General features: G+C 61.1%; 54 protein-coding genes and 1 pseudogene (2 of these 55 only partly in view). 27 read left to right on the top strand and 28 right to left on the bottom strand.

Going from position 1 to position 56,987, the window contains the following annotated elements:
- From miaB to lnt, 5 genes are all read left to right on the top strand, one after another.
- Window positions 1-1,158, top strand: the 3' portion of a protein-coding gene (gene miaB, locus J3P79_RS23200) for a tRNA (N6-isopentenyl adenosine(37)-C2)-methylthiotransferase MiaB (RefSeq protein WP_434605906.1). 171 nt of this gene lie to the left of the window's left edge; 1,158 of the gene's 1,329 nt are visible here — the last part of the coding sequence; its start codon lies off the left edge, out of view; it ends in the stop codon at window positions 1,156-1,158.
- A 215-nt stretch (window positions 1,159-1,373) separates the two neighbouring features.
- Window positions 1,374-2,384 carry a PhoH family protein gene (locus J3P79_RS23205; RefSeq protein ID WP_434605908.1) on the top strand — a complete coding sequence of 337 codons (1,011 nt, stop codon included), beginning with the start codon at window positions 1,374-1,376 and terminating at the stop codon, window positions 2,382-2,384.
- Window positions 2,377-2,835 carry an rRNA maturation RNase YbeY gene (gene ybeY / locus J3P79_RS23210; protein WP_434605910.1) on the top strand — a complete coding sequence of 153 codons (459 nt, stop codon included), beginning with the start codon at window positions 2,377-2,379 and terminating at the stop codon, window positions 2,833-2,835. The genes J3P79_RS23205 and ybeY overlap by 8 nt, the downstream gene beginning before the upstream one ends.
- A gap of 39 nt (window positions 2,836-2,874) precedes the next feature.
- Entirely contained in the window at window positions 2,875-3,714 is an 840-nt protein-coding gene (locus J3P79_RS23215) for an HlyC/CorC family transporter (RefSeq protein WP_039594071.1), read from the top strand.
- 27 nt (window positions 3,715-3,741) lie between these two features.
- Window positions 3,742-5,265, top strand: coding sequence for an apolipoprotein N-acyltransferase (gene lnt / locus J3P79_RS23220; protein ID WP_434605913.1), 1,524 nt, complete (start codon window positions 3,742-3,744; stop codon window positions 5,263-5,265).
- A gap of 51 nt (window positions 5,266-5,316) precedes the next feature.
- Here the strand turns inward: lnt and J3P79_RS23225 are convergent, their stop codons facing one another.
- Entirely contained in the window at window positions 5,317-6,078 is a 762-nt protein-coding gene (locus J3P79_RS23225; RefSeq protein WP_434605914.1) for a YdcF family protein, read from the bottom strand.
- Window positions 6,079-6,180: 102 nt separating this feature from the next.
- Window positions 6,181-6,501, bottom strand: coding sequence for a hypothetical protein (locus J3P79_RS23230; RefSeq protein WP_039594068.1), 321 nt, complete (start codon window positions 6,499-6,501; stop codon window positions 6,181-6,183).
- Window positions 6,502-6,805: 304 nt separating this feature from the next.
- Here J3P79_RS23230 and leuS point away from each other — a divergent pair, with 304 nt between their 5' ends.
- The 4 genes from leuS to arfA all read left to right on the top strand — a co-directional run bounded on the left by leuS (window position 6,806) and on the right by arfA (window position 11,490).
- On the top strand, window positions 6,806-9,412 hold the full coding sequence (leuS, locus tag J3P79_RS23235; protein WP_434605917.1) for a leucine--tRNA ligase: 2,607 nt from the start codon (window positions 6,806-6,808) through the stop codon (window positions 9,410-9,412).
- 90 nt (window positions 9,413-9,502) lie between these two features.
- A complete protein-coding gene (gene lptE / locus J3P79_RS23240; RefSeq protein WP_434605919.1) occupies window positions 9,503-10,108 on the top strand; it encodes an LPS assembly lipoprotein LptE in 606 nt (201 codons plus the stop codon).
- Between the two features lie 53 nt (window positions 10,109-10,161).
- Window positions 10,162-11,199, top strand: a complete 1,038-nt coding sequence (gene holA / locus J3P79_RS23245; RefSeq protein ID WP_434605921.1) for a DNA polymerase III subunit delta — start codon at window positions 10,162-10,164, stop codon at window positions 11,197-11,199.
- A gap of 126 nt (window positions 11,200-11,325) precedes the next feature.
- A complete protein-coding gene (gene arfA / locus J3P79_RS23250) occupies window positions 11,326-11,490 on the top strand; it encodes an alternative ribosome rescue factor ArfA (RefSeq protein WP_434605923.1) in 165 nt (54 codons plus the stop codon).
- A gap of 55 nt (window positions 11,491-11,545) precedes the next feature.
- Here arfA and J3P79_RS23255 read toward each other — a convergent pair whose 3' ends face one another.
- Entirely contained in the window at window positions 11,546-12,475 is a 930-nt protein-coding gene (locus J3P79_RS23255; protein WP_434605925.1) for a halovibrin HvnA, read from the bottom strand.
- A 230-nt stretch (window positions 12,476-12,705) separates the two neighbouring features.
- On the opposite strand from J3P79_RS23255, the gene J3P79_RS23260 reads away from it, so the two are divergent.
- Window positions 12,706-14,028 carry a lytic murein transglycosylase gene (locus tag J3P79_RS23260; RefSeq protein ID WP_434605927.1) on the top strand — a complete coding sequence of 441 codons (1,323 nt, stop codon included), beginning with the start codon at window positions 12,706-12,708 and terminating at the stop codon, window positions 14,026-14,028.
- A gap of 107 nt (window positions 14,029-14,135) precedes the next feature.
- Here J3P79_RS23260 and J3P79_RS23265 read toward each other — a convergent pair whose 3' ends face one another.
- The 13 genes from J3P79_RS23265 to J3P79_RS23325 form a co-directional block, all read right to left on the bottom strand.
- Window positions 14,136-15,080 carry a S66 peptidase family protein gene (locus J3P79_RS23265; RefSeq protein WP_434605929.1) on the bottom strand — a complete coding sequence of 315 codons (945 nt, stop codon included), beginning with the start codon at window positions 15,078-15,080 and terminating at the stop codon, window positions 14,136-14,138.
- 885 nt (window positions 15,081-15,965) lie between these two features.
- Complete coding sequence (lipA, locus tag J3P79_RS23270) at window positions 15,966-16,988, bottom strand: lipoyl synthase (RefSeq protein WP_093229885.1); 1,023 nt, start codon at window positions 16,986-16,988, stop codon at window positions 15,966-15,968.
- 1 nt (window position 16,989) lies between these two features.
- On the bottom strand, window positions 16,990-17,637 hold the full coding sequence (gene lipB / locus J3P79_RS23275; protein ID WP_434605931.1) for a lipoyl(octanoyl) transferase LipB: 648 nt from the start codon (window positions 17,635-17,637) through the stop codon (window positions 16,990-16,992).
- Entirely contained in the window at window positions 17,637-17,912 is a 276-nt protein-coding gene (locus J3P79_RS23280) for a DUF493 domain-containing protein (protein ID WP_434605933.1), read from the bottom strand. Before J3P79_RS23280 ends, lipB begins: the two co-directional genes overlap by 1 nt.
- Window positions 17,913-17,994: 82 nt before the next feature.
- On the bottom strand, window positions 17,995-19,152 hold the full coding sequence (locus J3P79_RS23285) for a D-alanyl-D-alanine carboxypeptidase family protein (RefSeq protein WP_434605935.1): 1,158 nt from the start codon (window positions 19,150-19,152) through the stop codon (window positions 17,995-17,997).
- Window positions 19,153-19,319: 167 nt separating this feature from the next.
- A complete protein-coding gene (locus J3P79_RS23290) occupies window positions 19,320-20,345 on the bottom strand; it encodes a septal ring lytic transglycosylase RlpA family protein (RefSeq protein ID WP_045157030.1) in 1,026 nt (341 codons plus the stop codon).
- Window positions 20,345-21,355 (bottom strand): lytic murein transglycosylase B, encoded by a 1,011-nt coding sequence (gene mltB, locus J3P79_RS23295; RefSeq protein ID WP_434605937.1) that lies wholly within the window; start codon window positions 21,353-21,355, stop codon window positions 20,345-20,347. Before mltB ends, J3P79_RS23290 begins: the two co-directional genes overlap by 1 nt.
- 17 nt (window positions 21,356-21,372) lie before the next feature.
- Complete coding sequence (gene rodA, locus J3P79_RS23300) at window positions 21,373-22,476, bottom strand: rod shape-determining protein RodA (RefSeq protein WP_045157031.1); 1,104 nt, start codon at window positions 22,474-22,476, stop codon at window positions 21,373-21,375.
- Between the two features lie 31 nt (window positions 22,477-22,507).
- Window positions 22,508-24,403, bottom strand: a complete 1,896-nt coding sequence (gene mrdA, locus J3P79_RS23305) for a penicillin-binding protein 2 (protein ID WP_434605939.1) — start codon at window positions 24,401-24,403, stop codon at window positions 22,508-22,510.
- A 10-nt stretch (window positions 24,404-24,413) separates the two neighbouring features.
- Window positions 24,414-24,881, bottom strand: a complete 468-nt coding sequence (gene rlmH, locus J3P79_RS23310) for a 23S rRNA (pseudouridine(1915)-N(3))-methyltransferase RlmH (RefSeq protein WP_003185785.1) — start codon at window positions 24,879-24,881, stop codon at window positions 24,414-24,416.
- Between the two features lie 9 nt (window positions 24,882-24,890).
- Window positions 24,891-25,385, bottom strand: a complete 495-nt coding sequence (gene rsfS / locus J3P79_RS23315; protein WP_434605941.1) for a ribosome silencing factor — start codon at window positions 25,383-25,385, stop codon at window positions 24,891-24,893.
- A gap of 71 nt (window positions 25,386-25,456) precedes the next feature.
- Window positions 25,457-26,101 carry a nicotinate-nucleotide adenylyltransferase gene (nadD, locus tag J3P79_RS23320; RefSeq protein WP_181819116.1) on the bottom strand — a complete coding sequence of 215 codons (645 nt, stop codon included), beginning with the start codon at window positions 26,099-26,101 and terminating at the stop codon, window positions 25,457-25,459.
- Between the two features lie 40 nt (window positions 26,102-26,141).
- Complete coding sequence (locus tag J3P79_RS23325) at window positions 26,142-27,413, bottom strand: glutamate-5-semialdehyde dehydrogenase (RefSeq protein ID WP_434605943.1); 1,272 nt, start codon at window positions 27,411-27,413, stop codon at window positions 26,142-26,144.
- A 198-nt stretch (window positions 27,414-27,611) separates the two neighbouring features.
- Here J3P79_RS23325 and J3P79_RS23330 point away from each other — a divergent pair, with 198 nt between their 5' ends.
- Together J3P79_RS23330 and J3P79_RS23335 are read left to right on the top strand one after the other, a co-directional pair.
- Complete coding sequence (locus J3P79_RS23330) at window positions 27,612-28,292, top strand: DNA-3-methyladenine glycosylase (protein ID WP_434605945.1); 681 nt, start codon at window positions 27,612-27,614, stop codon at window positions 28,290-28,292.
- A gap of 137 nt (window positions 28,293-28,429) precedes the next feature.
- Window positions 28,430-29,746 (top strand): bifunctional DedA family/phosphatase PAP2 family protein, encoded by a 1,317-nt coding sequence (locus J3P79_RS23335; RefSeq protein WP_434605947.1) that lies wholly within the window; start codon window positions 28,430-28,432, stop codon window positions 29,744-29,746.
- Between the two features lie 3 nt (window positions 29,747-29,749).
- Here J3P79_RS23335 and J3P79_RS23340 read toward each other — a convergent pair whose 3' ends face one another.
- Genes J3P79_RS23340 through J3P79_RS23350 form a run of 3 tightly spaced genes read right to left on the bottom strand, consistent with a single transcriptional unit; the run spans window position 29,750 to window position 31,429 of the window.
- Window positions 29,750-30,340, bottom strand: a complete 591-nt coding sequence (locus tag J3P79_RS23340; RefSeq protein WP_039594310.1) for an LON peptidase substrate-binding domain-containing protein — start codon at window positions 30,338-30,340, stop codon at window positions 29,750-29,752.
- A gap of 10 nt (window positions 30,341-30,350) precedes the next feature.
- Window positions 30,351-31,067 (bottom strand): LrgB family protein, encoded by a 717-nt coding sequence (locus tag J3P79_RS23345; RefSeq protein ID WP_039594309.1) that lies wholly within the window; start codon window positions 31,065-31,067, stop codon window positions 30,351-30,353.
- Entirely contained in the window at window positions 31,064-31,429 is a 366-nt protein-coding gene (locus J3P79_RS23350) for a CidA/LrgA family protein (protein ID WP_434605949.1), read from the bottom strand. The genes J3P79_RS23345 and J3P79_RS23350 overlap by 4 nt, the downstream gene beginning before the upstream one ends.
- 188 nt (window positions 31,430-31,617) lie before the next feature.
- On the opposite strand from J3P79_RS23350, the gene J3P79_RS23355 reads away from it, so the two are divergent.
- The 3 genes from J3P79_RS23355 to J3P79_RS23365 all read left to right on the top strand — a co-directional run bounded on the left by J3P79_RS23355 (window position 31,618) and on the right by J3P79_RS23365 (window position 34,555).
- Entirely contained in the window at window positions 31,618-32,073 is a 456-nt protein-coding gene (locus J3P79_RS23355) for a MaoC family dehydratase (protein ID WP_434605951.1), read from the top strand.
- A 93-nt stretch (window positions 32,074-32,166) separates the two neighbouring features.
- Window positions 32,167-33,885 (top strand): C13 family peptidase, encoded by a 1,719-nt coding sequence (locus tag J3P79_RS23360; protein ID WP_434605953.1) that lies wholly within the window; start codon window positions 32,167-32,169, stop codon window positions 33,883-33,885.
- A gap of 28 nt (window positions 33,886-33,913) precedes the next feature.
- Window positions 33,914-34,555 carry an oxidoreductase gene (locus tag J3P79_RS23365; protein WP_045157037.1) on the top strand — a complete coding sequence of 214 codons (642 nt, stop codon included), beginning with the start codon at window positions 33,914-33,916 and terminating at the stop codon, window positions 34,553-34,555.
- Between the two features lie 151 nt (window positions 34,556-34,706).
- Here the strand turns inward: J3P79_RS23365 and J3P79_RS23370 are convergent, their stop codons facing one another.
- The 4 genes from J3P79_RS23370 to J3P79_RS23385 all read right to left on the bottom strand — a co-directional run bounded on the left by J3P79_RS23370 (window position 34,707) and on the right by J3P79_RS23385 (window position 39,112).
- Complete coding sequence (locus J3P79_RS23370; protein ID WP_434605955.1) at window positions 34,707-34,991, bottom strand: YceK/YidQ family lipoprotein; 285 nt, start codon at window positions 34,989-34,991, stop codon at window positions 34,707-34,709.
- Complete coding sequence (gene ubiX / locus J3P79_RS23375; RefSeq protein ID WP_434605957.1) at window positions 34,984-35,631, bottom strand: flavin prenyltransferase UbiX; 648 nt, start codon at window positions 35,629-35,631, stop codon at window positions 34,984-34,986. Before ubiX ends, J3P79_RS23370 begins: the two co-directional genes overlap by 8 nt.
- Window positions 35,628-36,977, bottom strand: coding sequence for a UDP-N-acetylmuramate:L-alanyl-gamma-D-glutamyl-meso-diaminopimelate ligase (mpl, locus tag J3P79_RS23380; protein ID WP_434605959.1), 1,350 nt, complete (start codon window positions 36,975-36,977; stop codon window positions 35,628-35,630). Before mpl ends, ubiX begins: the two co-directional genes overlap by 4 nt.
- Window positions 36,978-37,207: 230 nt before the next feature.
- Window positions 37,208-39,112: a sigma-54-dependent Fis family transcriptional regulator gene (locus J3P79_RS23385; protein ID WP_434605961.1), complete on the bottom strand. Its 1,905-nt coding sequence runs from the start codon at window positions 39,110-39,112 to the stop codon at window positions 37,208-37,210.
- A gap of 287 nt (window positions 39,113-39,399) precedes the next feature.
- Here J3P79_RS23385 and exaC point away from each other — a divergent pair, with 287 nt between their 5' ends.
- The 9 genes from exaC (at window position 39,400) to J3P79_RS23430 (ending at window position 48,804) form a co-directional block, all read left to right on the top strand.
- Entirely contained in the window at window positions 39,400-40,920 is a 1,521-nt protein-coding gene (gene exaC, locus J3P79_RS23390) for an acetaldehyde dehydrogenase ExaC (protein WP_434605963.1), read from the top strand.
- Between the two features lie 267 nt (window positions 40,921-41,187).
- On the top strand, window positions 41,188-42,636 hold the full coding sequence (gene eat, locus J3P79_RS23395; RefSeq protein WP_434605965.1) for an ethanolamine permease: 1,449 nt from the start codon (window positions 41,188-41,190) through the stop codon (window positions 42,634-42,636).
- A 57-nt stretch (window positions 42,637-42,693) separates the two neighbouring features.
- Window positions 42,694-44,088, top strand: coding sequence for an ethanolamine ammonia-lyase subunit EutB (locus tag J3P79_RS23400; protein ID WP_434605967.1), 1,395 nt, complete (start codon window positions 42,694-42,696; stop codon window positions 44,086-44,088).
- Between the two features lie 25 nt (window positions 44,089-44,113).
- Window positions 44,114-44,938 carry an ethanolamine ammonia-lyase subunit EutC gene (eutC, locus tag J3P79_RS23405; RefSeq protein ID WP_434605969.1) on the top strand — a complete coding sequence of 275 codons (825 nt, stop codon included), beginning with the start codon at window positions 44,114-44,116 and terminating at the stop codon, window positions 44,936-44,938.
- 106 nt (window positions 44,939-45,044) lie between these two features.
- A complete protein-coding gene (locus J3P79_RS23410) occupies window positions 45,045-45,506 on the top strand; it encodes a GNAT family N-acetyltransferase (protein ID WP_039594296.1) in 462 nt (153 codons plus the stop codon).
- A gap of 258 nt (window positions 45,507-45,764) precedes the next feature.
- Entirely contained in the window at window positions 45,765-46,421 is a 657-nt protein-coding gene (locus tag J3P79_RS23415; RefSeq protein ID WP_434605971.1) for a DedA family protein, read from the top strand.
- A gap of 6 nt (window positions 46,422-46,427) precedes the next feature.
- The gene (locus tag J3P79_RS23420) at window positions 46,428-47,240 is read left to right on the top strand and encodes a zinc-dependent peptidase (protein ID WP_434605973.1); all 813 of its coding nucleotides are present in this window, start codon (window positions 46,428-46,430) and stop codon (window positions 47,238-47,240) included.
- A 111-nt stretch (window positions 47,241-47,351) separates the two neighbouring features.
- Window positions 47,352-47,879 (top strand): inorganic diphosphatase, encoded by a 528-nt coding sequence (gene ppa / locus J3P79_RS23425; RefSeq protein WP_003205933.1) that lies wholly within the window; start codon window positions 47,352-47,354, stop codon window positions 47,877-47,879.
- 193 nt (window positions 47,880-48,072) lie between these two features.
- Window positions 48,073-48,804, top strand: a complete 732-nt coding sequence (locus J3P79_RS23430) for a LexA family transcriptional regulator (RefSeq protein WP_434605975.1) — start codon at window positions 48,073-48,075, stop codon at window positions 48,802-48,804.
- 475 nt (window positions 48,805-49,279) lie between these two features.
- On the opposite strand, the gene J3P79_RS23435 is transcribed toward J3P79_RS23430, so the two are convergent.
- Window positions 49,280-49,441, bottom strand: a complete 162-nt coding sequence (locus J3P79_RS23435) for a hypothetical protein (RefSeq protein ID WP_434605977.1) — start codon at window positions 49,439-49,441, stop codon at window positions 49,280-49,282.
- Window positions 49,442-49,592: 151 nt separating this feature from the next.
- Here J3P79_RS23435 and J3P79_RS23440 point away from each other — a divergent pair, with 151 nt between their 5' ends.
- A complete protein-coding gene (locus tag J3P79_RS23440; RefSeq protein ID WP_434605978.1) occupies window positions 49,593-50,513 on the top strand; it encodes a restriction endonuclease in 921 nt (306 codons plus the stop codon).
- 18 nt (window positions 50,514-50,531) lie between these two features.
- Window positions 50,532-51,620: a type II toxin-antitoxin system antitoxin DNA ADP-ribosyl glycohydrolase DarG gene (gene darG / locus J3P79_RS23445; RefSeq protein ID WP_434605980.1), complete on the top strand. Its 1,089-nt coding sequence runs from the start codon at window positions 50,532-50,534 to the stop codon at window positions 51,618-51,620.
- Window positions 51,621-51,812: 192 nt separating this feature from the next.
- Here darG and J3P79_RS23450 read toward each other — a convergent pair.
- Window positions 51,813-52,172 (bottom strand): annotated as a pseudogene (locus J3P79_RS23450) (DUF6124 family protein).
- Between the two features lie 393 nt (window positions 52,173-52,565).
- A complete protein-coding gene (gene fic / locus J3P79_RS23455; protein ID WP_434605982.1) occupies window positions 52,566-53,687 on the bottom strand; it encodes a protein adenylyltransferase Fic in 1,122 nt (373 codons plus the stop codon).
- Between the two features lie 471 nt (window positions 53,688-54,158).
- Here fic and J3P79_RS23460 point away from each other — a divergent pair, with 471 nt between their 5' ends.
- Window positions 54,159-54,725 (top strand): hypothetical protein, encoded by a 567-nt coding sequence (locus J3P79_RS23460; RefSeq protein WP_434605984.1) that lies wholly within the window; start codon window positions 54,159-54,161, stop codon window positions 54,723-54,725.
- 69 nt (window positions 54,726-54,794) lie between these two features.
- Here the strand turns inward: J3P79_RS23460 and J3P79_RS23465 are convergent, their stop codons facing one another.
- Both J3P79_RS23465 and J3P79_RS23470 read right to left on the bottom strand, forming a co-directional pair.
- Window positions 54,795-55,154: a DUF6124 family protein gene (locus J3P79_RS23465; protein ID WP_434605986.1), complete on the bottom strand. Its 360-nt coding sequence runs from the start codon at window positions 55,152-55,154 to the stop codon at window positions 54,795-54,797.
- A 509-nt stretch (window positions 55,155-55,663) separates the two neighbouring features.
- On the bottom strand, window positions 55,664-56,987 hold the 3' portion of the coding sequence (locus J3P79_RS23470; protein WP_434605988.1) for an aldehyde dehydrogenase family protein. The gene runs 89 nt beyond the window's last position; 1,324 of the gene's 1,413 nt are visible here — the last part of the coding sequence; the start codon falls outside the window, past its right edge — the gene reads right to left on this strand; the stop codon is at window positions 55,664-55,666.

Genomic DNA, 56,987 nt, shown 5'->3' on the forward strand with positions numbered 1-56,987 from the left:
CGGGTGTATTCCCAACTGGGCCGCTGGCGTGAACTGAAGCTGGCCAACCCGGAGATGGTCATCGCGGTCGGCGGCTGCGTCGCCAGCCAGGAAGGCGCCGCCATCCGTGATCGTGCGCCCTACGTGGACGTTGTTTTCGGCCCGCAGACCCTGCACCGCCTGCCCGAGATGATCGACGCTGCGCGCGTGACCAAATTGCCGCAAGTCGACGTTTCGTTCCCTGAAATCGAAAAGTTCGACCACCTGCCTGAGCCTCGCATCGACGGCCCCAGCGCTTATGTGTCGGTGATGGAAGGCTGCAGCAAGTACTGCACCTTCTGCGTGGTGCCCTATACCCGCGGCGAGGAAGTCAGCCGACCGTTCGATGATGTGATCGCCGAGATCATCCACCTGGCGGAAAACGGTGTGCGCGAAGTGACCCTGCTGGGGCAGAACGTCAACGGCTATCGCGGCCTGACCCATGACGGGCGCCTGGCGGACCTCGCCGAGCTGATCCGCGTCGTGGCGGCGGTGGACGGCATCGACCGGATCCGCTACACCACCTCCCATCCGCTGGAATTTTCCGACAGCCTGATCCAGGCCCACGCCGAAGTCCCCGAGCTGGTCAAGCACCTGCACCTTCCAGTGCAATCGGGTTCAGACCGGATCCTCGCGGCCATGAAGCGCAACCACACGGCATTGGAGTACAAATCCAAGCTGCGCAAGCTGCGCGCGGCGGTCCCAGGCATCTGCATCAGCTCGGACTTCATCGTCGGTTTTCCTGGCGAGACCGAGAAAGATTTCCAGCAGACCATGAAGCTCATTGAAGACGTGGGCTTCGACTTTTCCTATTCCTTCGTCTACAGCCAACGCCCCGGCACGCCAGCGGCCGACCTCGCGGACGAGACCCCGGAAGAAGTCAAAAAGGAACGACTCAACGCCTTGCAGCATCGTTTGAACCAGCAAGGTTTCGAGATCAGCCGACAAATGGTCGGCTCCGTCCAGCGGATCCTGGTGACCGACTACTCGAAAAAAGACCCGGGCGAGCTGCAGGGCCGCACGGAAAACAACCGCATCGTCAACTTCCGCTGCGACACCCCGGCCCTGATCGGCCAGTTCGCCGACGTCCACATCGACGCCGCGCAGCCGCACTCCCTGCGGGGTTCGCTGATTCAGTGACCGCGTACTTCCTGTGGGAGCGAGCTTGCTCGCGATAGCGGTATCACAGTCAATACCCAGGTTGAATGTGAGGCCCCCATCGCGAGCAAGCTCGCTCCCACAGTGGCCGTGCCAAACCCTGTCATCAGATTCGCCTGCTTAAGACCTTTCGCACCCAGCCTACTGGCGTTATCCTTGATTTCACCTTAATTGCCCCTGGGCGGCTAAAAACGACCTTGAACGCACCCATCGAACCTCATCGTTTCATTCTCGAGCCCTTTGAGGCTCGCCGCTTCGCCAATCTGTGCGGGCAATTCGACGAGCACCTGCGCTTGATCGAACAGCGCCTGGCCATCGAGATCCGCAACCGCGGGAACCAGTTCGAACTGATCGGCGACCCCAAGCACACCTCCTCCGCGGAAAACCTGCTGCGCCGCCTCTATCGGGAAACCAAGGCGAGCGAACTTTCGCCGGACATGGTCCACCTGTTCCTGCAGGAGTCGGCTGTCGAAGAGCTCGACAACCACGCCCCGTCGGAACCTGCCGTGGCCCTGCGCACGAAAAAAGGCATGATTCGCCCACGCGGCTTGAATCAACAGCGCTACGTGAAGGAAATCCTCGGCAACGACATCAACTTCGGCATCGGCCCGGCCGGTACCGGCAAGACCTACCTGGCCGTAGCCTGCGCCGTCGATGCGCTGGAACGCGAACAGGTACGCCGCATCCTGCTGGTGCGACCGGCGGTCGAAGCCGGTGAAAAGCTCGGCTTCCTGCCCGGTGACCTGGCCCAGAAGATCGACCCGTACCTGCGTCCACTGTATGACGCGCTGTACGAAATGCTTGGCTTCGAATACGTCGCCAAGCTCATCGAGCGCCAGGTCATCGAAGTCGCGCCGCTGGCCTACATGCGCGGTCGGACCCTGAACAACAGCTTCATCATCCTCGACGAAAGCCAGAACACCACCGTCGAGCAGATGAAGATGTTCCTGACCCGGATCGGCTTCGGCTCCACCGCCGTCATCACCGGGGACATCACCCAGGTCGACCTGCCCCGTGGCACCAAGTCCGGGCTCAACCATGTAATCCAGGTCCTCAAGGACGTGCCAGGCATCAGCTTCACGCACTTCATGCCCAAGGACGTCGTGCGCCATCCGTTGGTGCAGCGCATTGTCGAAGCCTACGAGCGTTTCGAGCAACGCGCCGATGAAAATTCGACCGAAAGCAAAGGCAATCGCCACAATGCTTGAACTCGACCTGCAAGTCGCCTGCGAACACCCCGCCCCCAGCGAAGCCCAGTTCCGCCAATGGTGCGAACTGGCCCTGCGCCAGCGCAGCGCCGACTCGGAGCTGACGATCCGCCTGGTGGATGAAGCCGAAGGCCGGGAGCTGAACCACACCTGGCGACAGAAGGACTACGCCACCAACGTGCTGTCCTTTCCCGCCGACGTACCCGACGAACTGCTCGACATCCCGCTGCTGGGCGACCTGGTGATCTGCGTCCCGGTGGTCGAGCGTGAAGCGGCGGAACAAGACAAGACCCCTGAGGCCCACTGGGCCCATCTGGTGATTCACGGCTGCTTGCATCTGCTGGGTTACGACCATATGGAAGATGACGAAGCCGAAGAAATGGAAGCACTGGAACGAACGTTGCTTGCCGAGCTGGGTCATCCCGACCCGTATGCCGGCGACGAACACTGATACATCAACTGTAACGACAAAGGATTCAGAGTAATCGCTATGAGCGAAGATCGATCGACCAACGGGCAGAAGTCATGGCTGGGCAAGCTCACCCAGGCTTTTGCCCATGAGCCGAAAAACCGCCAGGAGCTGCTGGAGCTGCTGCGCGATGCACACCAGAACAAATTGCTGGACAGCGAAGCGCTGGCCATCGTCGAAGGCGCCATCCAGGTGGCTGACCTGCAAGTACGCGACATCATGGTCCCGCGCTCGCAGATGGTCAGCATCAAGGCGACCCAGACTCCCCGCGAATTCCTGCCCGCCGTGGTCGACTCCGCTCACTCGCGCTATCCGGTCGTTGGCGAGAGCCATGACGATGTCATGGGCGTGCTGCTGGCCAAGGACCTGCTGCCGCTGATCCTCCAGGAGAACGGCGACAGCTTCAACATCAAGGATTTGCTGCGTCCGGCCACATTCGTGCCCGAGTCGAAGCGCCTGAACGTGCTGTTGCGTGAATTCCGCGCCAACCACAACCACATGGCCATCGTCATCGACGAATACGGCGGCGTGGCCGGGCTGGTCACCATTGAGGACGTGCTCGAACAGATCGTCGGCGACATCGAGGACGAGCACGATGTCGAGGAAGACAGCTACATCAAGCCACTGCCCAGCGGCGATTTCCTGATCAAGGCCCTGACGCCGATCGAAAACTTCAACGAGTTCTTCGACAGCGAATTCTCCGATGATGAGTTCGACACCGTCGGCGGCCTGGTGATGAGTGCCTTCGGCCACCTGCCCAAGCGCAATGAAACGACGGAGATCGGCTCCTGGCGCTTCCGCATCCTGAATGCCGACAGCCGCCGGATTCATCTGCTGCGCCTGTCACCCATTGGCCGATAACCCTTTCAAGACCCGCTAAGGACAAAAATGCGCTGGATAACCCGCCCCGGCTGGCCCGGTAACCTGCTGGCCGTGGTGGCCGGTGCGATCACCACCCTCGCCCTGGCGCCATTCAACATCTGGCCGCTGGCATTGCTGGCGGTCGGACTGTTCTACGCGGGATTGCGCGAACTCTCGCCGCGCCAGGCCTTGGGTCGTGGCTGGTGCTTCGGTTTCGGCCTGTTTGGCGCCGGCACAAGTTGGATCTACGTCAGCATCCATAACTTCGGCGGCGCCTCGGTGCTGCTCGCCGGCTTCTTGATGCTGCTGTTCATCGCCGCCATCGCCTGGTTCTTCGCCCTGCCCGCCTGGCTCTGGGCGCGCTGGTTGCGTCGCAACGAGGCGCCACTGGCCGATGCCCTGGCGTTCGCCGCCCTGTGGTTGGGCCAGGAAGCCTTTCGCGGCTGGTTCCTCACCGGGTTCCCGTGGCTGTATTCCGGTTATAGCCAGCTCGACGGCCCCCTGGCCGGACTCGCGCCGCTGGGTGGGATGTGGCTGATTTCCTTTACCCTGGCCCTGACCGCCGCCCTGCTGTACAACGCCCCCCAGTTGCTGCGCTCCGGGCGCAAGGCCTTCATGGTTGCGGGCGTGTTGCTGCTGATCGGGCCCTGGGCTGCCGGCATGGCCCTTAAAGGACACGCCTGGACCAGCCCTTCTGGCGATCCGCTGAGTGTCGCGGCGATCCAGGGCAACATCGAACAAAGCATGAAGTGGGACCCCGAGCAGCTCAACGCGCAACTGGCGCTGTATCGCGACATGAGTTTCACCTCCAAGCGCGTCGATCTGCTGGTCTGGCCGGAAACGGCCGTGCCGGTCCTGAAGGAGTCCGCCCAGGGTTACCTGGACATGATGGGCAGCTTCGCCGCCGAGCGGCGTTCGGCGTTGATCACTGGCGTACCGATTCGCCAGGAGGTCCGCCACGAGAAGCGCTACTTCAATGGCATCACCGTGACCGGCGAAGGTGACGGCACTTACCTGAAGCAGAAGTTGGTGCCCTTCGGCGAGTACGTGCCGCTACAGGATCTGCTGCGCGGACTCATCGCGTTCTTCGATTTGCCCATGTCGGATTTCGCCCGGGGCCCGGCTGACCAGCCATTGCTCCAGGCCAAGGGATACCAGATCGCGCCGTTCATTTGTTATGAGGTGGTCTACCCGGAATTCGCCGCCAGTCTCTCGGCGCGAAGTGACCTGCTTCTGACCATCAGCAACGACACCTGGTTCGGTACCTCGATCGGCCCACTTCAGCATTTGCAAATGGCCCAGATGCGCGCCTTGGAGGCCGGTCGCTGGATGATTCGCGCCACCAACAACGGCGTGACCGGCCTGATCAACCCTTTTGGCCAGATCACGGCACAAATCCCGCAATTCCAACGCGGCATCCTCTACGGCGAAGTGGTGCCGATGCACGAGCTGACGCCGTACCTGCAATGGCGCTCGTGGCCGCTGATCGTCCTGTGCGTGTTGCTGCTGGGCTGGGCGTTGGTGGCGGGACGGATGGCCAAGACCGTCTGACGTTTTCGATAACGCTTGTGGCGAGGGAATAAATCCCCTCGCCACAAGGGCTTAGCGATAGAACAACCAATACCCCACCATCCCCACCGCCTCGTTCATCAACTGCCCCGACTGCCAGATCGCCTTGAACTCCGGCATCCAACCACCCAGCGGCCGGGCGTTATCCTGGCCCATGAATCCCACTGGCGCGGCAACCACCTCGAAACCCGCCTTCTGGAAGCTCCACACCGCCCTCGGCATATGCGATGCATGGGTGACCACCACCACGCGCTTGATACCTTCGGGCAACAAGACCTGCGCGCTCATCTGGGCGTTTTCCCACGTGGTGCGGCTACGCTCTTCCTGCCAACGCACGGTCACGCCGAAGTCATCGAGCATCGAGTCCGCCATCAGCTTCGCCTCGCTGGGCGGGGTTCCGTAGTGCAAGCCGCCACTGGTCAGCACCGGCAGCCCGGACACCTTGGCCAGTCGCGCCGCGTAACGTTGGCGCTCCAGGCCGATGCCGGTGGGCTGGTCAACGCCCCAGGCCAGGTCGCCGCGCTCACGACCGGAACCCAGCACCACTATGGCATCGGCACGCTTGGCCAGGGTCGTCCATTCACCGCGCAGCAGGGGCGGTTCGCGCTCCAAAGCCTTGGCGCTCCATTGCACCATCACCGGCAGGCTCATCAACCAGAAACCACCCAGCCCCACGGCGAAACACCAGCGGGCCAGGCGCGGCCGCGAATTGCGCCACCACCAGGCGAGCGCCAGCAGCAACAAAAGAACGCCGGGCGGCAATAAAAGTTGTTTGATGAAATAGCGAAAAGGCATCGGGCATCTCCGTAGATGCCCGAAGCCTAGGTGGGTTGCCGAAAAGCGACAACAGATTCCAAAAATCTCGAATCAAAAAAAGCGACACGCGTGAATCCGGCTCTACTTGAACTGCAGTGACCGGACCTTTACAGCATCCTTATCAGGCGTCCGGTCCTTGAGCCACACAACCTTGGCCGAACGGGGCGCATCGAGACGCTTGTTAGCCTGGGGCCCGATTGCGGGGGCCTGGTGCCCGACCTGCTCCAGGTAGGCCTTGACCAGTTCGAACTCTGCGGGGCTCAAGCCGCGCAGTTCCAGCTCTGCCGGACGTTCATCACGCAAGCGACCGGCGGTTCTTGCAGCGTCCAGGGCCACCCCGAGACGATCGATCAGTTTTTCGTATAACTCAGGTGTAGCGACTTTTCGTTGTGATTCAACCATCCCTCACCTCATTGAAGATAAGACTCACTCCCCATTGAGAAGCTTAGCTTCGCTGGGCAAACCGGCAGGACGCCGCGACCAACGGCCCTGGACGCTTGTCGTCGCCGCAGGTTTGGCGGAAGCTTCGCGAGGGTCCGGCAGCAATCAGGGTTTCCCTCGGCAGAGCGCGGTCATGTATGCTACGGCGCTTCCTGTAACTCCACTTCCAGCTTGGCTGGGCATCGAAAACGCCGCATTCGGCGTCATCAGCGTCCAGCATGGCAACGAAGAGGATTGGGCCACCCCTTTCAGTACAAAAGTAGCCATGCACGAACACTACCAGCCCCGTGAAATCGAAGCCGCCGCCCAGTCGTTCTGGGACGAGCAAAAGTCCTTTGAAGTCAGTGAACAGCCAGGCAAGGAGACTTACTACTGCCTGTCGATGTTCCCTTACCCCAGCGGCAAGCTACACATGGGGCACGTGCGCAACTACACCATCGGCGACGTGATCTCCCGCTACCAGCGCATGCAAGGCAAGAACGTCCTGCAACCCATGGGTTGGGACGCCTTCGGCATGCCGGCGGAAAACGCCGCGATGAAGAACAACGTCGCGCCCGCCAAGTGGACCTACGAAAACATCGCCTACATGAAGACCCAGCTGCGCAGCCTGGGCCTGGCGGTGGACTGGTCCCGCGAAGTGACCACCTGCAAGCCCGACTACTACCGCTGGGAACAGTGGCTGTTCACGCGCCTGTTCGAAAAAGGCGTGATCTACCGCAAGAACGGCACCGTGAACTGGGACCCGGTGGACCAGACCGTACTGGCCAACGAGCAAGTGATCGACGGTCGCGGCTGGCGCTCCGGCGCGCTGATCGAAAAGCGCGAAATCCCGATGTACTACTTCAAGATCACCGCCTACGCGGATGAGCTCCTGGAGAGCCTCGACGAGCTGACCGGCTGGCCCGAGCAGGTCAAGACCATGCAGCGCAACTGGATCGGCAAGTCCCGGGGCATGGAAGTGCAGTTCCCGTACGACGTCGCCTCCATTGGCGAAGCTGGCGCCCTGAAGGTCTTCACCACCCGTCCGGACACGCTGATGGGCGCCACCTATGTGGCCGTGGCTGCCGAGCACCCGCTGGCGACCCTGGCAGCGCAGAACAACCCCGAGCTGCAGGCGTTCATCGCCGAGTGCAAGGGCGGTAGCGTCGCCGAAGCCGACGTCGCCACCCAAGAGAAGAAAGGCCTGCCGACTTCGCTGTTCGTCGAGCACCCGCTTACCGGCGAAAAACTGCCGGTGTGGGTCGCCAACTACGTGCTGATGCACTACGGCGACGGCGCGGTCATGGCCGTCCCGGCCCACGACGAGCGTGATTTCGAATTCGCCCACAAGTACAACCTGCCGGTCAAAGCGGTGGTGCGTACCAGCGCTGGCGACCAGACCCCGGCACCTTGGCAGGACGCCTATGGCGAACACGGCGAGCTGATCAATTCCGGCGAGTTCGACGGCCTGGATTTCGTCGGTGCGTTCGATGCCATCGAAGTGGCCCTGATCAAGAAGAACCTCGGCGCCTCGCGCACCCAGTTCCGCCTGCGCGACTGGGGCATCAGCCGCCAGCGCTACTGGGGCTGCCCGATCCCGATCGTGCATTGCGACACCTGCGGTGACGTACCAGTCCCGGAAGACCAACTGCCGGTGGTCCTGCCGGAAGACGTCGTACCCGACGGCGCCGGTTCGCCCCTGGCGCGCATGCCCGAGTTCTACGAGTGCAACTGCCCGAAATGCGGCGCACCGGCCAAGCGTGAAACCGACACCATGGACACCTTCGTCGAGTCCTCCTGGTATTACGCACGTTATGCCTCGCCACACTTTGAAGGCGGCCTGGTGGAAAAGTCCGCGGCTGACCACTGGTTGCCGGTGGATCAGTACATCGGCGGCATCGAACACGCCATTCTCCACCTGCTTTATGCGCGCTTCTTCCACAAGCTGATGCGTGACGAAGGCCTGGTGAGTTCCAACGAGCCATTCAAGAACCTGCTGACCCAAGGCATGGTGATCGCCGAGACTTACTATCGTCGCGAAGCCAACGGTGCCTACACCTGGTTCAACCCGAGCGACGTCGAACTCGAACGCGACAGCAAGGCCAAGGTCATCAGCGCCAAGCTGATCGCCGACGGCCTGCCGGTGGAAATCGGCGGCACCGAGAAGATGGCCAAGTCGAAGAACAACGGGGTCGACCCACAGTCGATGATCGACCAGTTCGGCGCGGACACCTGCCGCCTGTTCATGATGTTCGCCTCGCCACCTGACATGAGCGCGGAGTGGTCCGACTCGGGCGTCGAGGGCTCGCACCGCTTCCTCAAGCGCGTCTGGCGCCTGGCGCAAGCCCACGTCACCCAGGGCCTGCCGGGCAAACTGGACGTCACCAGCCTGAACGACGAGCAAAAAGCTGTGCGTCGCGCGATCCACCTGGCCATCAAGCAGGCCAGCCATGACGTCGGCCAGAACCACAAATTCAACACTGCCATCGCCCAGGTGATGACGCTGATGAACGTGCTGGAAAAAGCCGCCCAAGGCACCGAGCAGGATCGCGCACTGATCCACGAAGGCCTGGAAGCCGTAACCCTGCTGCTGGCGCCGATTACGCCGCACATCAGCCACGAGCTGTGGAATCGACTGGGTCACGCCGACCCGGTGATCGACGCCCGTTGGCCGCTGGTGGACGAAAGTGCATTGGTGCAAGACAGCCTGACCCTGGTCATCCAGGTCAACGGCAAGCTGCGCGGCCAGATCGAAATGCCGGCCGCCGCCACGCGCGAAGAAGTCGAAGCCGCGGCGCGGGCCAACGAAAACGTGCTGCGCTTCGTCGATGGCCTGACGATCCGCAAAGTGATCGTCGTGCCCGGCAAGCTGGTCAACATCGTCGCAAGCTAATTGGATCGGGCACCAGGCTCGAGCCTGGCGCCGAATACAACCTGCGGGGTCGCCTGGTCGACCCCCATAGGGTTCAAGGGGAGCAACAAGATGATCAAACGTAATCTGCTGGTAGTGGGCCTGGCCGTCCTGTTGAGCGCCTGCGGCTTCCAACTGCGCGGCACCGGCACCACCGAGCTGGCGATCACGGAACTGGACCTCAGCGCACGCGACGCCTACGGCGATACCGTGAAAATGCTGCGTCAGACGCTGGAGAACAGCGGCGTGAAGGTCTACACCGGTGCACCGTACAAGCTGGTACTGGCGAGCGAACAGCAGAGCCAGCGCAGCCTCAGCTATGCCGGCGCCGGTCGTTCGGCCGAGTATGAGCTGACCAACGTCCTGAACTACGAGATTCGCGGTCACAACGACCTGTCGCTGCTGGACGACAAGCTTCAGGTGCAGAAGGTCTACCTGCATGACGGCAACAACATTACCGGCTCCGACCAGGAGTCTGTCGAAGTGCGTGGCGAAATGCGCCGTGAACTCGTTCAGCGCATGATGCTGCGCCTGCAACAGCTGAGCCCGGCCCAACTGGACCAACTGCAACAGACCGCCGACGCCCGTGCCAAGGCAGAAGCCGAGGCGCTGGAAGCGGCACGCAAGGCTGAGGCGGAAACCCCGCAACAGTCGCCGATGCAAATCCCTGCCCAATAAGCCTTGCGGGGCGCTTCGGCGCCCCGCTCGCCTTCTCTTTTGAACAGCGCTCTATGAAACTGGCCCCCGCCCAACTCGGCAAACACCTGCAAGGCGCCCTCGCGCCGGTCTACATCATCAGCGGCGATGACCCGCTGCTGTGCCAGGAAGCCGCCGACGCGATTCGCTCCGCTGTCCGCCAGCAGGGTTTCGACGAGCGCCAGGTATTCGCCGCCGACGCCAGCTTCGACTGGGGCACGTTGTTGCAGGCCGGGGCAAGCATGTCGCTGTTTGCCGAAAAGCGCCTGCTGGAACTGCGCTTGCCCTCGGGTAAACCCGGTGACAAAGGCGCCGCCGCACTGATCGAATATTGCTCGCGGCCCGCCGAAGACACGGTGCTGCTCATCAGCCTGCCGAAACTTGACGGCAGCGCGCAGAAAACCAAATGGGGCAAGGCGCTGGTCGAAGGCCCACAAACCCAGTTCGTGCAGATCTGGCCGGTGGATGTCAGCCAGTTGCCGAGTTGGATTCGCCAGCGCCTGTCCCAGGCCGGCCTCTCGGCCAGCCAGGATGCGGTTGAGCTGATTGCCGCCCGGGTCGAAGGCAACCTGTTGGCCGCCGCCCAGGAAGTCGAAAAACTCAAGCTGATGGCCGAGGGTGGGCAGATCACCGTGGAAACGGTCCAGGCCGCCGTGGCCGACAGCGCCCGCTTCGATGTCTTCGGGCTGACCGACGCAATCCTCAACGGCGAAGCCGCCCATGCCCTGCGCATGCTCGAAGGCCTGCGGGGCGAAGGCGTCGAGCCACCAGTGATCCTCTGGGCCCTGGCCCGGGAGTTGCGTTTGTTGGCGAACCTGTCGCTGCAATACAGCCAAGGCGTACCGCTGGACAAGGCCTTCAGCCAGGCTCGCCCTCCGGTGTGGGACAAGCGCAAACCGCTGATGAGCAAGGCCCTCCAGCGGTATTCGGCATCGCGCTGGGCGCAACTACTGCTGGAAGCCCAGCGTATCGACGCGCAGATCAAGGGCCAGGCCGCCGGTTCGCCGTGGATGAGCCTGAGTCGGTTGTCACTGCTGATGGCCGGTCAGCGGCTGCCATTACCCGCTGAATAAACGTCCTTTTTCAGGCAGCGATTCCCTCATCAGCGTCGATATTTCCTACGATGCGGGGACTGGACAAACCCCCAGTCCTGTCCCATGATTTGCCTCGCGAAAACCATCCCCAAGAGAGATTGAATCATGAGCAAAAAGCCATCCGGGCATGGCCCCAACAAGGCCAAATCCATTGTCGCCCAACCCCTGTTCCGCAGCCGCCAGGAACGACCCGCCAAGGGCAAGGGCAGCTACCGCCGCGAAGCCTTCCAGTCTGACAACTGGGAGGCTTCTTGCTTTCTGGCCGCTTGAAACCCCAAGTCTTCAGCACCTTCCAACAGCCCTGATGAATCTCTCGAAATCACCGTTACTGAGTCTGATCTGCAGCATGGAATGTAAACGTGGCTGACTGTTCCAATGTCTGAGGCAGCGGGATGTAAATAATCGGAATAGTGACCCTCGTTAAATCTCGAAAACGCCGCTGGTAAAATTGGGCCTTGGCAAGTCCCGTCGATTTTGTGTAGAAAAACGCTTCGATCGGTAACTGGGCAGGAATATTCTGTGCCCATGTTTTGAGTTTCATGTCATTAGGGGTGTTGAAAGCATCAGGGGATATGAGACGCCCGGCCCGCATACCCTCCAAGAAACGAGGGGCAGCGGCCGTGTTTACAGAGTCCCGAACGTTAAAGGAACACATGGATCTAGCCCGCGCATTACCGTCGGCTCTGTATTTATTCCCCCACTTCGCAGCAGTGTCGATAATCGGGTTCTGTTCCTCACAACTCATGCTGATCGTCGGATGCTCTTTATGCGCACCGCAGCCCCCATTTAATCGGCCATTGGAATCCCCATCCACCGGAAAAAAACACATTATTTCTATGAATAATTTTCCTGGTGGATTACTTAAGATCGGATGAAAGATAAATCCACTGTCGTAGGTGTAGGCAAGTCGCTTCACCTTGTAATCAGAACGAAGGTAAGTAAACGACACCCCGCCGCTGGTTACTGACGTCGGGCTCGGATTCCAAGCGTCAAAGCTGGTCGAAGCCTCTGTCCCACGCAAAATAATGCCGCTGCACAGAAATGCCGGCTTGGAGGCAGCGCCGCAATCGTCTCGGGTATCTCGATAGCGTCTTTCCAGTTCCGCGGCTACCCCTGCGCCCATTGTCGTGGCCGTCAGCGCCGTCGATCGTGTCGCCGTCGAACTGCGGATTGCCACCTCATCGGCGGGGGGCGGCCCCGACGACGAACAACTGATTAACAGGCCGACCGTCAATAGAGCAAATATTCGCTTCATCTGGAACCTCTCCATTTCATCAAATCGCTGTGTGGCGTGTGTCTCACGCCGCCATTTAGCGCCGGAAGCGATATCTCAGAAACTGTCAGAGCTGACAGTTGAAAGGGAAACTGGACGGAATTATGGTGATGAGCAGGTGAATAATGTTTCAGTCCAATTGTTGGGCGAGCGACCGATCCCTGAATGGGCATGTTAAGGTCAGCACCTGATTTGTATCTCTGGACCCGTGCATGCCCTTCTGTCTTTTCCATCGTTGGCCACTTCGCCAAATGATTGCCGCCACAAGCATCGTCCTGCTTGTCGCCTGCGCCGAAAAACCCACCGCCGCCGACGCCCAACCGCTCCAGACCGCTCCCGTCGTGACAGCGCCAGCCATCGTGCCGCCTGTCGTACCCACCGGGGATGACCTTGCCATCGTGCCCACCCAGACCTTTGCCGAATGGCAGGCCGGGTTTCGCAAACAGGCACTGGCCGCCGGGATTCGCGCCGACCTGTTCGACCGCGCGTTTATCGGTGTCAGTCCGGACATGAGCGTTATCAAGGCCGACCGCAGCCAACCTGAATTCACCCGGCCGGTGTGGGAATACCTCGATGGCGCGCTGTCACCCCTGCGGGTACGCAAGGGTCAGGCGCTGGTCCAGCAACATGCCGATATCCTGCAAAGCATCGAACAGCGTTATGGTGTCGACCGCCAGGCGCTGGTCGCGGTGTGGGGGATGGAGAGCAACTTCGGCCAGTTCCAGGGCACCAAGTCGGTGATCAACTCCCTGGCGACCCTGGCCTATGAAGGACGGCGTCCTGGCTTTGCCCATGCGCAACTGATCGCCGCGCTGCAGATCCTGCAACAGGGCGATATCACCCCGGAAAAAATGCTCGGCTCCTGGGCTGGCGCCATGGGCCAGACCCAGTTCATTCCCACTACGTACAACACCCATGCAGTGGACTTCGACGGTGACGGCCGCCGCGACATCTGGGGCAGCTCTACCGACGCCCTGGCCTCGACCGCGCATTACTTGCAGAGCTCCGGCTGGCAGCGCGGCCAGCCGTGGGGGTTCGAGGTGCGACTGAAGGAAGGTTTCAACTATCCGCTGGCCGACGGCACGATTCGCAAGCCCGTCTCCGAATGGCTGCAACTGGGAGTGAGCCTGCCTAATGGCGGCCAGGTCCCGGCAGGCTCCGAGCAATTGTCGGCAGCCCTCTTGCTACCGGCCGGCTATCGCGGACCGGCGTTCCTGGTGCTCGACAACTTCCGCGCGATCCTCAAGTACAACAACTCTTCATCGTATGCCCTGGCGGTCAGCCTGCTGTCTGAGCGTTTCAGTGGCGCCGGGCTGATCGACGGCTCATGGCCCAAAGACGACCTGCCCCTGAGCCGCAGCGAACGCATCGAACTGCAAACCCTGCTGGGAAAGCACAACTACGACGCGGGCAACCCCGACGGCATCATCGGCGCCAACACCCGCAAGGCGATCCGAAGCGCCCAGCAGTCGTTTGGCTGGCCGGCGGACGGGTATCCGACGCACAAGTTGCTGGAGGCGTTGCGTAACCGCTGAATTGCGGTATGGCTACTTCCGCTTTCGCGAGCAGGCTCGCACAGGGTTCCCAGTCAACCTGTGGGAGCGAGCTTGCTCGCGATGACTGATTTGCAGGCGCTACATGACTAGCGACCGTCCACCACATCCTGCTCCAACACCAGCCGCTTCTCCCCCGCATCCAGCGTCACCAGCGCGCCCATTGGCAAGGTCAGGTTCGGGTCACAGTGTCCACTGCGCCAGCCGGACAATACCGGGATGCGCAACGGTGCGAAGGTCTGCTTGAACAGGCGATTCAACGCCTCGACGTCCACCCCCGCCACATCCCCCAACAACACGCCTCGCAACTTCGCCAGCGTGCCGGCCAGCCGCAACTGAGTCAGTAGGCGATCGATGCGGTAAAGCGGTTCGTTGACGTCCTCGACCAGCAGGATGACGCCTTCAGCATCGATTTCGTAGGGCGTGCCCATGGTGGCGGCAATCATCGAAAGATTGCCTCCCAGCAAGCGGCCGTGGGCGATGCCCGGCTCGACCGTGGTCAGCGGATACGCAGCGGGATGGCTCAGCACGTCGCCGGCTTTCAATTGGCCGCGCAGCAGGCTGAAGAATGAGGTGATGGTGGAGGGTTCTTTGTCGCCCAGCAGGTCGGCGTTGAGCAGCGGTCCGTGGAAGGTGACGAAGCCTGCATAGCGGCTGATGGCCAGGTGCAGGGCGGTGATGTCGCTGTAGCCTACGAATGGCTTGGGGTTGCTTTTCAGCAGATTGAAATCGATGCGGTCGAGTAGACGGGGGGTGCCGTAGCCGCCGCGCAGGCAGATGATGGCTTTGACTTCTGGGTCGGCGAAGGCGGCGTGGAGGTCGTTGAGGCGTGTTTCGTCGCTGCCGGCCAGGTAGTCGTTCTTTTCGTAGACGCCAGGGAAGATTCGCAGTTCGTGGCCCCTTGCGTGCATCCATTGGGTGGCTTTTTCCGTGTCCAGGGGGGCGGGGCCGGCGGGGGCGATCACGGCGATCAGGCCTTCTTGAGGGAGGGCTGGGACGGGGTGGTGGGGGGTTAGAGTGTGGCTGGCTTCCATGGGGTTCCCGGTTTGTAGGCGTACTTATGCGTGTATATCCGTTTCTGCGGTAACTGCCACTTATGGTTCCGCTCTTACAGCGGGTCACTTTTGGAAGAGCGCCAAAAGTAACCAAAAACGCTTTGCCCCACCACTCGGCACCTCGCCTAGGCTCGGTGTGCCCTCACTCCGGCATTGCTCCGTGGGCCCGCCGCGAAGGGCCATCCATGGCCCAGCGCGGCTATCCCGGCATCCATGCCGGGATGCCCACTACGCAATGCCTGCGTTCGGCCAGCGTGGTTTAACGGGGCGCCTCAGATCAAGATCAAGATCAAGATCAAGATCCAAAGCAAAGCAAAAGCGGTCGGGGCCGGCATCTATGTGGCTGTACCACCGCTATCGCGAGCGAGCTCGCTCCCACATTGGATCTTGAGCAGACACAAAACCCATATACACCGCAAAAACCTGTGGGAGCGAGCTTGCTCGCGATGAGGCCGGCAAGCCCAACATCCATTTGACTGTACCGCCGCCATCCCGAGCAAGCTCGCTCCCACAATTGGATCGAAGTACGACTGCCAGAACCAGGTCGGCTATCAGGCCGCCTCGCTTTGGCTTTTGATCTTGATCTGGGGCGCCCCGTTAACCACGATGGCTGAACGAAGGTATTGCGCAGTGGGTAACCCGGCATGGATGCCGGGTTAGCCGCGCTGGGCCATGGATGGCCCTTCGCGGCGGCCCACGGAGCGATGCCTTCGTTCAGGCATGCCGAGCCTAGGCGAGGCACCGAGTGGTGGGGCAAAGCCTTTTTGGTTACTTTTTTGGCGTCTGAAAAAAGTAACCCGCCGTAAGGGCGGAACCATCAGCCGCCGTTACGCAAAAAACGGATAAACACCCCGACCCAAAAAATCAGGCCCCAAGCAACTCAGCCTTGACCAACTTAGCCTGCTCATCAGCATGATACGAAGACCGCACCAACGGCCCCGAAGCCACATTCTTGAACCCCATCTTGTACCCTTCCTCCGCAAACCAGGCAAAGGTATCCGGGTGAACAAACCGCTGAACCGGCAAGTGGCTACGCGAAGGCTGCAAGTACTGCCCCAGGGTCAGCATATCGATGTCATGCTCACGCATGCGCTTCATGACCTCGATGACTTCCTCATCGGTCTCGCCCAGGCCCAGCATCAAGCCAGACTTGGTCGGAATGTGCGGCATCATCTGCTTGAAACGCTGGAGCAAGGTCAACGACCACTGATAGTCCGAACCCGGACGCGCGGCCTTGTACAGGCGTGGCACGGTTTCCAGGTTGTGGTTGAACACATCCGGTGGCTCGGCGGCGGTGATTTCCAGGGCGATGTCCATGCGGCCGCGGTAATCGGGCACCAGGGTTTCCAGCTGCACGTTCGGCGACAGCTTGCGGATCTCGCGGATGCAGTCGGCGAAGTGCTGGGCACCGCCGTCACGCAGGTCGTCGCGATCCACCGAGGTGATGACCACGTACTTGAGTTTCAGATCGGCGATAGCGATGGCCAGGCTTTCCGGCTCGTTGACGTCCAATGGCTTCGGACGGCCGTGGCCGACGTCGCAGAATGGGCAGCGACGGGTACAGATGTCGCCCATGATCATGAACGTGGCGGTGCCGCCGGAGAAGCATTCGCCCAGGTTCGGGCAGGAGGCTTCTTCACAGACGCTGTGCAGCTTGTGCTTGCGCAGCAGCGCCTTGATGCGGTCGACTTCCGGCGAAACCGGGATGCGCACGCGAATCCAGTCGGGCTTCTTCGGCAGTTCGGTGGTCGGGATGATCTTGACCGGGATGCGTGCAACTTTCTCGGCGCCGCGCAGCTTGACGCCGGCCTCTACCTTGGCACGCGGGGCCGGACGCTCGGTGACGTCCAGCGTCGGGATCATGGTTTGCACTGCATCAGTAGTCATATCAGTCGATTCCGCCCGTGAGGGTCGTCTGCTCAGCATAGTCGAGGTGTTTGACGAGCTGCGCGCGCAGCCGGGCACTTACCTCGGCAAATTCAATCGATCCTGTGTGATCGCGCAGCTGGGTCATCGCCAGCCCTGCGTAGCCACAGGGATTAATCCGTCGAAACGGCTCAAGATTCATGTCCACGTTCAACGCCAGGCCGTGAAACGAACAGCCATGACGGATCCGTAGCCCAAGGGAGGCAATTTTCGCCCCGTCGACGTAAACGCCCGGCGCATCGGGCTTGGCCGCGGCGTTTACACCGTAGCTGGCGAGCAGTTCGATCAGGCATGTTTCCATGCGGGTAACCAGCTCGCGCACGCCGAATCCCAGCTTGCGAACATCCAACAGCAGGTAAGCAACCAGTTGGCCGGGCCCATGGTAAGTCACCTGCCCTCCCCGGTCGACCTTCACCACCGGGATGTTGCCAGGCAATAACAGATGCTCGGCCTTGCCGGCCTGGCCCTGGGTGAACACCGGCGGGTGCTCCACCAGCCAGACTTCATCGTCGGCGGTAGTACCGCGTTCGTTCGTAAAGCGTTGCATGGCATGCCAGACCGGCTCGTAAGCCATCGTGCCCAGCTCGCGAAAGCCCAGCGTGCCAGCCATCACAACACCATGTGCACGAAACCGGTCGCTCGCAGCTCGCTGTTGATGTCGTAGAGCTGTTCCTGGCCGGTGGCAACGATGTGCAACTGGATGGTCGTGTATTTGCCGTTGGTGCTCTGGCGCTCGGCCAGGGTCTTGTGGTCAACGGTGGCGTGTTTCTCAAGGATCGCGACGATCTTGTCCTTGAAGCCCACACCGGTGTCGCCGATAACTTTGATCGGGTAGTCCTCGCAAGGAAATTCGATCTTTGGCGCCTTTACTTCGGAATCTGTCATGGCGTAACGGCCTCGCAAGCCGTGGTAACGAACATGGCCCCGTGCCGCAAGGGAACGGGGCCATGCAGGTCAACACTTGAAATCAGTTGAACAAGCCGTAGAAGAATAGACGGATGCTATCCCACATGCGGCGGAAAATACCACCTTCCTCGACCGCGTCCAGCGCGATCAGATCGGCGCTGTGCACCACTTTGTCGTCCAGTTTGACTTCGACTTTACCGATCACGTCGCCCTTGGCGATCGGCGCGGTCAGTTGCGGATTCATGGTCATGCTGGCGGCGAGCTTCTTGAGCTGGCCTTTAGGCAAGGTCATGGTCAGGTCCTGGGCCAGGCCGGCCTTGACCTGGTTGGTGGAGCCTTTCCAGACCTGGGCCTGGGCCAGTTCGGTGCCCTTCTGGTAGAAGGTCTGGGTTTCGAAGAAGCGGAAACCGTAGGTCAGCAGCTTCTGGGTCTCGGCGGCGCGGGCCACTTCGCTGTTGGTGCCGAACACCACTGCGATCAGGCGCATGCCGTCACGAACAGCCGACGACACCATGCAATAGCCGGCTTCCTCGGTGTGGCCGGTCTTCAGGCCGTCGACGGTCTTGTCGCGCCACAGCAGCAGGTTGCGGTTAGGCTGCTTGATGCCATTCCAGAAGAATTCCTTCTGGGAATAAATGGCGTAGTGCGCCGGGTCTTCGTGAATGATTGCCCGGGCCAGGGTCGCCATGTCGTGAGCCGACGAATAGTGCTCCGGGTTCGGCAGGCCGGTCGGGTTCATGAAGTGGCTGTTGGTCATGCCCAGGTCGGCGACGGTTTTGTTCATCATGTCGGCGAACGCGTCTTCGCTGCCGGCAATGTGCTCGGCCAAGGCGACGCTGGCGTCGTTACCGGACTGGATGATGATGCCGTGCAGCAGGTCGCTGACGGTCACTTGCGAACCGACCCTGATGAACATCCGCGAACCGCCGGTACGCCAGGCGTTTTCGCTGACGGTCACCGGATCGTTTTCACCGATCTGGCCACGACGGATTTCCAGCGTGGCGATATAGGCGGTCATCAGCTTGGTCAGGCTGGCCGGTGGCAGACGCTGGTCACCGTTGTTCTCTACCAGCACCTCGCCGCTGCTGGCATCCATGAGCACAAAGGATTTGGCGGCCAATTGAGGCGGCGCCGGCATCATCTCGACCGCGAACGCGGCCGGTGAGAGAAGCAGCGGGACTAGCAGGCAAAGGCGTTTGGCAAAGGTGGTGATGTTCATCCGTCTCTCGAAATCGCTAATGGGACTTGCCCGAAGGCAAAACTAAACTGGCGACTTCATAAGGAGCCGCCGCGTATTTAAGTTGCTCACTCACGCCCTTGCCGGGCTTTTATTATTCATGGAGCCAACAACCTGACCCGCCCCAACCACAAGCGGGCCTCATTCGATTACTCCGCCGTGACCAGGCTCGGCGAACCGAGATTGGCCAGGCGCACACTGTTCTGCACCTGCTGGACCTCACCCGGAGAACCGATCGGCCCAAGGCGCACCCGATGCAGTGTCTGCTGGTTGCGCACGATCGAGCTGATGAACACCGGCGCGCTGACCATCGAGCTCAGCTTCGACCTCAGCAGCTCTGCAGCGTCCGGGTTGGCGAACGCGCCCACTTGAAGATACTGGCCAGACGCTGTTGCAGAAGCGTTTTTTTTTGCATCGATCTGCACGGGCACCACGGCCGCCGCGTGTTGCTGCGGCGGCGGCGTCCACTGCTCGACCGTACCGGTGGAAGCCGTCACGGTTGGCGCGGCATTCTGCGCCACTTTCGGCTCGTTGAGCATCAAAGGCGCCGGACGGCCGCGTTGGGCCCACCATTCCTGCGGATCGATGCCCTCGACCTTGACTCGGGCGGTGCCGGTTTCAGCGTAACCGAGCTTTTTCGCCGCCGCATACGACAAGTCGATGATGCGGTCGGAATAGAAGGGCCCACGGTCGTTGACCCGCAGGATCACCGTCTTGTTGTTGTCCAGGTTGGTCACCCGCACGTAACTGGGCAGCGGCAGGGTCTTGTGGGCCGCGCTCATGCCGTAGAGGTCGTAGACCTCGCCATTGGCGGTGTTCTGGCCATGGAACTTGGTGCCGTACCAGGAAGCCGTGCCCGAGGCGACGTAGCGCTTGGATTCAGCCATCGGGAAATAGGTCTTGCCCAGCACCGTGTACGGGTTGGCCTTGTAGGGGCCGGTGTGCAGGGTCGGCGTGGCATCGGGAATCCGCGAGACATCCACGTCCCACCACGGCGCGCCGTCCTTGTGGGCCCGATTGATGTCCAGGCCCGGCGTCGCACGCACGACGTTGGTGTTTTTCTGGGTCGGTGCGCGGCTGGTCGAACAACTGACGACCAGCAACGACAGCGCCGCCAATGCCACCAGCTTCAGGGGCCTGGCTTTCAGGGGTTGATAGGTAGGCAATGCCTGCATTATTTGACGCCCCGTGCTTTGACCAGCTCTTCAGACAGTTGATATACGGCCATGGCGTACATCACGCTGCGGTTATAACGCGTAATCGCGTAGAAATTCTTCAGGCCCATCCAATATTCAGGGCCTTGCTCGCCTTCCAGGCGCATCGCGGTGACCGGCATGTCATCACGCAGCGCATCATGACTCGACCAGCCCAACGCTCGCAACTCCCCGACGGTTTTCGTCGGTTCGATGCCTTCGGTCAAGCCGTCATCCACCTGCTCGCCACGCACCTCGGCCCGGCTGACCACCGGCTCGCCGGTTTCCCAGCCGTGGCGCTTGAAATAGCTGGCGACACTGCCGATGGCATCGGTCGGGTTGGTCCAGATATTGATGTGGCCGTCGCCGTCGAAGTCCACCGCGTAGGCGCGAAAACTGCTGGGCATGAATTGTGGCAGGCCCATGGCGCCGGCATAAGAACCCTTGAGAGTCAGCGGATCGACCTGTTCTTCGCGGGCCAGCAACAGGAATTCACGCAATTCCTTGCGGAAGAACTCGGCGCGCGGCGGGTAATCGAAGCCCAGGGTCGACAGCGCGTCGATCACCCGGAAGTTGCCGGTGTTGCGGCCAAAGAAGGTCTCGACGCCGATGATCGACACGATGACTTGGGCCGGCACGCCGTATTCCTGCTCGGCACGGGCCAGGACCGCCTCGTGCTGGCGCCAGAAGTCCACGCCCCGGGCGATACGCGCCTCGGTAATGAACATGGGCCGGTATTCGCTCCACTGTTTGACGCGCTCGGCAGGCCGGGAAATCGCGTCGAGGATCGACTGTTTGCGCTCGGCCTCGCGGAACACACCCATCAGCTGTTCGCCGGCAAACCCGTAGTCGCGGGTCATTTCACCGACGAACTCGGCCACGTGCGGCGAACCTTCGTACTCGCCCGCCAAGGCATGTGGCGCACCGCCAAGGAAGCCGACCAGGCCGACCCACGGCGCATATCGCGTCGACCAGCCACGCATTGCTTGCATTGAACTCTTCACCTTATTCAAACCTGCGCGATCCACTTGCGGTGGGTATGGATCGACATCAAAACCCCAAACGCTGACAGTAGCGTCACCAGCGAAGTTCCTCCGTAGCTAATGAATGGCAACGGCACCCCCACGACCGGCAGCAGGCCACTGACCATACCGATATTGACGAAAACATAAACAAAAAACGTCATGGTCAGGCTGCCCGCGAGCAATTTGCCGAACAAGGTCTGGGCCTGGGCGGTGATCACCAGGCCTCGCCCGATCAACAGCAGGTAGATCAGCAGCAGCACGCAGATGCCCACCAGGCCGAACTCCTCGCCCATCACGGCGATGATGAAGTCGGTGTGGCTTTCCGGCAGAAAGTCCAGGTGCGACTGGGTGCCCATCAGCCAACCCTTGCCGAACACACCGCCGGAACCGATGGCGGCCTTGGACTGGATGATGTTCCAGCCGGTGCCCAGCGGATCGCTTTCCGGGTCGAGGAACGTCAGTACGCGTTGCTTCTGGTAATCGTGCATCACGAAATACCACATGGCGACCGACACCGGCACGGCGGCGGCGATCACGCTGAGGATCCAGCGCCAGCGCAACCCGCCCATGAACAGCACGAACGCGCCGCCGGCCAGGATCAGCAGCGAAGTGCCCAGGTCCGGCTGGCGCACGATGAGGATGAACGGGATACCGATCAGCAACAGACTGATACACACATGCTTGAGTTGCGGCGGCAACGAGCGCTTGGCCAGGTACCAGGCGATGGTCGCCGGCATGATGATCTTGAGAAATTCCGAAGGCTGGAAACGGATCACCCCGGGGATGTTGATCCAGCGGGTGGCGCCCATGGCGTTGTGGCCCATGATGTCCACCACCACCAGCAAACCCACGCCGACCACATAGGCCAGCGGCACCCAGCGCGCCATGAAGCGCGGCTCGAGTTGGGCGATGACGATCATCGACACCAGGCCGATGCCGAACGAGGTGGCCTGCTTGGCCAGCAGGTCCCAGTTCTTGCCACTGGCCGAATACAGCACGAACAGGCTGCCGGCCGCCAGCGTCAGCAGCAGGATCAGCAACGGACCGTCGATGTGCATGCGCTGCAGCAACGTGGCGCGACGGCGCATCACATCTTCGCTGGAGAGGATGCGGTCGAAATTATTCTTCACGGGCCGTAGCCTCCGCGCTGATCGGGCTTGCGAATTCGGGCTTGAGCTGGCCGTGCTCATCCAGCAGCCAGGCGTCCATGACCTGGCGCACCACCGGAGCGGCGACGCCGGAACCGGACTCACCGTTCTCGACCATGACCGAGACGACAATCTTCGGATCGTCGGCCGGCGCGAAGCCAACGAACAAGGCGTGGTCGCGATGACGTTCCTGGACCTTGGAGCGGTCGTACTTTTCACCCTGCTTGATCGCCACGACCTGGGCGGTACCGCTCTTGCCGGCAATCCGATATTGCGCGCCGATGGAAGCCTTGCGCGCCGTCCCCCGGGCACCGTGCATCACCTGTTGCATGCCGATGTTGACCTTCTGCCAGTCCGACGGATTGCGCAGGATGATATCCGGCACCGGGTCCGGGTCCACCGGTTTCTGGCCTTCGATGGTCTTGGCCAGGTGCGGGCGATACCACTTGCCCTTGCTCGCCACCAGCGCCGTGGCTTGGGCCAGTTGCAAGGGCGTGGCCTGCATGTAGCCCTGGCCGATCCCCAGGATCAGGGTCTCACCGGGGAACCAGGCCTGGCGGCGGGTGGCGCGCTTCCACTCCCGGGACGGCATCAGGCCCGGCGATTCTTCGAACATGTCCAGGGACACTTTCTGGCCGAGACCGAACTTGTTCATGTAGGACGACAACCGATCGATCCCCAGCTTGTGGGCCAAGTCATAGAAGTAGGTGTCGTTGGAGCGCATGATCGCCGTTTCCAGGTCCACGTAGCCGTCACCGGTGCGGTTCCAGTTGCGGTATTTGTGGTCGTAGTTCGGCAGTTGGTAATAGCCAGGGTCATAGACGCGGCTCGACGCCGTGACCACGCCGGCATCCAGCCCGGCAATCGCCACGGCCGGCTTGATGGTCGATCCCGGCGGATAGAGGCCGCGCAGCACGCGGTTGAACAGCGGACGATCGATGGAATCGCGCAGCTCGGCGTAGGCTTTGAAGCTGATGCCGGTGACGAACAGGTTCGGGTCGAAGCTCGGCTGGCTGACCATCGCCAGGACTTCACCGGTGTTGGGGTCCAACGCCACCACCGCGCCACGCCGACCGCCCAGTGCCGCTTCTGCGGCTTCCTGCAACTTGATGTCCAGGCTCAGGACGATGTCCTTGCCCGGAATCGGGTCGGTGCGCTTGAGCACACGCAATACGCGGCCCCGGGCGTTGGTCTCGACTTCCTCGTAACCTACCTGGCCGTGCAGCTCGGCCTCGTAGAAACGCTCGATGCCGGTCTTGCCGATATGGTGGGTGCCGCTGTAGTTGACCGGATCGAGGGTCTTGAGCTCTTTCTCGTTGATCCGCCCCATATAGCCGACCGAGTGGGCAAAGTGCGGCCCCTGGGGATAATGCCGCACCAGTTGCGCCACCACCTCGACGCCAGGCAGGCGGAACTGGTTCACGGCGATCAGCGCGATCTGCTCTTCGGTCAGCTCGAACATGATCGGCACCGGCTCGAAGGGGCGTCGGCCCTGGCGCATGCGCTTCTCGAAGATCGCCCGGTCCTCGGGCGTCAGCTGCAAAACCTCGACAATCACGTCGAGGACTTTCTGCCAGTCGCCGGAACGCTCGCGAGTCATGCTCAGGCTGAAGCTGGGCCGGTTATCCGCCACCACCACGCCGTTGCGGTCGAAAATCAGCCCGCGAGTCGGTGGAATCGGCTGCACGTGGACACGGTTACTCTCCGACAGAGTCGAGTGGTACTCGTACTGGATGACCTGGAGGAAATACAACCGCGCAATCAACACGCCGATCAGCGCGACCACGGCAATAGCGCCGAACACGACGCGGCCCCGCACCAGGCGGGCGTCTTTTTCGTGGTCCTTGATGCGGATCGGCTGGGGCATGGGGGCAGGATTACTTGTGATAAGGGTGCCCGGACAAGACTGTCCAGGCACGATACAACTGTTCGCCGATGAGGATCCGCACCAGCGGGTGCGGCAACGTCAGGGGCGACAACGACCAGCGTTGATCGGCCCGCGCACAGACTTCCGGCGCCAGCCCTTCCGGGCCACCGACCATGAAGTTGACCGTACGCGAATCCAATCGCCAGCGATCGAGCTCGACCGCCAATTGCTCGGTGCTCCAGGGCTTGCCGTGGACTTCCAAGGTGACAATGCGCTCGTTCGGCCCGACCTTGGCCAGCATGGCTTCGCCTTCCTGGCGGATAAAGCGCGCCACGTCAGCGTTCTTGCCGCGGGTATTGAGCGGAATTTCCACCAGTTCCAGGGCCAGCTCGGACGGAAGACGCTTGGCATATTCATGCCAGCCTTCTTCCACCCACTTGGGCATGCGAGAACCGACGGCGATCAGGCGCAGTCGCACAGCGATCCCTTATTGCTGGTCTTTGTTGAGCTTGGTGAAGTGCTCATGGGTGTTTTCCGGGCTGTGGTGCGCGGCACTGGCGGAGCGGCTCTGCTCGGCGCCGGCCCACAGGCGTTCCAGGTCGTAGAACTGGCGCGCCGAGGCGGTCATCATGTGCACGATGACATCGTCCATGTCCAACAGGACCCAGTCGCTGTCGCCCTTGCCTTCTTCACCCAGCGGCTTGACGCCCTGGGCCTTGACCGCTTCGCGGACCTTGTCCAGCATCGCGCCGATCTGGCGGTTGGAGGTACCGGTGGCGATGATCATGTAGTCGGTGATGCTCTGCTTCTCGCGAACGTCGATCACCTGGATGTCCTGGGCCTTGACGTCTTCCAGGGCCGCCACGGCCACCTTGACCAGCTCTTCGCCGGTCAGCGCCACGCCGGTGTGCGCTTCTACCGGCAGCGGGGCGCTCTTGAAGGTGCCCTTGCGCTTTACTTTGTTCAGGTCTTTGTCAGTCATAAAAAACTCGTTTTGCTCATGTGTTCGGCTGCTCGGTACACGTGGATTCGTGTCGGCGGAGCACGCCTTGTTCAGTTCGACGCACGGTATAGACCGTGCGCATCGATGTAGGCCAGGACCGCGTCGGGCACCAGGAAACGTACCGACTTACCGCTGGCCAGCAGTTGACGGATCTGGGTGGCGGATACCGCGAGCGGCGTCTGCCAGACGAATGCAATCTGTCCGCTCGGCCCCTTGAGGGCCAGCGGGTCGCTCACCGAGCGCGCCGCCAGCAGGTTGCGCAAGGCATCCGGCGGTTCGCTGTCGGCATCCGGGCGTTGCAGCACCAGGATGTGGCAATGCTGGAGCAACTCTTCCCAGCGATGCCAAGTGGGCAGGCCGCAAAATGCGTCCCAGCCCAGAAGCAGAAAAACCTGGGCATCGGCGGCCAGTTCGGCGCGCATCAGCTCCAGGGTATCAATGGTGTAGGACGGTTTGTCCCGCTGCAATTCGCGGGCGTCCACCACCAACGGTGCCACACCGGCCACCGCGCACTCGACCATCGCCAGGCGATCCCGGGCCGACACCTGCGGCGTATCCCGATGAGGCGGCCGGGCACTGGGTGTCAGGCGCAGCTCATCGAGGGCCAGGGCGTCGGCAACTTCCAGCGCACCGCGCAAATGGCCGATGTGCACCGGGTCGAACGTACCGCCCAGGATACCGATGCGCCGGGGCAGGGTTATCGTCACTGCGGCTGACAGGTCGAGGTCGCCCAAGTCAGGCCGGCTCCTGTCCGCGCAACTGGCCGTCACCGACCACGATGTACTTCTCGCAGGTCAGCCCTTCGAGGCCCACCGGGCCGCGGGCGTGCAGCTTATCAGTAGAAATGCCGATCTCGGCACCCAATCCGTATTCAAAGCCATCGGCGAAGCAGGTCGGGGTATTGATCATCACCGAGGCCGAGTCCACTTCCGCCACGAAACGCCGGGCTTCGCCCTGGTGTTCGCTGACAATGGAGTCGGTGTGGTGGGAGCCATGGCGGTTGATATGCTCGATCGCCTGGTCCAGACCGTCGACCACGCGGATCGACAAAATCGGCGCCAGGTATTCGGTGTCCCAGTCTTCTTGCGTGGCCGCGACGGCCTCGATGATCGCTCGCGTGCGTTCGCAACCACGCAGTTCGACGCCTTTCTCGCGGAACTGGGCAGCCATCGACGGCAGGAATTGCTGGGCTACGGCCTGATCCACCAGCAGGGTTTCCATCGCACCGCAGATGCCATAACGGTAAGTCTTGGCGTTGAACGCGATGCGCTGGGCCTTTGGCAAGTCGGCGTGGGCACTGACGTAGACGTGGCAGATGCCGTCCAGGTGCTTGATCACCGGCACGCGGGCGTCACGGCTGACCCGTTCGATCAGACCCTTGCCGCCACGCGGGACGATGACGTCGACGAACTCTGGCATGGTGATCAGCGCGCCGACTGCGGCGCGATCAGTGGTTTCCACCACTTGCACGACGGCGGCCGGCAGGTTGGCTTCGGCCAGGCCGCGCTGGATGCAGGCGGCAATGGCGCGATTGGAATGAATCGCCTCGGAACCGCCACGCAGGATGGTCGCGTTACCGGACTTCAGGCACAGGCTCGCGGCGTCGATGGTCACGTTCGGCCGCGACTCGTAGATGATCCCGACCACGCCCAGCGGCACGCGCATCTTGCCGACCTGGATACCCGATGGCCGATAGCTCATGTCGCGGATCGCCCCGACCGGGTCCGGCAGTGCCGCGACCTGGCGCAAACCGACGATCATGCCGTCGATGCGTGCCGGGGTCAGCGCCAGGCGTTCGAGCATGGCCGGTTCCAGGCCGTTGGCCCGGCCAGCGGCCAAGTCCAGCTCGTTGGCGGCGGACAGCTCGGCGCGAGCGGCGTCCAGCGCGTTGGCGGCGGCCTGCAGGGCGCGGTTTTTCTGCGCGGTGCTGGCACGGCCGATGACGCGCGACGCTTCGCGGGCGGCGCGACCCAGGCGGGTCATGTAGTCAAGAACGGACTCAGTCATGGTCTGTGTGGTCTTGGCAAAGAGGAAAGCGGCAGATTATAGCTGTCGTAACCCTCGACTAACAGCATGGACTCGCAGCGGTGACCGGCGGAGGCGCAAAACGGGCCTCAATCGTGACTGTTTCCACGAATGTTCAGCGGTAATTAAGCTATCCGTTGTTATCATCGCGCTACTTTTGGCCCTACTTCATCCATCGCCATGACCGAATCACATCCCGCGCCCATTGCTTTGCCACACGCTTTTTTTGACCGTGACGCCCAAGAGCTCGCCCGGGACCTGCTGGGCAAAGTCATTCGCCACAAGGTTGGCGGCCTCTGGCTCAGCGCCCGAATCATCGAGACCGAAGCCTACTACTTCGCCGAGAAAGGCAGCCACGCCTCCCTGGGCTACACGGAAAAGCGCAGGGCTTTGTTCCTGGACGGCGGGCACATCTATATGTATTACGCTCGCGGCGGCGATTCGCTGAATTTCAGCGCGCAAGGCCCGGGCAATGCGGTATTGATCAAATCGGCGTATCCCTGGGTGGATGCCATCAGCGGCCCGGACAGCCTGGCGCAGATGCTGCTCAACAACCCCGACGCCCAAGGCCGGCCACGTTCGCCGCAAAAGCTTTGTGCCGGGCAGACCTTGCTATGCAAGGCCCTGGGCCTGAAAGTGCCGGACTGGGACGCCAAGCGCTTCGACCCTGAACGGTTGCTGGTGGAAGACGTGGGTGTGCCGACGGTCAACGTGATCCAGACCACTCGCCTGGGCATTCCGCTCGGACGGGACGAACACCTGCCCTACCGCTTCGTCGATGCTGCCTACGCACCATGGTGCACGCGCAACCCGCTGCGGCGTGGACAGGTCGAGGGCCGAGATTATTTTTTGCTTTCCTGAACACTACGCCGTCCCATTGTGGGAGCGAGCTTGCTCGCGATGGCGTCGGGTCAGCAGAGTTGGTTTGACTGACAAACCGCTATCGCGAGCAAGCTCGCTCCCACAGTGGGGCATCAACATTCTATGGAGTTGTCTTTATGGGCCCATGGCTCGATAGCATTACCGGTTGGCTGACCGTCAACCCGCAGTGGCTGGCGGTGGCGGTGTTTGTCGTTGCTTGCGTTGAATGCCTGGCCATCGCCGGGCTGATCGTGCCGGGCACGGTCTTGCTGTTCGCCATCGCGGTGCTGGCCGGCAGCGGCGCGTTGTCCTTGGGCGAAACCTTGCTGCTGGGCCTTCTCGGCGGATTGCTGGGGGACCTGGTGTCGTACTTCCTCGGTCGGCATTTCCATCAGAACATCCGGCGCCTGCCGGGGCTGCGGCATCATCCTGAATGGATGAGCGCGGCGGAAAGCTATTTCCAGCGCTACGGCATCGCCAGCCTCCTGGTGGGGCGCTTCATCGGCCCGCTGAGGCCGATGCTGCCGATGGTGGCCGGGATGTGCGACATGCCGTTCCCGCGCTTCGCGGCCGTCAGCGTAGTAGCGGCGGCGGGCTGGACCGTGGCCTACCTGTTGCCGGGCTGGGCGACGGGGGCGGCATTCCGCCTGCCGCTGCCCGAAGGGTTCTGGCCACAGGCCGGCGTGGTCATCGGCAGTATCGCCGTGATGCTCGGCCTGAGCGTCAACAGCAGCCTGCGTCGCCATCGCCATGCCTCGGCGATCATCGCAAGTATCGGCCTGGCGATCCTGATCGGTATGTTCGTCGGTTTCCGCTACCTGACAGCCTTCGACCAGGGCCTGATTGCCCTGGTCCAGGAACACCGCAGCGCGACGCTGGACGAAATCGCGGTGACGTTCACGCTGATCGGTGAATTCCGCTACATGCTGATCGTCTGCAGCCTGGTAACCGGGTTGCTGCTGTTGGCGCGGCAGTGGCGACAGGCGATTTTTGCCGGGGGCACGATGCTGTTCACCGCCCTGGCCAACACCGGCTTGAAGCTGTTCTTCGCCCGCGTGCGCCCGGAGATCCTGAGCGAGCCTTTGACCAGCTACAGCATGCCCAGCGGCCATGCCTCCGGCGCCTTCGCGCTGTTCCTGAGCCTGGCGATTCTGGCCGGCCGCGGTCAGCCGCCGCGCCTGCGCCTGACCTGGCTGTTACTCGGCTCGCTGCCGGCGCTGGCCATCGCCCTCTCGCGGGTCTACCTCGGCGCCCACTGGCCGAGCGACATCGTCGCAGGCGCCCTGCTCGCCGCCACCGTCTGCGCCGCCGTCCTGTGGCTGAGCCAGCGCCAGGAGCCGCTGCGCGCCATGTCGCCGAAAGTCTGGTGGCTGGTTCTGCCAGCGCTGGCGGCGGCCTTCAGCTTCTTCGCCCTGCGGCACCTGCCGCATGCGATGTTGCGATATGCCTATTGATCGTCAGGCAAACAGCTCGCCCTGCAACTCATCGAGCAACGCCTGGATCGCATCCAGGCGTTGTTGCGGGTCGTCGAGTTGCAGCAAGTCGATCTTGTCCAATTCATTGAACGGCAACAGATAGGCTAATTGATTGGCAAGCGACTGCTGGCCCGTGGCTTCGGTGCCCATGTTCAATGCCTCGACCATCGGATGTTCGGCCAGGGCCTTGAGCAGCGCCACCAGGTCGGCATCTTCATCCTGCAACGGTTGCTCCGGTTCGTCCTCCAACCACTCGACTTGCGCCACGGTGAGTTGATCGGCCTGGACGCTGCTGCTGTGCACGAGGAAACGCCGTCCGCCTTGCACGCGAATGCCCAGCAGGCCGTTTTCCTGCTGGGAAAAATCGGTGATCAGCGCCTCACACCCGACCCGTGCGTAGCCATCGGGCGCGATGCCGACTTCCTCGCCATCGAGGATGCACACCACGCCGAAACCTTCGCCTTTTTTCATGCAGCGCCCGATCATGTCGAGGTAACGCGCCTCGAATATCTGCAGATCGAGAATGCAACCGGGGAACAACACGGTGTTCAACGGAAACAGCGGCAAGCTCATAACTCGTTCCTTAAACCGTCATCGACACCACCAGCGGCAGCAGCACCGCCGTGGCCACGCCCATCAAACTCATCGCCAGGGCCGCGAAAGCACCGGACTCCTCGCTTTCCTGCAACGCCACCGACGTGCCCACCGCATGGGCAGTCAGGCCCAGGGCCATGCCCCGAGCTTCAGGACTGTGGACACCCAACCGGGTCAAAATGCTCGGACCCAGGATCGCACCGAGTACGCCGGTAATCAGCACGAACACTGCCGCCATCGCTGCGACGCCACCGATCTGCTCGGCCACCAGCATGGCGATCGGCGAGGTCACCGACTTGGGCGCCATCGTCATCAGGATCATGTGCTCGGCGCCAAACGCCCAGCCCAGCACCACGGCGGAGCCGGTGGCAAACACCCCGCCTATCACCAGCGTAGTAAAAATCGGCCAGAACAATTGGCGGATTCGCCGCAGGTTCAAGTACAGCGGCACCGCCAGCGCTACGGTGGCCGGCCCCAGCAGGATGCTCAGGATCTCGGTGCTCTTGCGGTATTCGGCGTAGCTGATGCCGCAGCCCACCAGCACGCCGATCAAGACCAGCATCGACATCAATACCGGCTGCAAAAACACCCAACGGGTCTTTTCGAATGCCGCCAGCACCAATTGATAGGCGCCCAAGGTGATCCCGATGCCGAACAAGGGATGGTGGATGACCGAGGTCCAGGCGCCCTGCCAATCGAACATCATGGCGCGTCCTCCGGCTCGACACCGTGGCGCCGGGCCAGGCGCTGCATCAGCACCCCCGTCAAGGCTACCGACAGGACCAGCGAGAGCACCAGCGCACCGACAATCGCCCAGAAATCGGCGGCGATCGCCCGGGCGTAGACCATCACCCCCACGGCCGGCGGCACCAGCAACAACGGCAGGTAACGCAGAAGGCTGCTGGCGGCCAGGTTCAACGGTTCGCTGACTTCGCCGCGAGCGATCAGGTAGCCCAGCATCAGCAGCAGACCAACGATCGGCCCCGGCAGGATCGGCAGGAACAAATGGTTGATGGCAGTGCCCAGCAATTGGAACAGCACCAGCCAGGTCAGGCCCCTTAGCAACATCCGCTCTCTCCCCGCAACACGTGTCCAAAGAATGCGCCGGCATTATAAGCACGCCCACGCTATGGTTCGGCATTCGTAAAAAGCATGGTCGATGACCTTCGCGGTCGACCATGTTGATCTACAGTGGTTCTCGGGGGCGCAGATCCCCGTTCCATAAAAGCAGGACAGATGAACCAAGGAGAGTCTCAATGCCCTACGTTCCCGTTACAGCGCTCAAGGATTATGTCGGCAAGGAACTGGGATGTTCCGATTGGCTGACCATCGATCAGGAACGCATCAACCTGTTCGCCGAAGCCACCGGCGACTTCCAGTTCATCCACGTCGATCCGGTCAAGGCCGCGCAGACCCCGTTCGGCAGCACCATCGCCCACGGTTTCCTGTCGCTGTCGCTGATGCCCAAATTGATGGAAGACATCCTGATCCTGCCCGAGGGCGTGAAGATGGTCGTCAACTACGGGCTGGATAGCGTGCGCTTCATCCAGCCGGTAAAAGTCGATTCCAAGGTCCGGCTCAAGGTCGAACTGGTGGACGTGACCGAGAAAAAACCCGGCCAATGGTTGCTCAAGGCCACCGCCACCCTGGAAATCGAAGGCTCGGAAAAACCGGCCTACATCGCCGAGCCGCTGTCGCTCTGCTTCGTGTAAACCCTCGCGGTCGCGAAACCGCTCATGCAGTTTCGCATCGCTTCAACGCGCATAGCTGCGGCATACTCGTCGCCTGATTACTTGGATCCCGTTATGCGCGCACTTGTACCCCTGACCCTGGCCCTCCTGCTCACCGCTTGTGGCGATGGCGAATCGCTGTTGCCTCCCGACGCACGCCTGCCCGATGGCGGGCGTTATCGCGGCGATTTGGTGGACGGCCTGTTGCAAGGCCAGGGCCGCATCGATTACCCCAACGGCAGTTGGTACGCCGGCCAGTTCGACAAGGGCCAGTGGCATGGCACCGGCGAGTGGCACGGCAGTAACGGCGAGGTCTATCGCGGCCAGTTCCAGCAAGGCCTGTTCCATGGCCAGGGCAGCCTGACCACGCCGACCAGCAGCTACACCGGGGGTTTCAAGCTGGGCCGGCGGAACGGCGAAGGGACGCTCAAGGAAAACGGCATGACCTATCGGGGCGAGTTCAAGGCCGACCGATATTCCGGTCTCGGACGCCTCGAACTCGACGATGGCAGCCAGTATCAAGGCCCATTCGTCAATGGCAAGCCCAACGGCGAAGGCCAGCGCTTCGATGCCAGCGGCAACCAGTTCACCGGGCATTTCGTCGACGGCCAGCTCCAGGGCAAGGGTACCTTCAACAGTGCCGACGGCGACGTCTACATCGGCGGCTTCCGGAATAACCAACTCAACGGTCGCGGTCGCTACGAAAATGCCGACGGCGATGTCTGGATCGGCCAGTTCAAGGATGGCGCGCTGACCGGCAAGGGCGAATTGATTGGCGCCGACGGTAGCCATTACCTCGGCCACTTCAATGAATGGCGTTTCACCGGCGAGGGCCGGCTCAACCTGCCCGATGGCAGCTTCTACATCGGCCAGTTCGAAGGCGACAGCTATCACGGGCGCGGCACCCTCGTGCTCACCGACGGCACCGTGCAAAGCGGCACCTGGGTCAACGGCCAGCGGATACGCGACGCCGATGGCAGGCTGCTGCCGGACGTGCTTGAACGCGGCATCCTGGCCCAGGGCCGTCTCCTCGACGAGGCCCTCGCCAGCATCCCCGCATCGACGCCGGCAGTGGAGCTGTACAGCCTGACCCTGGGCGGCGACGGCAAGCAAAGCGTGTTCCTGCGCGAATCCGACTATGTTTCCAATATGCTCGCCAGCCGTTTCGGCGCGTTCGGCCAGATCCGCCTGGTGAACCACCGCGACCACCTCGGCGACCGGCCCATGGCCAGCCGCGAGAGCCTGCGCCGCGCCGCCGCCACCTTGGCCGAACGCAGCGGCCCGGAAGACCTGGTGTTCATCTACCTGACCAGCCACGGCACCAGCGAGCACGAACTGGTGCTCGACCAGCCGCGCATGGAGCTGGCCGACCTGCCGGCCGATGAACTGGCCGCGGTGCTGGCGCCGCTGAAGAATCGCGACAAGATCGTGGTCATCTCGGCCTGCTATTCCGGTGGCTTCATTCCGGCGCTCAAGGATGAACGTACATTGGTCATGACGGCATCCCGGGCCGATCGGGTGTCGTTCGGTTGTTCCGAGGAGGCCAACTTCACTTATTTCGGCGACGCCCTGTTCGCCCAGGCGCTCAACCAGACCGACGACTTGGAACAAGCCTTCAAGCGCGCCAAGGGCATCGTTGCCGAACGCGAGCAGGCGGACAATTTCGAGGCATCGGAACCGCAGATCTGGGCGCCGAGGACGGTCTTGTCCCACTGGCAATTGCTGCGCAAGCAACAGGCGCGAAAAGCATTGCAAAGTGCTGCACTGAACGACGGGGGCAAAAAGAGCAACTAAGCTGAATCGTATCAAGGGGAGAGACACTATGTACTTGACGCCTCAGCATGTTTTGCTCGCCGGCGCGACCGGGCTGACCGGGGAACACTTGTTGGACCGGCTGCTCAATGAGCCGACCATCACCCGGGTACTGGCGCCCTCGCGCCGGCCACTGGCCGAGCATCCGCACTTGGAAAACCCGGTTGGGGAACCGGCCGAGTTGCTGCAACGGCTGGAAGGCCCGGTCGACATCGCCTTCTGCTGCCTCGGCACCACCATCAAGAAAGCAGGCTCCGAACAGGCGTTTCGCGCGGTGGACCTGGACCTGGTGGTGGCCTTCGCCAAACGTGCCCGGGAGCTGGGCGCACGGCATCTGATTGTGATCAGTGCGTTGAATGCAGACGCGAAGTCGTCGATTTTCTACAACCGGGTCAAAGGCGAAATGGAGGCGGCCCTCAAGGCCCAGGACTGGCCGCAATTGACCATCTGCCGCCCCTCGCTGTTACTGGGCGACCGCGTCGAACCGCGCCTGGCCGAGCAACTGGCCGGGCCGTTGTCGAAGCTGATCCCAGGCAAGTACCACGGCATCGAAGCCTGCCAACTGGCCCGGGCCATGTGGCGTCTGGCGTTGGAAGAACAGGATGGGGTGCGGGTGGTGGAGTCGGATGAGTTGCGTAGGCTTGGCAAATAACGCCAGGGACAACGCGATCATCGTGGCGAGGGAGCTTGCTCCCGCTCGACTGCGCAGCAGTCGCCTTGGATTTCAGGGGGGAAAAGCTTGGGGCTGCTCCGCAGCCCAGCGGGAGCAAGCTCCCTCGCCACAGGTTGTGGGCAGTTCAACGTTACAGCCCACCTGTCGCCTGGAACCCCACGCCCAGCGCCGTAAACAACGACAACGGCAACAACAAGGTGTCCAGCAGTGCACTCCCCGGCAGGTCGAGACCCGGATAGCTCGGTGCCTCGGCGCCAAAACGGTCCTTGGCGCAGCAGCCTCCGTTGAGGGCGTACAAGTCCAGGCGTGTCCCCGCGTACACCACCGGCGCCCCCGGCTTCGCGGCGTCGAGGGTGCGGACGGTGGCGCAACCAGTCAGTAGCAAGGCCAGCAACACCGCCAGCAGCTTATTCATCACTGCTCAAATGATGTTCGCCCCAGCGCGGCAACATGTCCTGGGGAATGTTCAGCAGGTTGAGAATCCGCGCGACCACGAAATCGATGAGGTCGTCGATGGTCTGCGGCTGGTGATAGAAACCCGGCGACGCCGGCAGGATGGTCACGCCCATGTTCGACAGCTTGAGCATGTGCTCCAGGTGAATGCTCGAATACGGCGCTTCCCGCGGCACCAGGATCAACTGGCGGCGCTCCTTGAGCGTGACGTCCGCCGCCCGCTCTATCAAGTTGTTGCAGGCCCCGGTGGCAATCGCCGAGAGCGTGCCGGTGGAACACGGCACCACTACCATCGCCGCTGGCGCGCCGGAACCCGAGGCCACCGGCGACATCCAGTCTTCCTTGCCGTACACACGAATCTGCCCCGCCGCCGCACCGGTGTATTCGGTGAGGAAGGCCTGCATCATCTGGGTCTTGGGTGGCAGGGTCACGTCGGTCTCAGTCGCCATCACCAACTGCGCGGCCTTGGAGATGAGGAAATGCACCTCGCGGTCTTCGCGCACCAGGCAATCGAGCAGGCGCAAGCCGTACTGGGCCCCGGAAGCCCCGGTCATTGCCAGCGTGATGCGTTCCGGGCCGCCGTCCTGCATACGCGTGTTCATTTCAGCGCCTCGGCGAGTTTGCCGTGCAGGCCGCCGAAGCCGCCGTTGCTCATGATCACCACATGAGTCCCGGGCTGGGCCTGGCTCTTCACGCGCTCGATGATGCCTTCCAGGGAATCGCTGACAATCGACGGTACCGTGCACAGCGCGGCGGTGGCGCCCAGGTCCCAGCCCAGGTTGGCCGGTGCGTACCAGATCACCTGGTCGGCATCGACCACGCTTTCCGGCAGGCCGTCACGGTGGGCGCCGAGCTTCATGGAGTTGGAGCGCGGCTCAATGATCGCAATCAGCGGCGCATCACCGATGCGTTTGCGCAAGCCGTCGAGGGTAGTGGCAATGGCGGTCGGGTGGTGGGCGAAGTCGTCGTAAATGGTGATGCCGCGTACCTCGGCGACTTTCTCCATCCGCCGCTTCACGCTTTTGAACGCGCTCAACGCAGCGATACCCATGGACGGCACCACGCCGACATGACGGGCCGCCGCCAAGGTTGCCAGAGCGTTGGCAACGTTGTGCTGGCCGGTCATGTCCCACTCGACCACGCCTTGGGACTGGCCCTCGAACATCACTTCGAACTCAGAACCGTCTTCCTTGAGCAACTTCACCTGCCACTGCCCGCCCGCGCCGGTGGTTTGCACCGGGGTCCAGCAGCCCATCTCGATGACGCGCTGCAACGCCGGCTCAGTGGTCGGGTGAATCACCAGGCCTTCGCTGGGGATGGTGCGCACCAAATGGTGGAATTGTCGCTCGATGGCCGGCAAATCGGGAAAGATGTCGGCATGATCGAACTCAAGATTGTTGAGGATCGCCGTGCGCGGACGGTAGTGGACAAACTTCGAACGTTTATCAAAAAACGCGCTGTCGTATTCGTCAGCCTCGATCACGAAGAACGGCGTCCCGCCCAGGCGCGCCGACACCGAGAAATTCTGCGGCACGCCACCGATCAAAAAGCCCGGGCTCATGCCGGCGTGCTCCAACACCCAGGCGAGCATGCTGCTGGTGGTGGTCTTGCCATGGGTGCCGGCCACGGCCAGGACCCAACGGCCCTGCAACACGTGATCCGCCAGCCACTGCGGCCCGGACACGTACGGCAGGCCTTTGTTGAGCACGTACTCCACCGCCGGGTTGCCACGGGACATGGCGTTGCCGATGACCACCAGATCCGGCGCCGGGTCCAGTTGCGCCGGGTCATAGCCCTGGGTCAGCTCGATGCCCTGGGCCTCCAACTGCGTGCTCATGGGCGGATAAACGTTGGCGTCGGAACCGGTCACGTGATGGCCCAGCTCCTTGGCGAGGACCGCCATCGAACCCATGAAAGTGCCGCAAATACCGAGAATATGGATGTGCATAGTCGACCTCGTAAACATGGCCGCAGGTTAGCGTAGGGAGGGGAAAATCGCACCTTGTGTTTAGACTTCACGCCGCCTGGACACCACAAATCCCCTGTGGGAGCGAGCTTGCTCCGGGCGGCGATCCGACGATAGCGGTCTATCAGCCTCCAACAATGTTGAATGTGCTGCCGTCATCGCGAGCAAGCTCGCTCCCACAGTTGACCGCATTTCTCCAGGATGAATGCGGTTCAGCGGGCAATCGCGTGTTTACGCAGCTTGCGGTAGAGGGTATTGCGGCTGATCCCCAGCTGTTCGGCGGTGTGGGTCATGTGCCAGCGCTGACGTTCCAGCGCATCAAGCAATGCCAGGCGTTCGGCATCTTCCAACGGATGCTCGGTCGGGGTTTCGACCACCGCAACTGGACGCTGGCGGATCATTGCCGGCAGATCCTCCAGTTCAATCCGCCCGCCGTCGCACAACGCAGCGAGGGTGCGCAGCACATTGCGCAGTTGCCGCACGTTGCCCGGCCAGTCGAAGCCCAGCAATGCCTGACGCGCCGGTTCGTCGATAAACACCGGTTCGGCGCCGCTCTCTTCAGCCAACAGGAAATCCAGCAGCTGCGATTTATCACTGCGCTCACGCAGCGCCGGCAGCGGGATTTCCAAGCCATTGAGGCGGTAATACAAATCCTCGCGAAAACTGCCGTCCCCCACCCGGTCGAGCAACTGTCGGTGGGTGGCACTGATGATGCGCACGTTCACCGGCTCCGGTTCGCCGCCGATGGGCACCACCTGGCGATCCTCCAGCACCCGCAGCAAACGGGTCTGCAAGGCCAAGGGCATGTCACCGATTTCATCGAGGAACAGCGTGCCGCCGTCGGCCTGCTGCAGCTTGCCACGCATGCCCTCCTTGCGGGCGCCAGTGAAACTGCCGCCGCGATAACCGAACAGCTCGCTCTCGATCAGGCTTTCCGGAATGGCCGCGCAATTGAGGGCGACGAAATTTTTCCCGGCGCGCTGGCTGGCGTGGTGCACAGCCTTGGCGAACGCCTCCTTTCCAGAGCCGGTTTCACCGTGGATCAGCAGCGGCACATCGCGCTCGAACACCCGCAGCGCCTTGCGAAAATGCTCCTGCAACGCCGCATCCCCCAGGCAGATCCCCGGCAGACGCGCGGGCTCGACCACTTTGAAGGCCGCCGCGACAGGCGCCGGTATGCTGCGCGGCTGGCCACGCAACACGGCGAACAAATGCCGACCATCGCGGGTACGCAGCGGCCAACTGGCGCTGGCCTGGGCGCTGGCCCGGCCCATCAGTTCATCCAGCGAACAGTCGAAGAAGTCCTCGACCCGTTGGCCAAGCAAGCCGCCACGCATGTGCCCGAGCAGGTTCAGCGCGCTCTGGTTGACCGCGCAGATCCGCCCTTCGCCGTCGAACGCCATCAGCCCTTCGCTGAACAGCCCCACGGACTCGGCCTGCAAGTGAAAGCGCAGCAGCCATTGATTGTCGAAACAACGGAGGAAATAACAGCTCTCGATCATCTTCGCCGAGAGATTGACCAAGGCCATGGTGTGGAACTGGCTCTGGCGCGACACGTCCGGCCGGGCCGAAGACACGTCGAGCACCGCCAGCAACTCGCCCTGGGGATCGAAGACCGGGCTGGCCGAGCAGGTCAGGCCCGTGTGGCGACCGCGAAAGTGTTCTTCCTGGTGGATGGTCAGGGCCTGGCGTTCCACCAGGCAGGTGCCGATGCCGTTGGTGCCTTCGCAGGCTTCGCTCCAGTCGGCGCCGAGCCAGAGGCCGGCCCGTTCGAAAATCTTCCGTTCGCTGGGGGCGGTGACGCAGTTGAGGATCACGCCCCGGGCGTCGGTCAGCAGCACCGCGTGGCCGGCGCCGGAGAGTTGTTGATGCAGGCTGGTCATTTCAGTGCCGGCGATGTGCAACACCTGCTGCAGGCGCTCGCGGCTTTCCAGCACCCGGCCATGCTCGAGCACCGTCGGCGCCAGGTTCTGGGCCGGGTCGAGGTGATAGTCCTCAAGGCAGCGCAGCCAGGAACGGGCAATCGACGGATCGCTGCCAGGCCCCTGTAAATGGGCCTTGCCCTGAGTGACCGTCAGGACTTGCTGGGCATGGCGACTCAAATGGTTGCTGTGCATTTCTTATTGTTCTCCCCGAGGGTAGCGGTCCTCAGCATCCTCCAGCCCATCGACCTTTGCAATGCTGGCGCGACCTGCCGGTCACAGACTGTCTCAGTCATGGCACAAACTGTCACACCCTGCGTATCACAAGCGTGACAAGGCCCCTCCGTTTATCCGACGATCTCCTCCTAAAGTCTTGATTTCCGGGCCCTGCAAGGCAATGGCCCAACCTTTGCTCTAGGCTTAAGTACCAGCGCGAATTTGCGCGGCTCCCTAATAAGCACAAAAGCCAAGGAGAACTCATCATGCGTTACGCTCACCCCGGTACTGAAGGCGCTATCGTTTCGTTCAAGGCTAAATACGGTAACTACATCGGCGGCGAGTTCGTCGCGCCTGTCAAAGGTCAGTACTTCACCAATACGTCCCCGGTCAATGGCCAGCCCATTGCCGAATTCCCGCGCTCCACGGCCGAAGACATCGACAAAGCCCTGGACGCCGCCCACGCCGCCGCCGATGCCTGGGGCGCCACCTCGGTCCAGGCCCGTTCGCTGATCCTGCTGAAAATCGCCGACCGCATCGAAGCCAACCTTGAAGTGCTGGCGATCACCGAATCCTGGGACAACGGCAAGGCCGTGCGCGAAACCCTCAACGCCGACATCCCCCTGGCCGCCGACCATTTCCGCTACTTCGCCGGTTGCCTGCGGGCCCAGGAAGGCAGCGCCGCCGAGATCGACGGCAACACCGTGGCCTACCACATCCATGAACCGCTGGGCGTGGTCGGGCAGATCATTCCGTGGAACTTCCCGCTGCTGATGGCCGCCTGGAAACTCGCCCCGGCCCTGGCCGCCGGTAACTGCGTGGTGCTCAAGCCCGCCGAGCAAACCCCGCTGGGCATCTGCGTGCTCATGGAGCTGATCGGCGACCTGCTGCCGCCGGGCGTGCTCAACGTGGTGCAAGGCTTCGGCAAAGAAGCTGGCGAAGCCCTCGCCACCAGCAAGCGCATCGCCAAGATCGCCTTCACCGGTTCCACCCCGGTCGGCTCGCACATCATGAAATGCGCCGCCGAGAACATCATCCCGTCCACCGTGGAGCTGGGCGGCAAGTCGCCGAACATCTTCTTCGAAGACATCATGCAGGCCGAGCCAAGCTTCATCGAAAAAGCCGCCGAAGGCCTGGTGCTGGCATTCTTCAACCAGGGTGAAGTCTGCACCTGCCCATCCCGCGCCCTGGTGCAGGAGTCGATCTACGACGAGTTCATGCAAGTGGTGATGAAGAAGATCGAACAGATCAAGCGCGGCGACCCGCTGGACACCGACACCATGGTCGGCGCCCAGGCGTCCGAGCAGCAATTCGACAAGATCCTGTCCTACCTGGAAATCGCCAAGGGCGAAGGCGCGCAACTGCTGACCGGCGGCCAGGTGGAAAAACTCGAAGGCAACCTCGCCAGCGGTTATTACATCCAGCCGACCCTGCTCAAGGGCACCAACAAAATGCGCGTGTTCCAAGAAGAAATCTTCGGCCCGGTAGTGAGCATCACCACCTTCAAGGACGAAGCCGAAGCCCTGGCGATCGCCAACGACACCGAGTTCGGCCTCGGTGCCGGCCTCTGGACCCGCGACATCAACCGCGCCTACCGCATGGGCCGGGCGATCAAGGCCGGTCGCGTCTGGACCAACTGCTATCACCTGTACCCGGCGCACGCCGCGTTCGGTGGCTACAAGAAGTCCGGCGTCGGTCGCGAGACGCACAAGATGATGCTCGACCACTACCAGCAGACCAAGAATCTGCTGGTGAGCTACGACATCAATCCATTGGGGTTCTTCTAAGTAAAAAGGGCGGGGCAGTTCATGCTGCTTCGCCCTTTAGATGGCTATCGTCGGATCGCCGCCCGGAGCAAGCTCGCTCCCACAGGGATCTGTGGATAACTCGTTCCCAGGGTTGGCAACAGATCCACTGTGGGAGCGAGCTTGCTCCGGGCGGCGATCCGACGATAGCGGCGGTCCAGCTTGCATCCATGCTGTATGCAACACACCGGTTTCAAGAGCAGCCCCGCTCCAACAGGGCCAAAAAACAATAAAAACAGGTAAACCCATATGCCAAGCGATCATGCAAACCCGCAACCGGCAACGTCCTCGGTCGACTTCGAAAAAGTCGGCTCCGAATATTTCCAACAACGCGAACTGAAAAAAGGCGCGGCGGGCTGGGTCCTGCTGGTGGGCCTTGGCGTGGCCTATGTCATTTCCGGTGACTATGCCGGCTGGAACTTCGGCCTGGCCCAGGGCGGCTGGGGCGGGATGTTCCTCGCCACGCTGCTGATGGCCGCGATGTATTTGTGCATGTGCTTTTCCCTCGCCGAGCTGTCCTCGATGATCCCCACTGCCGGCGGCGGCTACGGCTTTGCCCGCAGCGCCTTCGGGCCCTGGGGCGGGTTTCTCACGGGTACGGCGATTTTGATCGAATACGCCATCGCGCCGGCGGCGATTGCCGTGTTCATCGGCGCCTATTGCCAGTCGTTGTTCGGCATTGGCGGCTGGATGATCTACCTGGCTTTCTACATCATCTTCATCGCCATCCACATATTCGGTGTCGGCGAAGCCCTCAAGCTGATGTTCATCATCACCGCCGTCGCCGCCCTGGCGCTGGGGGTTTTCCTGGTGGCGATGGTGCCGCACTTCAACGTCGCCAACTTGTTGGACATCCCGGTCACCGAGGCCGCAGGGGCCAGCTCGTTCCTGCCCTTCGGCTACGTCGGCGTCTGGGCGGCCATCCCTTATGCGATCTGGTTTTTCCTCGCCGTGGAAGGCGTGCCCCTGGCCGCTGAAGAAACCAAGAACCCCAAGCGCGACCTGCCTCGCGGCCTGATCGGCTCAATGCTGGTGCTGGTGGCCTTCGCCCTGCTGATCCTGGTGATCGGCCCGGGCGGCGCCGGCTCCAACGCATTGATGGCCTCGGGCAACCCGCTGGTGGAAGCCCTGGCCAAGGCCTACGGCGGCTCGACCTGGATGGGCAGCTTCGTCAACCTCGTCGGCCTGGCCGGTTTGATCGCCAGCTTCTTCTCGATCATCTACGCCTACTCGCGACAGATCTTCGCCTTGTCCCGCGCCGGCTACCTGCCACGCAAACTCTCGGAAACCAATAAAAGCAAAGCACCGGTCCTGGCACTGGTGATTCCCGGCATCATCGGTTTCGGCCTGTCGCTGACCGGCCAGGGCGACCTGCTGATTCTGGTAGCGGTGTTCGGCGCGACCATTTCCTACGTGCTGATGATGGCCGCGCACATCACCCTGCGCATCCGTCGCCCCAAAATGGACCGGCCTTACCGCACGCCGGGCGGCATCTTCACCTCGGGCGTGGCCCTGGTATTGGCGTGCATCGCCGTGGTGGCGGGCTTCCTGGTCGATCCTCGGGTAGTGATCGGCGCCGCGATCATCTATGGAGTGTTAATTGCTTACTTTGCCTTCTACAGTCGGCATCACTTGGTCGCAGGCACGCCCGAAGAGGAATTCGCGGCCATTCAAAAAGCCGAAGAAGCCCTGCACTAAGCCGTAACGTGCCGAAAACCACGGCGCCGCCCAGCGGCGCCGTCACGGAGAACCTGTATGGCCAGCTTTGCACACACGGTCGGCGCCCAGACCTACCGCTTCGACAGCCTCAAAGACCTGATGGCCAAGGCCAGCCCGGCGCGCTCCGGGGACTTCCTGGCCAAGATCGCCGCGCTCAACGATGGCGAACGCGTGGCCGCGCAAATGGCTTTGGCTGACTTGCCCCTCAGTCATTTCCTGCAAGAAATGCTGATTCCTTACGAGGCGGACGAAGTCACCCGATTGATCGTCGACACCCACGATAAACAAGCCTTCGCCGCCGTCAGCCACCTCACGGTCGGCGGGTTTCGCGACTGGCTGCTCAGCGAAGCCGCCGATGAACAGAGCCTGCGCGAACTGGCCCCGGGCCTGACGCCGGAAATGGTCGCCGCTGTCTCGAAGATCATGCGCGTGCAGGACCTGGTGCTGGTGGCGCAGAAAATCCGCGTGGTCACCAAATTCCGCGGCACCCTCGGCCTGCGCGGACGCCTGTCCACCCGCCTGCAGCCCAACCACCCGACCGACGAACCCGCCGGCATTGCCGCGAGCATCCTCGACGGCCTGCTCTTCGGCAACGGCGACGCCATGATCGGCATCAACCCGGCCACCGACAGCACGGCCTCGATCTGCGCCATGCTGGAGATGCTCGACGCCATCATCCAGCGCTACGACATCCCCACCCAAGGCTGCGTGCTGACCCACGTCACCACCTCCATCGAAGCGGCCAACCGCGGCGTGCCCCTGGACCTGGTGTTCCAGTCCATCGCCGGCACCGAAGCGGCCAACGCCAGTTTCGGCATCAACCTGAGCATCTTGAAGGAAGGCTACGACGCCGGGCTCAGCCTGAATCGCGGCACTCTCGGCAATAACCTGATGTATTTCGAAACCGGCCAGGGCAGTGCGCTGTCGGCCAACGCCCACCACGGCGTCGATCAACAGACCTGCGAGACGCGAGCCTACGCCGTGGCACGACATTTCAACCCGTTCCTGGTGAACACGGTTGTAGGCTTCATCGGCCCGGAGTACCTGTACAACGGCAAGCAGATCATCCGCGCCGGCCTCGAAGACCATTTCTGCGGCAAGTTGCTCGGCGTGCCGATGGGCTGTGACATCTGCTACACCAACCACGCCGAAGCCGACCAGGACGACATGGACACCCTGCTGACCCTGCTGGGCGTGGCCGGGATCAACTTCATCATGGGCATCCCCGGTTCCGACGACATCATGCTCAACTACCAGACCACCTCGTTCCACGACGCCCTCTACGCCCGCCAGACCCTGGGCCTCAAGCCGGCGCCGGAATTCGAAACCTGGCTGGCGAACATGGGCATCTTCACCCAGGCCGATGGCCGGGTGCGGTTCGGCGACAACCTGCCACCGGCGTTTCGTCACGCCCTCGCGCATTTGGGATGAGCCACATTTTATGAGTGAGTTGCCCATGGATAAAAAACCTGTCGATTCGCAAAACCCTTGGCTGAACCTGCGCAACCTCACCCCGGCGCGCATCGCCCTGGGCCGCACCGGCACCAGCCTGCCGACCTCGGCGCAACTGGATTTCCAATTCGCCCACGCCCAGGCTCGCGATGCCGTGCACCTGGCGTTCGACCACCAGGACATTCGCGCACAACTGGATGAGCGCGGCCGTGAAAGCCTGCTGCTCCACAGCGCGGCCAGCGACCGCAACAGTTATCTACAACGCCCGGACCTGGGGCGACGGCTCGACGACGCTTCCGCGCAGATCCTGCAGGACTACGCGGCGGCTCATCCCGGCGGCGTGGATTTGGCCATCGTCGTCGCCGATGGCCTGTCCGCGCTGGCGGTGCATCGCCATACCTTGCCGTTCCTGGCGCGGCTGGAAGAACAGATCGCCGCGGAAGGCTGGTCAGTGTCGCCGGTGGTCCTGGTGGAACAGGGCCGGGTCGCCGTGGCCGATGAAGTGGCACAGCGGCTTGGCGCAAAAATGTCGGTGATCCTGATCGGCGAACGCCCCGGCCTCAGCTCCCCCGACAGCCTGGGGCTGTATTTCACCTACAACCCCAAGGTCGGCCTGACCGACGCCTACCGCAACTGCATCTCCAACGTCCGCCTCGAAGGTTTGAGCTACGGCATGGCGGCCCATCGCCTGATCTACCTGATGCGCGAGGCCTGTCGCCGGCAGCTTTCGGGGGTGAATCTGAAGGACGAGGCCCAGCTTCACACTCTAGAGTCGGAAAACGCTGCCGATATGAAAGGTAATTTCCTACTGGCGCCGCCCCCAAGCTGAACCGGTCATGCGATTGCGCTTTTGATCCGCTTTCAGGCAGCATCTTGGCACGGCAGTCCGCCGTTGTTGTCAGACTTCATGTCGACCTTTGCAGACGAGACCTACCATGCGGATTATCCAAGCGACGCTGGAACACCTGGACCTGCTGACCCCGTTGTTCGTCAAATACCGGGAATTCTATGGCTCGCTGCCTTTTCCGGATTCGTCCCGGGCCTTCCTGGAAAAGCGCCTGCGCCGCAAGGAATCGGTGATCTACCTGGCCCTGCCGGATGACGACGACAGCAAATTGCTCGGCTTCTGCCAGCTCTACCCAAGCTTCTCGTCGCTATCGCTCAAGCGCGTGTGGATCCTCAACGACATCTACGTCGCCGAAGACGCCCGCCGCCAACTCGTCGCCGACAACCTGATCCGCACCGCAAAAAAAATGGCCAAGGAAACCAACGCCGTCCGCATGCGCGTCTCCACCAGCAGCAACAACGAAGTCGCACAGAAAACCTACGAATCGATCGGCTTCAAGGAAGACACCGAGTTCAAGAACTACGTGTTGCCGATCAGCGAAGGCCTTTGACCTCTCTGACTGGGTGAAACCTTGTGGCAAGTGAAACCCTTGTGGCAAGGGAGCTTGCTCCCTCGCCACAAAAGCAGTCCGAGTCGCCTCAGCCCTTCTCTCAGAAACCCCCAGCTACAAACTCACCCCGCACTCCCCCCATCCCACCGTATAATGCCGCTCTTCCAGGCTTGTAAGAAAAAGCTACACGCGCCGTAGTCATACTCAAAGCCAGACCCACCAGCCCCGCCGAGTCGGGCCGCCACCAAGGTGTTATGCATGGATTTCAACCCCCTCGACCTCATTCTGCATCTCGACGTCTACCTCGACATGCTGGTGACCAACTACGGAACGTGGATCTACGCCATCCTGTTCCTGGTGATCTTCTGTGAAACCGGCCTGGTGGTCATGCCGTTCCTGCCGGGCGACTCGCTGCTGTTCATCGCTGGCGCCGTCGCCGCCGGTGGCGCCATGGACCCCGTTCTGCTGGGCGGCCTGTTGATGCTCGCGGCCATCCTCGGCGACAGCACCAACTACCTCATCGGCCGCACCGCTGGCGAAAAATTGTTTAGCAACCCCAACTCGAAAATCTTCCGCCGCGATTACCTGCAACAAACCCACGATTTCTACGACAAACACGGCGGCAAAACCGTGACCCTGGCGCGCTTCCTGCCGATCATCCGCACCTTCGCGCCCTTCGTCGCCGGGGTTGGCAAGATGCCATACCCACGCTTCTTCGGTTTCAGCGTGCTCGGCACCATCCTGTGGGTCGGTGGCCTGGTGACCCTCGGCTACTTCTTCGGCAACGTGCCCTTCATCAAGCAAAACCTGTCGCTGCTGGTGGTCGGCATCATCCTGCTGTCGCTGCTGCCAATGATCATTGGCCTGGTGCGCAGCAAAATGAGCCAACGCGGCTCCAAAGCCGAAACGCGCTGATCGCCGATGTGGTCCCTGAGCAACTGGCGCCGCCGTCGCACCCTCGCCAAACACCCCGTGGCCGACGACACCTGGCACCGGGTGCGCCAACAATTGAGCTTCCTCGACGGCATCAGCGCCGCCGAGGACCAATGGCTACGGGAAGCCTGCGTGCTGTTCCTCCACGATAAACACCTCACCGCCCTGCCCGGCGTCGAACTGCACCAGGAACAACGCCTGCTGCTCGCCGCCCAAGCCCAATTGCCACTGATGCACCTCGGCGAGCTGAACTGGTACCAGGGCTTCCACGAAATCGTCCTCTACCCCGACGACTTCCTCAGCCCCCAGCGCTACCGCGACGCCAGCGGCATCGAGCACGAGTGGGACGGCGAACACAGCGGCGAAGCCTGGCCCCAAGGCCCGATCATCCTGGCCTGGGACGGCGTCATGGCCAGCGGCGGCTGGGACGGCTACAACCTGGTGATCCACGAACTGGCGCACAAACTCGACATGCTCAACGGCGACGCCAACGGCCTGCCACCGCTGCACGCCGACATGCGCGTCAGCGACTGGGCCGACGCCATGCAACAAGCCTTCGACGACCTCGACCGCCAACTCGACCACAACCCCGACGCAGAAACCGCCATCGACCCCTACGCCGCCGAAAACCCGGCCGAGTTCTTCGCCGTCACCAGCGAATACTTCTTCAGCGCCCCGGACCTGCTGCACCAGGCCTATCCCAAGGTCTATGAACAACTCAAGGCGTTCTACCGCCAGGATCCGTTGGCCCGGCTGCGGCAACTTCAGGCCGAAGATCCGGTCTATCAGGCGTCATACTAAGGTCTCTAAGACCCTGGTAACGTGGCAACAGCGACCAAATATGCCTATAATCGCCGCCACTTTTTGGTCAATCCGACCAGTCATCTGGTCAACTAACGGGGGCACCGCCCAATGAGCTACAGCAAGATTCCGGCTGGCAAAGACCTGCCGAACGACATCTACGTCGCGATCGAAATCCCGGCCAACCACGCCCCGATCAAATACGAAATCGACAAAGACAGCGATTGCCTGTTCGTTGACCGTTTCATGGCCACCCCGATGTTCTACCCGGCCAACTACGGTTACATCCCCAACACCCTCGCCGACGACGGCGACCCCCTCGACGTACTGGTCGTGACCCCATACCCAGTGGCCCCAGGCTCGGTCATCCGCGCCCGTCCAGTCGGCATCCTGAACATGACCGACGACGGCGGCGGCGATGCCAAAGTCATCGCAGTACCACACGACAAACTGTCGCAACTGTACGTCGACGTGAAGGAATACACCGACCTGCCGCCACTGCTGATCCAGCAGATCGAGCACTTCTTCGCGAACTACAAAGACCTTGAAAAAGGCAAGTGGGTCAAGATCGAAGGCTGGGCCGGCGCAGACGCCGCCCGCGAAGCGATCACCAAGTCGGTTGCCGCTTACAAAGGCTGAGACTGAACTAAAAAAGAACCCCGGTTAACCGGGGTTTTTTTATGCCTGGAGCATCGTTAATACAATCTCGTATTGGCAGTGTTTAAATGCGTTTAACCTGCCAGTTTTGATTCCTGCAAACGGAAAGATCATCTTATAAATTTGCACGACATGTTTATTGCTGAAAACACAGTCGCCCCTAAACTTTCCGTTTATGAAAATACATTCCAGTGGCGACCGCTTCAGAGCCCTTCTCAGAGAAGCGAACATCCGATCCGCCGACTTCGCGAAGTTATACGGCGTGAAATCCCAACACGTGAACAACTGGTTCAACCGTGGCATCCCGCCAGGGCGCATCTACAGCATCGCCGGCCTGCTCACCGTCAGCCCGCAATGGCTCGCCACCGGCGAAGGCCCGCAGACCCCACTGGGCCTCGGACCCGGCACCACCTATGAAGCCGCCGAAAACGACGGCGTCTACAGCGTGGCGGAACCCATGGACATCGAACTGCCTTTCTACAAGGAAGTCCCCATCGCCCCCGGCGAAACCAAAACCCACATCACCGAAATCCCCGACCAATCCATCCGCCTGCCCCGCAGCCACCTCGAATCCCTCGAAATCGACCCCAACGACGCCATCTGCACCACCATGATCGGCGACAGCATGGCCGAACGTATAGAAGACGGCTCCACCCTCGCCATCGACCGTGGCCTGACCCAAATCGTCGACGGCCAAATCTACGCCCTCGAACATGACGGCATGTTGCGCATCAAATACCTGCACCGAATCCCCGGTAATCGGCTACGGCTGCGCAGCCACAACAGCGCCGCCTACCCCGACGAAGTCTTCAGCGCAGAACAGATCGACAAGCAACACATCCACGTGATCGGCTGGGTGTTCTGGTGGTCAACCCTCAACAAACAGAGACCGCCAGTGTCCGACTAACCCACCCAAGGCCAGAAACAGTGGCAGGAACCGCAGTAGGAGCTGTGGCAGGAGCTTTTGTGGCAGAGAGCTTTTGTGGCGAGGGAGCTTGCTCCCGCTGGGCTGCGCAGCAGCCCCCTGCTTTCCCCCTGAATCCCCCTAACCCAATGATTCCACACCACTTACCACTGGGATTCCAAAGCAAACCCGCGTATCCTCCGCCCCACATTTGCGAGCCCACGCCTCGCACCGACAAGGCAGATCACTTTCTGGCCAAGTCCCACAGCCGGCCGCAAGAGCCGGATGTACGTTTTGAAGGCTGGTAAGGTTTGTCAAAAACGAGCTGAATCAGTCAACGAGAAGCCGGCCATAAGCCGGCTTTTTAATGTCTGAAATTTGACAGCGATTAAGATGCTCCGAGCTACCGTCTGCGCTGGAGGCGTAACTGAAGACCGATCTCACAGGTCTGGTTTCAGTTACTTGGAGAGACTTTGGATTATTCAAAGCCAGGTAAACTGAGCATGCCGCCCGTGGTGCGCTTGCCGAATCCGGTGGGCATCAAAATTTCATGCTTCCTCATATCCGCGAGTACTGCTAGCCATTCGGTTTTGCTGAAGCGCAGTTTGGCGTCATTCCACCGGTGCATCACTTCGTCCACAATGGCTTCGTCAGTAGCTGGGCGATCCTCAGAATAAAGTCGTTCCAAGCAGCTCAAAAGCGTCAAGACCAACTGGTTACGGGTTGCCTGAGAAACCGTAACTTATACTCCCTCCTCGACCGCAAAAAGTAGCCATCACAGGGAAGCGTCCATGTCCGTTCCAACCTACGATCAGTTCATCGAACCCATCCTGCGCTTCCTCGCTACCAAACCTGCCGGAGCCCTCGCTCGGGATGCCCATGAAGCGGCAGCCAAAATGCTGCAACTGACCGTAGAACAACGTGAAGAAGTGATCGCCAGTGGGCAAGCCACCTATAAAAACAGAGCGGGCTGGGCACATGATCGGCTGAAGCGTGCTGGCCTTTCTAGTAGCGCCAAACGCGGGTATTGGAAACTGACGGAGACAGGCGTGGCTTATGCCAAGGACCATCCGGCCCCCTTGCCGTCCGATGAAGTTGAACATTTAGCCATCGGCTATATGAATGTGAAGCTGAAGGTTGCCCCCGACGCTGCCCCGCTTGATGACGAAACGCCTATTGGGCCTGACGTAACCTCCGCAACCGCGAGCCCAGATGATCGCCTCGAACAAGCCCTCCAGGAATTACGCAACGCAACCGCTGCCGATTTGTTGGACAACTTGTTACAGGTGAGCCCTAACCGCTTCGAAGTCATCGTACTTGATGTGCTCCATCGCCTGGGTTACGGCGCCAGCCGCAATGATCTACAGCGGGTCGGCGGCTCTGGCGATGCCGGCATCGACGGCATTATCTCGCTCGATAAGTTGGGACTCGAGAAGGTTTACGTGCAAGCCAAGCGGTGGCAAAACACAGTCGGTCGCCCTGAACTGCAGGCGTTCTACGGTGCGCTCGCCGGGCAAAAAGCCAAACGCGGCGTTTTCATAACGACATCTGGTTTCACCGCTCATGCGATCGACTTCGCTAAATCGGTAGAAGGCATCGTGTTGGTGGACGGCATGCGGCTGGTGCACCTGATGATGGATCACGAAGTGGGCGTTACATCACGAATCTTGCGGCTGCCTACGTTGGATCGCGATTATTTCGATGAGGAATGAGCTCCGGGGATATTTCCAATGATCCGCTTTACCCAAGGCAACCTCCTAGAAGCCAAAACCGAAGCCCTGGTCAACGCGGTGAATACCGTGGGTGTAATGGGCAAAGGTATCGCGCTAATGTTCAAAGAACGCTTCACGGAGAATTACCGACTGTACGCTGCTGCCTGCAAGGCTGGCGAAGTGGAGACGGGCAAGGTTCACGTGACGGCGGTCAGCGAGCTGGAGGGGCCGCGCTGGATCGTCAACTTCCCGACCAAACGTCACTGGCGCTCACCTTCGCAGATGGCGTGGATAACCGAAGGCTTACGCGATCTGCGTCGCTTCTTGATTGAAAACGATGTGAAATCCGTGGCAGTTCCACCGCTAGGCGCAGGCAATGGTGGTTTGAAGTGGCCAGAGGTTCGCGAGCAGATTGTTGAAATCTTGAGCGATCTTAATGTCGATGTGTTGGTGTTCGAGCCGTCCAACCAGTATTTGAACGTTGCTAAGCGCAGCGGCGTGGAAAAGCTTACGCCGGCTCGTGCACTGATTGCTGAATTGGTTCGTCGCTACTGGGTCCTGGGTATGGAATGCAGCCTGCTTGAGATTCAGAAGCTGGCGTGGTTCCTTGAGCGCGCCATCGAAAAGCTGCCAAACACCGAAAACCCTCTGAATCTTCAGTTTGTTGCTCATAAGTACGGGCCGTATGCCAACCGGTTGGAGCATCTGCTCAATAACCTGGATGGCAGCTATCTGCATTGTGACAAGCGCATCAGTGATGCGGGTATTAGCGACGTGATCTGGTTTGACGAAGGGCGCAAAGCGTTCCTACAGACCTATCTTCAAACAGAGGCCAAGGAATACACCCAGGCCTTGGAGCGTACCGCCGAGTTGATCGATGGCTTTGAGTCGCCTTTCGGCATGGAGTTGTTGGCGACGGTTGATTGGTTGCTGAGCCAGGATGGGATTTCCCCGACTGTTCCTGCCGTGCGCGAGGCATTGAAGCATTGGGATGGCGGAGCGGGTGCTGCGGCTCGTAAAAGCAAGCTGTTCGATGATCAGGCGCTTGGTATCGCACTGAAGCGGCTGACTTCCACTAGTTTCAAGCCGGAAGTGGCGACCTGTTAGGGGTAAGGCGTGACTGGACAATTATCCAACAGGTTGTTGGACAATCTCAGCGATCATCGCTTCGATGACGCTCCGCAATTGTGCAAGTACCTCTTGCACAATTAGAGCTCGTCGCTTCGGGGGCTGTCGGATACTAAAAAGGTCTTGCCGAGCAAGACCTTTTTCCATACCCGGGGTAAGCGCGGCCCCTTGTTACCTCACCTCAACAATATCCAAAGCCCGATTCGCCAGCAGCTCACTCACCTCAATCACCTGCAAAAATCCCCTTCGCAACGCGCCGCCGCGATCCATTCAGATCAAACGCCAAATCACTGATCATGGAATTCGCCGAAGCCAGGTTCTCACTGAGACTAGCAAGCAAACATTCCGAATCAACATCAGGCGCGATACGAAAGATGCTGCTGGGATTGTCAGACGTTTCTTTCTTCGGAGTAGGCTTCAGATAAAAATCCAATGCCCGGTGGCGGCATCATCAAGCTTGTTGTTACGAGCAGTCTGAGCGCGAGACACATGCTCATCTGTGGCGGGAGGGTTAGGTGTAATTTTAACCATGGTAAAGCTCCTAGAGTCTGTTGGAGCTACCACCATTCGCTGCGAAACGAAGTTGGGGTGGCAGCTGTACGCGGGTTCGCAGACCGGGACTCTAGGGACCGGCAGACCCAAGGGGTCTCCCACGCACAGCCACCTCTGACGAAATCGCAGACATGGGTAATCTGCTTTCGAAGGTGACGTTGTGCGCCTATAGAGTCCGGGCTGCGAAACCCGATCACTGATGCTCAGTGACAGACTCAAACTACCGACGGGCCCCAAAACGCACAAGCCGGCGGATTCTGGCGTAGTTGTAGGCAACGGCGCAAGAAAACGTCAGTCGCCTCTGGATCCCAAGCGCGCCAATAAACACCCCGTCTCCAAAGTATTCAAACAAACCGCATTCGACTGAGGAGATCAGGCGTAAGGCTTGAACTCATTATTATCCCGAGCCAGCAACTGCATCAGTTTGGGATGGATAAAGAGCTTTTCTTTACCGACCTGTGCCTCCTGCAAAACGCCAATGTCGACGAGGTCTTTGAGGTAGCGCGAAGCGGCTTGGCGCCCGGCAATTTGTTTCTCGACGACGTTATGGATGCGGCAGTACGGCTGTTCGAAAATCACATCCACCAATTCACGGGAATAGATTCTCGGCAGTTGGTCACGAACGAATTGGGTGGTGTGTTCAGAGAGGCTGCGCATGGCAGCGATTTTGGCGCAGGTCCAGCGGGCGGTTTCCTCCACGGCGCTGAGCATGTAGAGCAGCCAGGGCTCCCATGCTTGTTCGCGGGTGACGTCGAGCAGGAGACGGTAGTAATCGGCTCGGTGGGCAATGATGTAACGGCTGAGATAGAGGATCGGCAGATTCAGCAGCCCTTCCTGAATCAGATACAGTGTATTAAGCACCCGCCCGGTACGGCCATTGCCATCGGTGAAAGGGTGAATGGCCTCGAACTGATAATGCCCGACGGCCATACGCACCAGCGGGTCCAGGTCCGTCTCGTTGTGCAGGAAACGCTCCCAGTTGGCGAGCAAATCACGCAGATGGTCTTCGCCGTCCGGAGGGGTGTAGATGATTTCGCCGGTACGGTCGTTGGCTAGCTGAGTGCCTGGTACGCGTCGAATGTCCATGTTGACGCCCTTGAGCGTGCGGCAGATTTCGACTGCGGTGCCCGTGGATAAAGGGCGCTCGCCCAGCGATAAGAAGCCGTGGTGTAGGGCTTTTCGGTAGCGCAGGGCTTCTTTGGTCGCCGGATCGGCATGGCCGTCACTCTCTTGGGCATGCTGAAAGAGCAAGTCCGTGGTGGTGACGATACTTTCGATTTCGGAACTGTCCTTGGCTTCCAGCAAGGGGATGGTGTTGATCAGCACCGTTTGGTTGGGGATCAGTTCGGCGGCCTGCTTCAACTCGGCCAAGGCCGTACGCGCCTCGATACAGCGCTTGAGTACTGCACGGGTTTCCAATTCGGCTGCTGGAGGCAGAGGCGGTAACTGGTTATACGGCTTATCGGCCTGCCAGACGTGAGGGGCTGCAGTCATGGGGCGATCCTGATCCTTGAGATTAAAGGGCAAGGGCGTTCGATTCGGCGCCCCTCTCATGTCGCGAGTGTAAACATGAGAGGATAACGTGTCGCTGTTTTTCGATTTTTGCGACACGTTATCCCTTCATGTCGCTGACGGCGACATGAGAACGGAACGTGTCGTCGAAATGGCGTTTTGGCGACATGACGAAGGAAGGGACCAATCATAAGCAGGCATAATTTCAGCGCTTACCACCTTGGTAACTTTCGATAATTATGCAAGTGCCTTTCGCACAATTTAAAACCACTCGCTAAGTCACGCCCCTTCAGAATATTCCTACGGCAACATTCAAATACCACCTCCACTCCGGACAAAACACTCCTCTTCTTGGGAACCATCCTACAACTTTATATTTTAGGACCTTGCTACCATTCGCCCCAGTTCCTCACCTTATTGAATTATTAAAGCCAAACCATCTAGAGCTTACTCATGACGAAACCCGCCGAAGAACCGACATCCATAATCCCTATGACGCCCCTGCTTACCGCCCCTCGATTCTACATCGTCTCAAAAAACAAATTCATCGTTATGTTTTTACTAACCCTTGGCTACTATTACACCTACTGGCTGTACAAAAACTGGAAAACATACAGGATCGCCACCAATGCAAGAGTGCTGCCCTTGATACGCACCATCATGGGCATGCTATTTACTTATTCATTACACATGAAAATTGATCGACAACTATATATTTCGCACACGCACTACAAATGGCACCCGCGCCTACTTGCACTTTCACTTATAGTTTCCGAACTCCTAGGGGGTTATGCCGCATTCTGGCCGAGCGCGCCAGGAGCTCATCCAGTCATTCCAGCAGCAACATTGCTTTTCAATCTGTTTTGCCTGCTTCGGGTCCAGTCGGCAATTAACCATCTGGAAAATGATCCGCTAGGTCAGCAAAACTCCAAAATAACTGCAGCCAACTGCTTCTGGATTTCATTGACTGGTATTGGACTGGCCCTGCTGATTTATACGGCCGTGATGGCTAAGCTATAAGCCACCATGAAAAAAAGGTCCTGCGATGCAAGACCTTTTTTGCATACCAGGGGCAAGCGCGGCCCCTCGTTACCTCATCTCAACAATATCCAAAGCCCGATTCGCCAACAATTCACTCACCTCAATCACCTGCAAAATCCCCATCGCAACACGCCGTCGCGATCCATCAAGATCAAACGCCAAATCACTAATCATGGCATTCGCTGAAGCCAGGTTTTCACTGAGGCTGGCAAGCAAACATTCCGAATCAATATCCGGAGCAATACGGAAAATGCTGTTGGGCTTGTCAGACGTTTCTTCCTTCGGCTTAGGCTTCAGGTAGTAATCCAATGCCCGGGTGGCAGCATCATCAAGCTTCTTGTTACGAGCAGTCTGAGCGCGAGACACATGCTCATCTGTAATCGGAGGGTTCGGTGTAATTTTTGCCATCGACTTAGGTTCCTGTAAGTGACGCTGCAACCACCTCGCGACTAAACGAGTGGGCGGCAGCTGTGCGCAGGTTAGTCGACCGGTGAACCTAAGAATCCCGGCGCGCCCGGGGGCGCCCTGCGCACAGCCACCATCATTACAGGAACAGCAAAGCCTGTCCGACGGGGACTGGGTACGCCTCAGGTTGAGACGGGCGACTAAACCCGATCACTGATGCTCAGTGACAAGACTCAAACTACCGACGGCCCCCAAAACGCACAAGCCGGCGGATTCTGGCGTAGTTGTAGGTAATGGCGCAAGAAAACGTCAGTCGCGCCCTGGATTCCAAGCGCCCGATAAACACCGCGCCGCTCCACCCCATCAAAAGAGATCACGTGTCGCCGTTTTTCGATTTCTGCGACACGTTCCGCCCTCATGTCGCTACCGACGACATGAGGACAAAACGTGTCGTCAAAACGGCGTTTTAGCGACATGACAGGTAAACCGACTCCTCGGGCCCGACTCGCCCCTCACCCCAACACATTCAAACAAACCACCTTCGGCTGGGTCATTTCCTCATACGCAAACCGCACCCCTTCCCTGCCCAAACTCCCGTATTTCGACCCACCAAACGGCATCGCATCAAACCGGAAATCCGACGAATCATTGATCATCACGCCCCCCGCTTCGATCCGTCGTGCAGCGCTCATAGCCGTGGATAAATCATTTGTGAAGATCCCAGCGTGAAGCGCGTATTCAGGTTCGTTCGCCAACGTGATGGCTTCATCAAACGTCTCGAACGACTGCAACACCACTACAGGCGCAAAGGCTTCGTTGCGCCAAATCCGGCTGGAATGATCTACGTTTTCCAACACAGTAGCCGCATAGCAATTGCCCTGACGCCGATGCCCGCAAAGCAACGTGGCACCTTGTTGCAGCGCTTCGTTCACCACTTGCTCAGCGTTTTGCGCGGCGTGTTGGGTGATCATCGGGCCGATGTCGGTGTTGGCGAGCAGTGGGTTGCCGACGACGAGGGCTTGGGCCTGGTTGACGAAGCGTTCGCGGAAGGCTTCGTAGATCGGTGCGTGGATGAGCAGGCGTTGGGTGCCGATGCAGTTTTGCCCGGCGGCCCAGAAGGCGCCTGAGACGCAGCTGTCGACGGCGGCGTCGAGGTTGCAGTCGCCCATGACGATGACGGGGGCGTTGCCGCCGAGGTCCATGGCGAGTTTTTTCAGGCCGGCGGTGCGGGCGATTTGTTCGCCGGTGACGAAGCCGCCGGTGAAGGAGATCATGCGCACGTCGCGGGCGGCGACCAGGGCTTTGCCCAGTTCGGCGCCGCCGGTGGCGACGGTGACGACGGTTTCGGGGAGGCCGGCGTCGACCAGGTACGAGACCAGTTTGAGGGCGGACAACGGCGCCAGTTCGGACGGTTTGAGGATCACCGCGTTGCCGCCGGCGATGGCCGGGCCGAGTTTGTGGGCGACGAGGTTGAGCGGGTCGTTGTAGGGGGTGATGGCGACGATCAGGCCGAGGGGTTCGCGGGTGAACCAGCCTTGGCGCGATTCGGCGCCTTCGTAGGCGTCGAACGGGACGATTTCGCCGGCGTTGCGCTTGGCTTCTTCGGCGGAGAGTTTGAGGGTGTTGACGCAGCGTTTGACTTCTTTTTCGGCCTGTTTGAGGGTCTTGCCGGCTTCGTCGACGATCAGTCGGGCGAAGGCTTTGGCGTCGCGTTCGACGTTCAGTGCCGCTTGTTCGAGGATGCTGGCGCGACGATGACGCGGCAGTGCGGCGCAGGTTTTTGCGCCGCTGCGTGCGGTCTCGAGCAGGAGTGGGACTTCTGAGGCGCACATATCG

The organism is Pseudomonas sp. R1-7 (assembly GCF_051132105.1).
Classification (GTDB): Bacteria; Pseudomonadota; Gammaproteobacteria; order Pseudomonadales; family Pseudomonadaceae; genus Aquipseudomonas.

Bases quoted from the DNA above. Each gene is read 5' to 3' on its own strand.
- leuS (WP_434605917.1), top strand. From the start codon at position 6,806: ATGCACGAACACTACCAGCCCCGTGAAATCGAAGCCGCCGCCCAGTCG.
- darG (WP_434605980.1), top strand. From the start codon at position 50,532: ATGATCCGCTTTACCCAAGGCAACCTCCTAGAAGCCAAAACCGAAGCC.
- lipA (WP_093229885.1), bottom strand. From the start codon at position 16,988: ATGACTACTGATGCAGTGCAAACCATGATCCCGACGCTGGACGTCACC.
- J3P79_RS23225 (WP_434605914.1), bottom strand. From the start codon at position 6,078: ATGCCTTTTCGCTATTTCATCAAACAACTTTTATTGCCGCCCGGCGTT.
- mrdA (WP_434605939.1), bottom strand. From the start codon at position 24,403: ATGCCCCAGCCGATCCGCATCAAGGACCACGAAAAAGACGCCCGCCTG.
- rodA (WP_045157031.1), bottom strand. From the start codon at position 22,476: ATGCGCCGTCGCGCCACGTTGCTGCAGCGCATGCACATCGACGGTCCG.
- J3P79_RS23290 (WP_045157030.1), bottom strand. From the start codon at position 20,345: ATGCAGGCATTGCCTACCTATCAACCCCTGAAAGCCAGGCCCCTGAAG.
- fic (WP_434605982.1), bottom strand. From the start codon at position 53,687: ATGACTGCAGCCCCTCACGTCTGGCAGGCCGATAAGCCGTATAACCAG.
- J3P79_RS23350 (WP_434605949.1), bottom strand. From the start codon at position 31,429: ATGTTGCTAAGGGGCCTGACCTGGCTGGTGCTGTTCCAATTGCTGGGC.
- J3P79_RS23420 (WP_434605973.1), top strand. From the start codon at position 46,428: ATGTGGTCCCTGAGCAACTGGCGCCGCCGTCGCACCCTCGCCAAACAC.
- J3P79_RS23370 (WP_434605955.1), bottom strand. From the start codon at position 34,991: ATGAATAAGCTGCTGGCGGTGTTGCTGGCCTTGCTACTGACTGGTTGC.
- J3P79_RS23400 (WP_434605967.1), top strand. From the start codon at position 42,694: ATGGCCAGCTTTGCACACACGGTCGGCGCCCAGACCTACCGCTTCGAC.
- J3P79_RS23430 (WP_434605975.1), top strand. From the start codon at position 48,073: ATGAAAATACATTCCAGTGGCGACCGCTTCAGAGCCCTTCTCAGAGAA.
- J3P79_RS23365 (WP_045157037.1), top strand. From the start codon at position 33,914: ATGTACTTGACGCCTCAGCATGTTTTGCTCGCCGGCGCGACCGGGCTG.
- J3P79_RS23285 (WP_434605935.1), bottom strand. From the start codon at position 19,152: ATGAACATCACCACCTTTGCCAAACGCCTTTGCCTGCTAGTCCCGCTG.
- J3P79_RS23325 (WP_434605943.1), bottom strand. From the start codon at position 27,413: ATGACTGAGTCCGTTCTTGACTACATGACCCGCCTGGGTCGCGCCGCC.
- J3P79_RS23255 (WP_434605925.1), bottom strand. From the start codon at position 12,475: ATGAAGCGAATATTTGCTCTATTGACGGTCGGCCTGTTAATCAGTTGT.
- J3P79_RS23345 (WP_039594309.1), bottom strand. From the start codon at position 31,067: ATGATGTTCGATTGGCAGGGCGCCTGGACCTCGGTCATCCACCATCCC.
- lptE (WP_434605919.1), top strand. From the start codon at position 9,503: ATGATCAAACGTAATCTGCTGGTAGTGGGCCTGGCCGTCCTGTTGAGC.
- holA (WP_434605921.1), top strand. From the start codon at position 10,162: ATGAAACTGGCCCCCGCCCAACTCGGCAAACACCTGCAAGGCGCCCTC.
- rsfS (WP_434605941.1), bottom strand. From the start codon at position 25,385: ATGACTGACAAAGACCTGAACAAAGTAAAGCGCAAGGGCACCTTCAAG.
- J3P79_RS23260 (WP_434605927.1), top strand. From the start codon at position 12,706: ATGCCCTTCTGTCTTTTCCATCGTTGGCCACTTCGCCAAATGATTGCC.
- J3P79_RS23340 (WP_039594310.1), bottom strand. From the start codon at position 30,340: ATGAGCTTGCCGCTGTTTCCGTTGAACACCGTGTTGTTCCCCGGTTGC.
- J3P79_RS23355 (WP_434605951.1), top strand. From the start codon at position 31,618: ATGCCCTACGTTCCCGTTACAGCGCTCAAGGATTATGTCGGCAAGGAA.
- J3P79_RS23330 (WP_434605945.1), top strand. From the start codon at position 27,612: ATGACCGAATCACATCCCGCGCCCATTGCTTTGCCACACGCTTTTTTT.
- lnt (WP_434605913.1), top strand. From the start codon at position 3,742: ATGCGCTGGATAACCCGCCCCGGCTGGCCCGGTAACCTGCTGGCCGTG.
- ubiX (WP_434605957.1), bottom strand. From the start codon at position 35,631: ATGAACACGCGTATGCAGGACGGCGGCCCGGAACGCATCACGCTGGCA.
- J3P79_RS23265 (WP_434605929.1), bottom strand. From the start codon at position 15,080: ATGGAAGCCAGCCACACTCTAACCCCCCACCACCCCGTCCCAGCCCTC.
- mpl (WP_434605959.1), bottom strand. From the start codon at position 36,977: ATGCACATCCATATTCTCGGTATTTGCGGCACTTTCATGGGTTCGATG.
- J3P79_RS23440 (WP_434605978.1), top strand. From the start codon at position 49,593: ATGTCCGTTCCAACCTACGATCAGTTCATCGAACCCATCCTGCGCTTC.
- exaC (WP_434605963.1), top strand. From the start codon at position 39,400: ATGCGTTACGCTCACCCCGGTACTGAAGGCGCTATCGTTTCGTTCAAG.
- arfA (WP_434605923.1), top strand. From the start codon at position 11,326: ATGAGCAAAAAGCCATCCGGGCATGGCCCCAACAAGGCCAAATCCATT.
- J3P79_RS23335 (WP_434605947.1), top strand. From the start codon at position 28,430: ATGGGCCCATGGCTCGATAGCATTACCGGTTGGCTGACCGTCAACCCG.
- J3P79_RS23465 (WP_434605986.1), bottom strand. From the start codon at position 55,154: ATGGCAAAAATTACACCGAACCCTCCGATTACAGATGAGCATGTGTCT.
- J3P79_RS23230 (WP_039594068.1), bottom strand. From the start codon at position 6,501: ATGGTTGAATCACAACGAAAAGTCGCTACACCTGAGTTATACGAAAAA.
- lipB (WP_434605931.1), bottom strand. From the start codon at position 17,637: ATGGCTGGCACGCTGGGCTTTCGCGAGCTGGGCACGATGGCTTACGAG.
- J3P79_RS23410 (WP_039594296.1), top strand. From the start codon at position 45,045: ATGCGGATTATCCAAGCGACGCTGGAACACCTGGACCTGCTGACCCCG.
- J3P79_RS23415 (WP_434605971.1), top strand. From the start codon at position 45,765: ATGGATTTCAACCCCCTCGACCTCATTCTGCATCTCGACGTCTACCTC.
- eutC (WP_434605969.1), top strand. From the start codon at position 44,114: ATGGATAAAAAACCTGTCGATTCGCAAAACCCTTGGCTGAACCTGCGC.
- eat (WP_434605965.1), top strand. From the start codon at position 41,188: ATGCCAAGCGATCATGCAAACCCGCAACCGGCAACGTCCTCGGTCGAC.
- J3P79_RS23360 (WP_434605953.1), top strand. From the start codon at position 32,167: ATGCGCGCACTTGTACCCCTGACCCTGGCCCTCCTGCTCACCGCTTGT.
- mltB (WP_434605937.1), bottom strand. From the start codon at position 21,355: ATGCAAGCAATGCGTGGCTGGTCGACGCGATATGCGCCGTGGGTCGGC.
- J3P79_RS23460 (WP_434605984.1), top strand. From the start codon at position 54,159: ATGACGAAACCCGCCGAAGAACCGACATCCATAATCCCTATGACGCCC.
- J3P79_RS23385 (WP_434605961.1), bottom strand. From the start codon at position 39,112: ATGCACAGCAACCATTTGAGTCGCCATGCCCAGCAAGTCCTGACGGTC.
- J3P79_RS23215 (WP_039594071.1), top strand. From the start codon at position 2,875: ATGAGCGAAGATCGATCGACCAACGGGCAGAAGTCATGGCTGGGCAAG.
- ybeY (WP_434605910.1), top strand. From the start codon at position 2,377: ATGCTTGAACTCGACCTGCAAGTCGCCTGCGAACACCCCGCCCCCAGC.
- ppa (WP_003205933.1), top strand. From the start codon at position 47,352: ATGAGCTACAGCAAGATTCCGGCTGGCAAAGACCTGCCGAACGACATC.
- J3P79_RS23280 (WP_434605933.1), bottom strand. From the start codon at position 17,912: ATGACAGATTCCGAAGTAAAGGCGCCAAAGATCGAATTTCCTTGCGAG.